Origin of the sequence: Aliidiomarina halalkaliphila, from assembly GCF_007096385.1 — a bacterium.
Taxonomy (GTDB): domain Bacteria; phylum Pseudomonadota; class Gammaproteobacteria; order Enterobacterales; family Alteromonadaceae; genus Aliidiomarina; species Aliidiomarina halalkaliphila.
On the sequence record NZ_VJWL01000001.1, the window covers coordinates 576717 to 634387 of the forward strand.

Sequence of the window (57671 nt, forward strand, 5' to 3'; positions counted from 1 at the left end):
CTTCTAAACCGCAACAGCAATCCAGAAAAACCCAGAGAAACTTAGAAAAAACGGATGATAGGTCATGTGCCTATCATCCGTTTTCACCTTGGGGGCTTTCAAAGGTCTTTTTTCACCTTACAGGCGAATTTCTAAACCCGTCTCATCACAGGCGTGCTTGCGCGGACAGAATTCACAATCTTTCATAACTTTTTCAGGCCAACGGCTCTTATCGGCGATGGTAAAGCCAAGTTTGGCAAAAAACGCGGGCGCCCGTGTTAGCGCAATTACTCGCGCGATACCTAAATGGCGCGCTTGATCCAAAAGAAAGTTTACCAACTCTGCCCCCATGCCTTTCCCTTGCAAACCTTCTTGCAAGCCTAGAGAGCGAATTTCTGCCAAGCCTGTACCAAATACATACAACGCCCCGCACCCGACAATCTCGCCATTTAGCTCAGCGACGGCAAACTGGTGGATTGCTTGCATAATATCTTGTTCCTGACGCGGCAAATGCTCCCCTTTCGCTGCCCAATAGCGAATCAATTCGGCAATCTTAGGCACGTCGGTGAGTTTTGCTTGGCGCACGTGGGTTAACGCTGCGGCATGTGCCTGCGAGCGTTGACGTGCCCGGCGAAGGGCTGAATGTACTTTAGCAGGGGCCGTTCCGCCTAAAGCTGAGCGACGGTTCATCCCCGACATCAGCGCCAGCGCCGCGTACACGTCTTCGTTAATCCGTGAACTAACTTGTTGCATGTCGGCGAGGGTGAGCGCCTCTAAAGGCACACCTTGCTGGATAGCTATTAGCACGAGCTTACCGCTGAGTTCATGGGAATCCCGAAAAGGAATCCCCTGCCCAACCAAGTAATCCGCCAAATCTGTGGCATTGGAATAGCCAAGCTCCGCAGCGTGTTGCGCCACTTGCGTGTCGACCCGCAAATGCGGCAAGGCATAGGCCATGATGGCTAAACACTGTTGCCATTGGGCTAAGCCATCAAAATAGCCTTCTTTGTCTTCTTGCATATCTTTATTATAAGCTAGCGGCAAACCCTTCACGGTCATTAACATGGCTTGCAAATGCCCGGCAACCCGCCCGGTTTTTCCACGGATAAGCTCAAATACATCTGGGTTTTTCTTTTGTGGCATAAGCGATGAACCACTCGAAATAGCATCGCCGAGCAAAAATAAACCCGCCTCGCCGGAGCAATAAAACACGATGTCTTCCGACAATCGAGACAAATGCACCATGCTAAGACTGGCGGTTGCTAATAACTCGATGACAAAATCCCGATCCGACACTGCATCTAAGCTGTTACGGCATGGTCCATTGAAGCCTAGTTCTGCGGCAATCTCGTGACGTTCAACGGCGATCCCAGATCCAGCTAAGGCACCACAGCCTAGGGGAGATTGCGACAACCGTTCGCGGGCTTGAGTTAAACGTTCCAAGTCCCGTTCCAACATTTCCACATAGGCTAACGCCCAATGACTCACTAACACCGGCTGTGCCCGTTGCAGATGGGTATAACCGGGCATGACGGCCTCTTCATAGCGCTCAGCGAAGGCAAGCAATGCGTCGATCGCCGCCAAGAGGTGCTCACCAATGGTATGGGTTTTAGCCAGCGACCATAAGCGCAGATCCGTAGCCACCAGATCATTGCGAGACCGCCCTGTGTGCAATTTACGCGCGGTACTGCCGATCAGTTTTTGCAGTTCCGACTCAACCCAGCTATGAATATCCTCTTCATTAGATGATAGCGGCGCCCTAGGATCTTTTTGTACTCGCTGCAGCAAGCGATCAAGCCCACTTTGCAGAATTTCCTGCTCATCGTTGGTTAATAATTGCTGCTCGGTTAATGCATTGACCCATGCTTTGCTCGCTTGAATATCAAAAGGCGCCAACACATAATCGAATTTCAAGGAATCATTGAACGCTCGAAACTCGCCAGCACTCGCTTGTTCGAAGCGGCCTCCCCACATACTCATTGTAAACCTCCTTGCTTTAATGCCCGAATCCGGCTGGATAGGCTGAACAAGCGAATAAATCCGGCGGCATCTTTTTGTTGGTACACTTCGTCTTCTTCAAATGTAGCAAAGGCCTCCGAATATAAAGTAAAAGGAGATTTACGCCCAAGCACCGTGATATTGCCTTTATACAACCCTAAACGCACCGTGCCGGTGAGTTTCTGGGCCAACACTGCCACCGCTGCAAGTAACGCTTCCCGCACTGGAGTAAACCACTGACCATCATAGAGTACATCGGCCAGTTGCTGACCCAGTTGATGACGTAATCGCTGACAGGGACGATCATGAACCAGTTCCTCTAAGCCACGCAGGCCCTGATACCAAATTGCGCCACCGGGCGTTTCATAGCAGCCCCGAGACTTCATCCCCACTAAGCGATTTTCCACAATATCAATGCGACCGACACCATGGGCTGCCCCCAGGCTATTCAAGGCAACTAGCGCTTCAGTTTGGGTCATAGCTGACCCGTTTACATGGGTTAAAATACCCGCGTCAAAGGTTAAATCCACTACTTCTGTGGTATCCGGCGCTTGCTGAGGCGACACCGACAAAGTCCATACCTGATCCGTAGGCGCATTCCATGGGTCTTCGAGCTCTCCACCTTCGTGGGAGATATGCCACAAATTTGCGTCACGGCTATAGATTTTGGTCGCACTGGCTGTGGTCTTAATATTCCGCTCAGCCAGATAGTTCAACAAATCCTGACGCGATCGCATATCCCACTCCCGCCAGGGGGCAATCACGGTTAAATGCGGCGCAAGGGCAGCAAAGGTGCTCTCAAAACGAACCTGATCGTTGCCTTTTCCGGTGCAACCGTGACACACAGCGTCGGCACCGACTTCAAGCGCAACCTGCACCTGAGCTTCGGCAATTACTGGCCGCGCGAGCGCGGTACCTAATAAGTATTGTTCTTCATAGATGCAGCCTGCCTGCATAGCCGGTGCGATCAATTCGTTTACGAACTTGTCCTTTAAATCGACGATATAGCAGGCAGATGCGCCAGACTTCAGAGCCTTCGCTTCAATCCCTTCAAGCTCCTCATCCCCTTGGCCCACATCGGCCACAAAGGCGATTACCTCGCAGTCATAGGTTTCCCTTAACCAAGGAACAATAGCCGACGTGTCCAATCCGCCGGAATAGGCTAATACCACCTTGTTGACCGAAGGGGTAACGGCTGTGTGTGATTGGCTCATACCTGTGAGAACTCCTCGAAAAGATGGTGAAATACGGCTTTCTGAACATATAAACGGTTTTCGGCTTGTTGCAAGACGGCACTAATTGGCCCATCCATCACTTCATCCGTGATCTCATCGTTACGATGTGCCGGCAAACAATGCATTACCGTGGTTGCGGCAAGGCGTTTTATCAATGCTTGGTTCACTTGGTACGGCGCAAAGATTTCGCACGTTGCTTTGTAATCGCGGTTATCCCCCATGGATAACCATGTATCGGTATACACCACATCGGCGTGACTTACTGTCGATAGATCGTGACCCAAGGTGATTCTATGTTGCGGGTAACGCTTGTTTAATTCCCGCAAAAAAGACGCTTGTGGGCCATAGTTAGGCGGACAAATTACCGTAAGTTTAAGATCAAGTGCCGCTGCGCCTACCATCAAGCTTTGACACACGTTATTGCCCTCGCCCACATACAGGATATCGACAACTTTCATATCAATTGGATAACGCTCCTGAATCGTTAACAGGTCCGCTAAGGTTTGACATGGGTGATGTATATCGCACAAAGCGTTGATCACGGGAATTCGCGCTGCCGCAAGCTTATGCAAGGTTTCATGTTTGAACACGCGAGCGACAATGCCATGGGTCCAACACGCCAGGTTGCGGGCGATGTCTTCAACGGATTCGCGCTGGCCAGGCTGGACCATTTGCGCATCTAAATAAATTGGCTGTGCGCCAAGCTGATGAATCCCCACTTCAAAGCTCACCCGGGTACGCAAACTCGGTTTTTCGAAAAGCATGGCAATGGATTTGCTTTTCAAGGAGTTTTGAAAACTTGCCGGATGGGCTTTCATATAGCCGGCAAGGGTTAACATGTGCTTGATTTGCGTGGCGTTCACGTCAAATAACGAAAGTAAATGCATAGGTTGTATGTCTCTAAATATAAATTCGGGGTGCGCAGTAACTTATTTTGCAGGAAGAATACAGGTTCCCCGGTATTCCCCATGGAGGAGTGCGATCACAGATTCAGGCTGAGCCCATCCCGCGATCGCCGTGATTCGTCGTGAACGCTCAGCGGCTAGCAGTGCGGCGGCCAGTTTCACTTTCATGCCGCCAAGGATAAAGTCCTGCTGGAGTAAACGTTGCGCTTCACTAAATGCAAGTACGCTTAATGGTTTGCCCGTAGCATCCACGATAGCGCTCACATCACTCAGCAAAATAAGGCGAGCCCCAAGCACATTCGCTAGCGCGGCAGCAGCATAATCAGCATTTACATTCAGCAATTGACCTGTCTGATCGACGCCGATTGAACTCACCACAGGTAAGAATCCCTGCGCCAATAATAGGGTCAACAAGGTTGCCCCAATACCGTCTTGGTTTTCTATGCTCGGCTCACCAACACAACCGAGCTGATGATTCCGTTGCATATAGAGCAATGGACCATCCGCCAAACTCAATCCCACAGCTTTAAATCCAGCGTGCTGAGCAATCCCTACGATGCGTTTATTTACGGTTCCAGCTAAGGCCCCTGTCACAATATCCATGTGGGCTTGAGGCGTTACTCGCTGACCATTAATCTTTTCACTTTGATAGCCAGCTTGTTTTAGCATGTGATCAGTTTGGCTCCCACCCCCGTGCACCAGTACAAATGGTGTGCGCGTTTCGGCTAAGGCCGTAAGTAGATTAGCTAGTGCGTTCGGATGGTCCAATACAGCACCACCTACTTTAATAACCGAATAGGGTGATGCCATTAGCTTTCCTCCCTGATAAAACCTGAGAAGCCCGCATGACGTGGAAACCCAAATACGTGATTCGCTGCTTGGATGGCCTGGGATGCCGCTCCTTTCAATAAATTATCAATGGCAGAAATCACCACAAGATTTTGCCCCTGAACGGCAATATAAAGATGGCAAAACGGCGTACCCGCCACATGGTCAATAGCCGGTGGCTGCTGCACTAAACGTATAAACGGATGATCCTGATAGCGCGCTTGATATACCTGATGCACCTGATCGGCACTTATGCCTTTGCGCAATTGGGCAACACAAGTGGCGAGTATGCCCCGTTTGTAAGGGCCCAATAACGGGGTAAATACCACAGGGGTGCCTAAATTGTTCACAATTTCAGGGCTGTGCCGATGGCTGAGTACACCATAGGCTTGCACGCTCACTTCACAAAATGATGTACGTGGGTTTGCTCCTCGTCCGGCGCCAGAAACCCCGCTTATCGCAGTAATGGTTGGTACTGACGCCGGGGCGAGAAGCGCGCTCTCACACGCAGGCTGTAACGCAAGGGTCGCGGCTGTTGGATAGCAACCAGGGATGGCAAACAACTGCCCTTGCGAATCCAGGTTCGCTAGCTCCATTAACGCATACTGCGCATCACCAAGAAGTTCTGGGTGCGGATGCGCGAAACCATAGGTTTCACCGAACTGCTCTGGATCTTTAAAACGGTAGGCCCCAGACAAATCAAATACTTTGCAGCCAAGCGGGAGTAATTGTGCCGCAATAGTCGCACTCACTTCGTGGGGTAAGGCTAAGAACACCGCATCACAAGAAGCCGCAAGTCCATAGCTATTCTGTGACCACGGCTGAATCAGCAAATCGCTACTGCCCGCTGCACTTGCAGCAATCTCACGCCAAAGCTGCGGCTTTGAAGACTCAGAAGAAAATGCAGCGACCACATCGAAATATGCATGGTTATGCAAAATTCTTAACAATTCGCAGCCGCTGTAGCCAGAAGCACCCAATACCATCACCCGTGCTTTCTTTGCCATAAAAGAAGGCGGATTCTCAACGGTATTGGTGGAAACTGCTATGGATTTTGACACGATTTGACGAACCCTAAATTTCTAAGCAAACGGGCGTCGCCAATGGCTCGCCAACATGATGAACACATGCTAACGAAATTAACCGCTAATTTCAATATATTTATGCTTTATTTATGCATATAAATTCACAAGCGAGTTTTTACTCTTGCTTCGCGGCTGCGCCAAAACTGAAAATCAATTTCTCTTTTTCCGGCTTAATGGGTGTTGGCACTGCCGGTGTACCAATATACAAGAAACCGACAATGTCATTATCTAAACTGACTCCGAGTTCCGCCTTCATATGCTCTGACTCCGCGAAGATCCCAGTACGCCAAATGGCGCCAAGACCAAGTGCAAACGCCATTTGCTGCATCGCCAACGTTGCGCATGCTGCAGACGCGTACTGTTCCTGACGCGGGACTTTTGGATGGTCCACATAGGCGGTGACTATCGCAATCACACAGGGTGCTCGAAGCGGAAGCTGAGGAGCGCGTTGTTGCTCCACATCCGGTAAACCTTCCAGTTGCGCCACCGCAGCAAAGGTTTCACTCAACCCTTGTAAACGTTCGCCGCTAAATACGTCACATCGATACGGCGTAAGTCCCATATGATCCGGCACCCGCAATGCCGCCTTCTCAAGTAACTTGAGAGCTTTGGCATCCGGACCTGGAGCCGTAAGGCGTGGCATTGATGTGCGATTTAAAAGGAGGTCAACGGCATCCATTCAGGGTTCCTTTGCTAGAGTCGTTGTTAATTATTCGGTTCTATTACTTGGGCTAGCATTTGCAGCTACGCATCGATGCAAGAACCAGTTACACTATGGCTCACTTTATCATTGCAGCGAAAAAGTCTCCAAGCCTGTTGGAACCAAACCATGAAATTTTTAGGCAAATTATTGCGTCCGTTATGGACCTTCTTAAACAATGCACGCAAAGTGATTGTGAACGTCGTGTTCTTTGCCGTGCTTATCTTTGTTTTTCTTATCATGATCCGAGACGACGATATTCCCGAGTATCAATCGGGCGCTTTCTTAGTCGTGAATCCTAGTGGCGTACTGGTGGAAGAGCTCACCTATATTGCTCCTGCTGATCGCCTCATGCAGCGTTCTATGGGCACCCCGCCTGTACCGGAAGTAGACTTCCATCAACTTATATCAACCTTAGACTACGCCATTGCGGATCCGGATATTGGTGGAATTCTGCTTGACTTAGGCTACTTTTGGGGCGGTGGTTTATCCAAGTTACAAGTGCTCGGCGATCGCTTGCAATCCTTTCGAGATACCGGTCGCCCAGTATTCGCTTACGGTGATTATTACTCCCAATCCCAATATTTTCTTGCCGCCCATGCCGATGCGGTGTACCTACACCCCCATGGTGCAGTTACCTTTGATGGCTACCACGCCTATCAAAATTATTTCCGGGATTTGCTCGATAAGTTGCATATTACCCCGCATATCTTTCGTGTAGGCGAATACAAAAGTGCAGTAGAACCATACGCCCGTAATGCAATGTCTGATGAAGCCCGGGAAGCCAATCAGGCGTGGATCGATACCCTATGGCGAGAATATCTCAATGGTGTTTCCGCTCAACGAGACATCACCCCCGCACTACTCAGTGGTCGTATCGAGGATTTTGAAGCTGCCTTCACCAAGGCCAACGATTCCCATGCACAACTCGCTATGAACGAAGGCTTGGTGGATGGTTTAATGGACAGCGACGCCATGCGCCAACTTTTAGTGGCTCACGCAGGTGAAGACGCCGATGCCAACAGTTTTCAGCGGATTGGATGGCGGGACTATCATTATGCCCAACGCCATCATGACAAAAAGCGCTCGAAAGAACTCCCCGACGCACAGATTCGTATGGTTATCGCCCGCGGTACCATCCACGATGGTGACCGCAATGCCGGTACCATTGGTGCTGATCGGCTCGTGCGCCAATTGCGGGCGGCTCGCTTCGATGATCGCGTTAAAGCAGTGGTAATTCGTATCGATAGCCCCGGTGGTAGTGCTTTTGCTTCGGAAAAAATACGCGAGGAACTTGCTCGCCTGCGCAATGCAGGCAAACCTGTAGTGGCCTCTCTGAGTTCGGTAGCCGCCTCTGGTGGCTATTGGATTGCTGCCGGTGCGGACGAGATTTACGCAAGCTCGGCGACCCTTACCGGTTCCATCGGTGTCTTTGGGTTATTCCTAAATGCGACAGAAGGCTTCGGGAAACTTGGGATATACGCCGACGGTGTGAGCTCAACGGAAATGCCCTATATTGATAGCAATAGGCCGATAGACAGCACAACTGAGCGCTTAATTCAGCGCAATATTGAACGCATCTACCGAGATTTTATTGATATTGTGGCAGAAAGTCGTGGGCTTAGCGCCGACGAAGTAGACGCCATTGCCCGAGGTCGCGTTTGGATGGGAGCGGATGCGTTGCACCATGGTCTTGTGGATGGCATCGGAGAATTTGAAATGGCCATCGCGCGAGCAGCCGAACTGGCCGACGTTGATGATTACCAAATTACGCGACCAGCAAGGGAAACCCGTGGCCTGAATGCAGTCATTGAGCGATTACTAGAGCGCACTTTAGTATCTCAGCTCAGTGCTGAAGGTCAGGTTTCTCCTTTGCGTCAACGTTTGTTGCAACAATTGTTGCAAGATCTACAGGTCCTCGAGGATTTTAGTGATGCTCGCGGCGTATATAGTCGCTGTCTCGAATGCGAGCCCGTGTTTCATTAAGGAAGGAGCCGTTATGAGCCGTTCAACAGCCCGTAAGCGTATTTATATTGCCTACACAGGCGGTACCATCGGCATGATGAAGTCAGCCCATGGCTACATTCCTGCCCCGGGATTTTTGGCTGAAAGTATTAAGGGAATGCCGGAATTTTATCGCCCAGAAATGCCAGAGTTCACCCTGTGTGAATACGCACCACTGATGGATTCATCGGATATGACGCCGCATGATTGGCAACGTATCGCTCAAGACATCCAAGAACATTACGATGCCTACGACGGTTTTGTCATTCTTCACGGCACCGATACTATGGCCTACACGGCATCGGCTCTGTCCTTTATGTTTTCCAATCTAGGCAAGCCAGTGATTGTGACCGGATCGCAAATCCCGCTTGCTGCGTTGCGCTCGGACGGACAAACAAATCTCCTGAACGCCTTGTATTTGGCTGCCCATTATCCGATTCATGAAGTCACTTTGTTCTTTAACAATCGGTTATTTCGGGGCAACCGCGCTACCAAAGCCGACGCCGATGGGTTTGATGCCTTTGCTTCACCAAACTTCCCTGCACTTCTGGAAGCCGGAATTGATATCGAGCTGATCGCCGGTGAGATCCGCCCTATCCTGCAAGAGCCATTGCAAGTGGCGAGCATCGCCGCCCAGGAAATCGGAGTAGTAACACTGTACCCCGGCATGAGTGAGAAAATCATCGATAACTTGGTACAGCACCCCGTTAAGGCCCTTATTTTACAAAGCTATGGTGTAGGAAATGCGCCCCAACATGGCGCATTAATTAAATCATTGAAGCGCGCTGTAGAAGCCGGTGTGATTGTTTTGAATTGTACCCAATGCTTTAAAGGTACCGTCAATATGCAGGGCTATGCAACTGGCAACGCTCTCGCGGATATTGGGGTAATTCCCGGCTATGATCTCACCATTGAAGCAGCCTTGACCAAACTGCATTATTTGTTATCGCAAGAAACTGACATCACAGCCATTCAAGATGCTTTGATGGACAATCTACGCGGTGAATTAACGCCACCGAGTGGACAAGATACACGTTAATTCGTTGCCTTGCTCTTGAAGTCTTCAAATACTTGATTACGGCCTGCATGCTTAGCCGCGTAAGCGGCCTTATCTGCGCGCCTTACCACATCATCGGGCTCCGAGTCATCTTCACGGAGTTCAGTCAGGCCCACACTGGCAGTCACGATTGGGCAGGTTAAATCCTGAGGAATGAGCGCAATATCCTCGACAATTTCCTTTGCAATGTCGCGTGCGCGATTTACTGGGCACTTTGGCAAAATAAGAATAAACTCATCCCCGCCCATACGGCCCAGAAAATCAGTTTCTCGCGTGTGTTCCATTAATATTTGCGCCACCCGCTTCAGTACTTGATCACCCATGTCGTGACCGGCCTCGTCATTCACTGCTTTAAAGCCATCTAGGTCGATCACCAATACAATGACTGACTCATGGAACAATCGCGCGTTCATAATCACTTTTTTAAGCGCTTGATCCTGCCCACGACGGTTTAACAAACCTGTAAGGGCATCAATCGTAGCCAGAGTACGCAGGTTTTCTATCTCCGTGTACGATGAGGTTACATCGCGCACTGTGCCCACGTGCCCCAAACAATTTTTCTGAACAATCACCGGGGTGGTTTCAACATGCAACCAAATCACAGTGCCATCTTTTCGGGTAAATCGAAAATCAACTTCCGAAGGATGAGTGTCTTTAAGTACCCCCGTCCACATGGCCACCACTTTCTCTATATCTTCTTCTAGGATGTGTGCCCGCATTCCTGTTGCCCGCAGTTCCGCCAATGTGAAACCCGTCAGTTCCTCTAATTTTTTATTGATAAATTCGAACTTGCCACTAGGCTCTGTCATAAACTGACCGACCGGTGACGTCTGCAATACAATATCAAAATAAGCCTTCCGCTCTTCCAGAGCTTGCTGCTGCTTAATATTTTGCTTCAACAGTGAATTGAAGCGTTGGACGAGCGGGCGTAATTCGCGTAATCGGGGCACCGGCAAAAAATTAGCATCGCCCGCAATAATAGACTCCGTGTGTTGTCGTAAATGACGTATGGGCCGCAATTGATAACTTAGGAGCAAGATAAAAAGCACCACACTGATCACCGCGCCCGTGCCAAATACCTGTAATTGCATATTACGCAGTGCATCGAGAGGGGCATACACGCCTTCAATGGGTTGCACTACCAATATGTACCAGTTCGCACCGGCAAAATGACTCACGCTGATCATGCTAGGTACGTTATTGAAGCTGTTCATATAGGCAGTCGGTTTATTCCGCTGGGCCTCATGCATAATCTGAGAAAATTTATCTTCAGGTAATTGCCGCAATGTGGTTTCCGGATCCGGATGAAACAATATTTTGCCTGCTTCGGAAACGATGGAGATATATCCGTGGGTGCCCACTTCGAGCGTGGCTAACTCCCGAAATAAACGATGATCTCTTAAGGCAATATTGCCAATGATGGCGCCAAGAAACTCGCCTTGGTCGTGTAAGCCGTAGGCGAAGTGAACAATATCGGGATAGCCATCCAAATTGTCTACTGGCTCAGAAATCACCAGGGCATCATCTTGTTTGACCCGTTGAAAAATATCACTGGCATAAAACGAAGCAAAATTAGCAGTCCGTGCAAGGCGTTCTGAATTAGAATCCCATGCGTCAACTAAATAACCGTCACGGTCCAGTAACCAAAGGCTATCAAATAAAACTTTAAGCCCGGCTTCGTCCTTAAGTTCTGGGTGCGGCTCAAGCCACGTAAGTAAGTTGCGCTTTAACTCGCGCAGAGCATCGGCGCGGGTGTCTAGCGCCAGTTCTAATTGGATTCGTTGGCTCGAAGCAAATTGCTCAGCACGCACCGCCGCTTGCTCACGCAAGGTATTTTCTTGCATGCGTAATGACGTCCACATGCTAATCGTCATCATAACCACAAGAGCCACGGTGAGGGAAAGCGCTAGACGTATTGTGAGCCGGTTAAAAAGCATCTGACGAATGCCTCGTTATATTTCAATGGCGTTAGTTATCATCTAACTCTATCGCTAGACCGCCGCTTTCAGCAAATTTTGTATACAATATATTGACATTTGTAAGCATTTGGCTAATTTTTAATCATATTCTGGAAAAGATAGGCACTTCGGCTACTATTAAAGATAGGCAACAACTTTATGGGCCAACTGAACCTTTCGTCCCCTAAGGAAATGTTCAGTTTGGTATTAGCGCACGGCTCTTATATGAGCCCTTCCCCTAAGCTCGGAACACCTCCCCCCTTGGTTCCGAGCTTTTCTTTATCTAAAGTTCAATCGTTCATAGCTAATAATAAGCGACGCGCATTAGCTCTCACTCGCAAGTGGTGTTGGTTGAACACCAAATAGGTGATAAAAATTATGTCGCGTCGTGGCGGCAACTTCATCGACGCCCACATCTTTGAGTTCGGCCACACATTGCGCAACGTGTTGAACATAACCGGGTTGATTTTCCTTACCACGATACGGAACCGGTGCAAGCCATGGTGAATCCGTTTCAATCAACAAACGCTCAAGGGGAATATGGCGCACAACCTCGCGCAATTCTTTCGCGTTGGCAAACGTGGCAATACCTGAAATTGAAATGTAAAAGCCCAAGTCCATTGCTTGCTCTGCCATCTCAAGGCTCTCGGTAAAGCAATGCATAACCCCACCACATCGCTCAGCGTGACCATTTCGTAAGATATCAATGGTATCACTGCGGGCATCACGGGTATGGATAATCAGGGGTTTCTTCAGCGTGGTCGCGATATCCACATGACAGGCAAAGCTGTCTTGTTGAATGCGGTGGTGCTCTTTATCGTAATAGTAATCAAGACCCGTCTCACCCACAGCGACAACATCTTCGCGTTTGCATAAGTCGCGCAATCCCTGCTCGTTAAAGCCATGTTTGGCGACATACAATGGGTGCACACCACAGGAAAAACTCACTTCAGAATGTGAACCCACAATACTTTGCATTTCATGAAAATCGTCGAGCGTAACACCGATACACAGCATGTGCTCAACCTGCGCCGCGCGTGCCTCGTTCAGCACATGATCAATGCCATGGCTTTTCGTGAGTTTAAGTTTATCCAGATGACAATGGGAATCGACAAACATGACTACCCTTACTAATTAAATCAGTGCGTGTTCAACCAATACCAGGGCTAATTGGCCATGGTCTCTCGTGCCAGCAATAAGCGCCTACGGCAATCGTGTAACCAACGCTGGCTCAGCAATTGCGCATTTAAGCCCGGCCCCTGTAGCTCTCGTCGCAACACAATGCCTGTTTGGTAACAATCACTTAAAGCCTGTGCAAAACCACTCGGATTCGTCTCGACATGGGCCTTTGCCCAAGTAGGATATGTATTGCGCTCACTATAATCGCGAAGCGTTAAATGCAGAGACTCAATGACACTCATCACGAATTGTTCAATGCCTTCATTATCTTTCGGCAACTGCACGCTGCCAAATACCACATCATCCAACATCGCTTGCGGAAGCGCCTGCCCATCTTTCAGCAGCTGCAGTGCAGTGAGTGGACGTTTCTGGGCATAGCTGACTAACGCATCGGAAATGGTCGCATCTGGAACGAGTTGCGTGAGCCATGCAGCGATCGTATCAAGCGGTGGGCGCGGGATTGGAAACATCATCAATCGGCTACGCACCGTCGGCAACAGTAACGAGAATTGCGCGGCGCTTACAATTAAATATGTATTTTCCGGTGGTTCTTCCAAGGTTTTCAGCAAACTATTGGCCGCTGCCAGCGTCATGCTATCCGCATGTACCACATGCACCACTTTATTGCCGCTTTGGGCAGCACTTTGCTGGGCAAAGGCACCAACCTTTCGAATCGCATCTACACCCAGCTGTTTGCCCGGCTCCGGTTGTATACGCAGTAAGTCTGGGTGCGTGCCTGCTTTATACAATAAGCACTGCTTACACTGACCACAGGCACGGATCCCTTTTGTATCCTGTACCGGCTTTTGACAGAGCAATAATCGCGATAACTGTTCAAGTAACTGTTCACTGCCTAACTCGGGTTGATATTCAATGCCAATGCCATGGGCGAGACTGCCACCAAGGGCCGCCTCACTGAGTTGTTGCCATAAGGGGCGAATCCAGGGAAAGCTTACGCGGGCCATTGCTGCTCCAACGCTTCGGTTATATCACGCTGCACCTGTTTGATGTCTTGGCTAGCGTCTATGACGCAGATACCGGATTCTTGCGTTGCAATCTCACGATAACGCGCTCGGGTTCGGTGAAAAAATTCTAGGGTTTCTTTTTCAATACGGTCCAGATCACCACGTTGCAGCGCCCGGGCTAAACCAATTTCAGGATTAATATCAAGATACAATGTGAGGTCCGGTTGAAAATCACCCAATGTGAGGTGTTTTAAGTGCTGAAGCTTCTCGTCTCCCAACTCCCGGCCGCCACCCTGATATGCTCGCGAAGAGAGGTCATGGCGATCACCAACGACCCATTGGCCTTGCGTCAATGCAGGTTTAATCACGTTATCTACTAATTGCACTCTGGCCGCATACATCAACAGTAATTCCGCTTCTGCAGTAATATGCTCTTTCCAGTCCTGCTTCACCAAATCCCGGAGAGCTTCGGCAAAGGGCGTTCCGCCCGGTTCCCGCACCGTAATAAAAGAATGCCCTTGCTGTGTTAGCCACGCAGTCACCGTCGCTACCGCGGAGCTTTTACCGGCGCCTTCGAGGCCCTCTATAACAATAAAGCGTCCTTTCATCGATTCCTCTGATATTGGTTGACCGCGCGGTTATGCTCAGCCAAGGTGCGTGAAAACACATGGGTACCGTCATTTCGGCTCACAAAGTAATAGTACTCTGAAGATTCTGGTTGCAGTGTCGCTCGGATTGCCGCAGCACCCGGCATGGCAATAGGCGTTGGCGGCAAGCCATCAATGCGATAAGTATTATATGGGGTATGCTCCTGAATGTCAGATCGATAGATTACCCCACGATAGCGGTCCCCTAAGCCATAGATAATGGTTGGATCCGACTGTAAACGCATTCCTGTGTGCAATCGATTCACAAAAACACTAGCCACTAAACCCCGCTCATGGGTGGCCCCGGTTTCTCGTTCCACAATAGATGCCAACACCAATGCTTCGTAAGGCGTAGATAGCGGAACCGTGCGGTCTCGCTGTTCCCATTCTTGCTGCAGCACCGTCTGCATGCGTTGAAATGCTTGCTGATAAATCCTTAAATCGGTGGTGCCCGCATAAAAGCGGTAGGTATCTGGGAACAATAACCCTTCCGGATGCCCATGGTCGCTGCCAAGTATGCTCATAATCTCGCTAACAGGTGTATCACCCAATTGGGAGCGAATATATGGATGAGCTTCCAGCTGTGCTTGCCAGTGTTTAAACTCACTACCTTCGACAAAGGTAATGGAAAAAAGATGTTGGTTGCCACGGGCAAATCGAGTCCACAACTGCGCCGGTGTTTCACCGTCGTTTAACGCATAAACACCAGCTTGAAAACGGGCATTGGGCATAAATAAACGTACCGCCCACTGATTCCATTGCTGAGGCGTTAAAAACCCACGCTCTTCAAGTGAACGTGCAATACCACGCCGATGCGCACCACGAGGGATTTCAAAAAGCACGACGCCATCGCCTGCGTACAGATTTATTGGCGTTTCTTCCAATACTTCGATTGCTCCGGCACCATCTATACTATGCGCTCTGGTACTCACTTCTCCGCCATGGTGAAACCACCAGTACAGGCCGCCATAAGCAGAACCGAGTAGCAATGCCAGAATAATAAATAGACCTAATAAAATAGCGATTAATCGACGTAACATAACACTCGAATCATTCTGATTTATTCCGTTGTTTTCGGTAATTTACCCGTGGTTAGGCACGCGCTATAACACCGAACCTTGGGTAATTGTCGCTCGCCAATTGAGCATGCCGGTACTAAGCCCATTAATGCATTGCACACAAACATTTCATCACAATCAGTCAATACACTAGGCAAAGCACGCACCACTTGTACATCTGGATTGTGCCTGATCAACCATTGGCGCACCACCCCATCCACACCGGCATGACTGAGCGCTGGGGTAAACCACTGGTCATCGACGCGCCAAAACAAGTTACCGGCAGAAGCTTCGACCAAATACCCCTCGCGATCAGTGACGATCAAATCATCATATGCGGTTGTCGCAAGCTCTTGTTTAATCGCCACTTGCTCTAACCGGTTAAGGGTTTTTAAGCCAGCAAATGCAGGCTGTATTGCCACTTGAAACTCGGCCAAGCCCATGCCAATACCTAAGCGTTGCCAGTTTTGATAATACTGGGGATAGCTCGTGAGCCGAAAGATCACTGCAGGTTGACTATCAGCGTCTGGGAGATAGCCATTGCCACCCTCCCCGCGAGTGACCGTAATACGAAGTACCGCATGCGCGGCGTCGTATGATGTCGATATAGTCTTTAATACTTGGTCTACACCAAAGGCAAGATCGTCGGGACAAGAAAAACCGAGGCGCTCACAGGTATCCAGTAGGCGTTGATGGTGCCATGCCCACAGATGACACTGCCAATACCCAGCCTGGTTGCGATCGAGACGAATGGTGGTAAAACAGCCATCGCCAAAATTTAAACCGCGGTCATGCAACGACAGCGCACTCCCAAGCTGGCCCTGGCGCCATGTATAGGCCGACGGCATCATATTTGTTGAAACACCAAACTACCGTTGGTTCCGCCAAAACCAAAGGAATTACACAAGGTTGCCGTAACTTTTGCATCACGAGCCGTATGTGGCACGTAGTCCAAATCACATTCGGGATCAGGATTCTCTAAGTTAATCGTGGGCGGAAGCACCTGATCACGAATCGCCAACACTGAGAAAATAGCTTCCACTGCACCAGCGGCGCCTAACAAGTGCCCGGTCATTGATTTAGTGGAGCTTACAGGAACCCGCTTCGCATCTGCTGCGAACACAGATTTAATGGCTCTTGTTTCAGCGATATCACCCGCAGGCGTTGAAGTGCCGTGAGCATTGATATAACTCACCTTATCCACAGATAGTTCCGCATCCTGCAACGCATGACGCATGGATGCCGCTGCACCACGCCCATCTTCTGGTGGTGCGGTCATATGAAAGGCATCTGCGCTCATGCCAAAACCAGTCAGTTCAGCATAGATTTTCGCGCCCCGAGCTTTTGCATGCTCAAAACTCTCTAACACCATGACCCCTGCACCATCCCCGAGGACAAATCCATCTCGGTCCTTATCCCAAGGTCGGCTAGCTTCATCTGGTGCTGCGTTACGGGTTGATAATGCCCGTGCCGCCGCAAAACCCGCCATACCTAAAGGGGTCGATGCCTTTTCTGCTCCGCCGGCTAGCATCACGTCAGCATCGCCATACGCAATAATACGAGCCGCTTGACCGATATTATGTACACCACTGGTACAGGCGGTTACGATTGCCATATTCGGCCCAGTTAAGCCATACATCATCGATACCTGGCCAGAAATCATATTAATAATGGAGCTGGGCACAAAGAATGGTGACACCCGACGCGGGCCGCCTTCCAATAATTTTTGGTGATTCTCTTCAATCCCCTGAAGGCCTCCGATACCGGAAGAAATCATTACGCCGCAACGATGCGCATTACGCTCATCGAAGCGAAGACCTGAATCCGCAATGGCTTGCTGAGCGGCAACCACCCCATACTGAATGAAGGTGTCCATTTTCCGCGCTTCTTTGGCAGGCATATAGGCACTCACATCAAAGTCTTTCACTAAACACGCAAACTGGGTGCTATAGCCTTGGGTATCAAAATGGGTAATGGGGCCAGCCCCAGACTTTCCAGCAATAATCGAAGCCCAGGTGGTTTCCGTATCTAAGCCATTTGGAGTCACCATGCCGAGGCCTGTGACAACAACTCTGCGTTTGCTCATCAAAGATATCCTTGTTCTGCCATTCTCTGAGGTTTTCTGGGGTTGCCGTAAACCATACCTTAATTGTATTACGGATTGAGGGCTATTTTAAGCACATAAAAAAAGGCGGAATTTTCATTCCGCCTTCCTTACAACCAAGCTTTACTTACGAAGAATGCTTGTTGATGTAGTCGATAGCTGCTTGAACCGTGCGGATCTTCTCAGCTTCTTCATCTGGAATTTCAGTTTCAAACTCTTCTTCCAGAGCCATTACTAATTCAACCGTGTCCAGTGAGTCTGCACCCAGGTCGTTTTCGAAAGAAGCTTCAGGCTTCACTTCGTCTTCTTTAACACCGAGTTGCTCAATGATAATTTTCTTTACGCGTTCTTCGATAGTGCTCATGTTTAACCCTCAAATAAAGGTATCTTAAATAAATTTGCGTGTAGTGTAGTCAATCAGACACCACGATTAAAGCAAAAATTTAGCTAAATGGCTGAGGTCTTACCTCGTAAGCCTAGATTTTGCTGAGAATTTCGGCGATTACGCCATGTTCATGCCGCCATTCACATGAATTGTTTCCCCGGTCACGTAGGCTGCACCTGGCGAAGCCAAGAATAACACTGCCGCAGCAATTTCTTCTGGTTTGCCTAACCGAGCCGCTGGAATAGTATCAAAAATACGCTCCCGTTGATCATCGGTCAATGCCTTCGTCATATCGGTATCGATAAATCCAGGCGCAACAGCGTTCACAGTCACCCCACGCGAGGCGATTTCTTTGGCTAAGGCCTTACTGAAACCAATCAGACCAGCTTTTGCAGCACAGTAGTTCGCTTGCCCAGGATTACCTGTCGTTCCAACCACAGAACCAATATTGATAATGCGACCGTGACGATTTTTCATCATACCACGCATCGCCGCCTTACATATCTTAAATACCGCAGTAAGATTGGTATTTAACACTTGCTCCCACTCGTCTTCTTTCATCCGCATAAGCAAATTATCGCGGGTAATTCCGGCGTTATTCACCAAGATATCAATTTTACCGTAACTGCTTTGCACATCAGCGATAAGGGCTTCAATAGCACCCTCAGCGGTTACGTCCAGTACTTTACCCGTGCCCTGAGCGCCAAGGTACTCAGAAATGGTGGCGGCGCCCTTTTCACTGGTGGCCGTGCCAATCACGGTGGCTCCAGCCGCAACAAATGCTTCTGCGATGGCTTTACCAATACCTCGCGTCGCGCCTGTAACTAACGCAACCTGACCGTCAAGATTGCCGATTAATGGAGAAGTCATAATTACTCCTAATGATTTAATATTTATGCGAATGCGTGAATTGCATCAGGTGCATTCACTGCAGAGCAGCTCACATCGCTATGAATGCGTTTAGCCAAGCCTGACAACACTTTGCCTGGACCTAACTCGTAATGGGTGGTGATTCCTTCCTGCGCTAACCAAGCGACGGTTTCCGTCCAGCGTACTGGGGAATACAATTGCGCCACTAAAGCCTCACGAATCGCTTCAGAGGTGCTCGCAATGCCCACATTCACGTTATGAATCACTGGGATCACAGGCACTTTCACATCAATATTGTCGAGTGCATTGGCAAGTTTTTCTGCGGCCGGTGCCATCAACGCACAATGCGAAGGGACGCTGACCGGTAACGGTAACGCCCGCTTTGCTCCAGCCGCTTTACACGCCTCACCTGCACGCGCTACCGCGTCTTTTTCTCCGGCAATAACAACTTGGCCCGGCGAATTGAAATTCACTGCGGATACCACTTGCCCTTGCGCTGCCTGAGCACAGGCGGCAATGACTGCGTCATCATCGAGGCCAATAATCGCTGCCATGGCGCCCTGCCCAGCAGGTACGGCTTCTTGCATCGCTTTACCACGAAGCTCGACTAAACGAATAGCATCACCAAAGTCTAAAGCACCTGCGCATACAAGTGCTGAATACTCACCCAAACTGTGACCCGCCATGTATGTTGGCTTTTGTGACTCGGGAATACAGCGATAGATAGCCACACTTGCCGCAAGCAATGCAGGCTGTGTCACTTCTGTTTGATTTAATTGCCCTTTGGGATCGTCTTGCACGACCTTCCACAAGTCATAGCCCAACACTTGCGAAGCTTCAGCAAAGGTCGCTTCTACTTGCGGGAATGCACTAGCAAGTTCAGAAAGCATGCCCACAGACTGTGAGCCCTGACCTGGAAAAACGAATGCACAACGTTGTGTCATTGGAAATCCTTCTTTATGTGTTACTAAATTAATAAGTGTTCGCTTCGGAGTGATTCCGATCAGCTAATTATAACGGATTAATGCAGAGCCCCAGGCAAATCCGCCGCCAAAGGCTTCTAATAAAAGCGTTTGCCCAGGTTGAATACGACCATCGCGGATTGCCATATCAAGCGCAATAGGCACCGATGCAGCCGATGTATTCCCGGTTTTCTCTAAGGTCATCACCACTTGGCTCATAGGCATGTTTAATTTACGTGCAGTGGCCTGAATTATCCGGTAATTTGCCTGGTGGGGAATCAGCCAATCCAACTCACTCGCCGCCATATTGTGATGCGCTAACGTATGTTCAACTAATTCCGCTAGTTTTTCTACTGCGACTTTAAATACTTCCCGCCCCCGCATGTATAACCATGCTTCTTGTTGTAACGCTTCATCACTGCGAGTGGGATGATCCGCCCCTAACAAGGAGGCGAACTCGCCAGCACTGTAGATATGGGTCGAGAGAATACCCGGTTCTTCCGCGGCGGAAAAGACCGCTGCCCCCGCACCATCACCAAATAAGATAATAGTATTACGGTCATCCGGGTTACACATGCGGGTTAAAGCATCGCTGCCGATAACCAATACGTGCTTCGCGGCACCGCTGACAATATATTTTTCCGACACTGACATCGCGAACAGAAATCCCGAACAGGCCGCTGCGACGTCAAAGGCAGGCGTATCCGTAATGCCAAGAGCATGTTGTACCTCACAGGCAGCGCTTGGAAATGCACGGTCCGCAGAGGTCGTGGCAACCACAATAAGATCCAATTGTTCGGCAGGAAGGTTTGCAGCATTCAGGGCGCGTTTAGCGGCTTCGGTCGCCATCGACACCACTGATTCGTCAGGCCCACACACGCGACGCTCACGAATTCCCGTTCGCTCTCGGATCCAGGTATCACTGGTATCCACGCGGCGCTCGAGCTCTGCATTGGTAAGTACGTCTTCTGGTAAAAAATGGCCAGTTCCGGCTAATCGTGCAAACATGCGACTCCTTGTACCTAATGAGTCGTGGTGCAACTCTTAGGTATGCTGTTCAGACAGCACTTGTTCGACTCGGTCGTGAATGCGTTTTGGCAAGTCAGATTCGGCTTCTGCGATGGCATGTTCAATAGCGCTGTAAAATGCATTGGCCGACGCATTGCCATGGCTTTTCACGACAACTCCGCGCAATCCTATCAAACTTGCACCGTTGTACTGGTCGGGGTTGAGCCAAGACCATGCTTTGCGTTGGCGTCGGTAGAGCAACCACACCAGAGCACGACTTAACCAATGCGACTTTAAGCTACGTTTAAGATGGTCGTACACCATGCGCGCCATGCCTTCACAGCTTTTCAGGGCGATATTTCCAGTAAAACCATCGCACACAATAACATCGGCTTTACCCGCGAATAAATCAGAACCCTCAATAAAACCCTGATAGTGAACATGCTTCGAGTTCGCCAGCAGCAGCGCAGCTTGTTTTACCACATCGGGACCTTTAATTTCTTCTGTCCCCATATTCAGTAGTGCAATGCGCGGCTCGGATATCCCCGTGAGCTCTTGGGCAATCACCGATCCCATCACCCCAAACTGGAATAACGTATCGGCATCACACTGGGGGTTAGCGCCAAGATCTAATAGCAGACTTTGGCCGCCCTGCTCGTTTGGGATGGGTGCGATTAACGCCGGACGTAATACACCGGGTAGAACTTTCAAGCGAAGATAAGCCATGGCCATCAAGGCACCCGTATTACCCGCGCTGACACACGCCTGAGCGTCACCTTCTGCGATCAAATCAATGGCAATACGCATCGAAGAGTCGGTTTTATGACGTAGGCATTGGCTTGGTTTATCATCCATTTGCACAATTTGTGTAGTGTGATGGATGCGGATCCGGGCTCGGTCCGTGGCTTTGAGATGCTTTGCTTCGCGATTGAGCAAGGCTTTTAAACGAGGTTCGTCCCCGGTGAGGATAAAGTCAACCTCCGGAAACGACTGCAGCGCTCGGATGAGCGCTGCAACAACGATGGAGGGACCGCGGTCCCCGCCCATCGCATCAATGGCAAGAGTTAATTTCGCCATACGCCCTTAGCCGGCGATGACTTTCTTACCTTTGTAGTAACCGTCAGCGGTTACGTGGTGACGAACGTGAGTTTCGCCGCTGGTCTGATCGACAGACAGCGCAGCGCCACCCAGTGCGTCATGTGAACGACGCATCCCGCGCTTAGAACGGGTTTTGCGGTTTTTTTGTACAGCCATTTGACTCGTCTCCTGAATCGTTTATTTCTTAAGCTTTTGTAACACAGCGAACGGATTTGGCTTTTCTGCTTCCTTTGGAAGCTCGCCCCAACTCATTGCGTCACTCTTAATCGCACAGTCCTGCTCAGTATGCTTTGCCACAAGTGGCAAGGCGACCAGCAGCTCGTCTTCTACTAGGGGATGGAGCAGCACCTCTCCTAGCTCATTTAACACAGCTGCCTCGTAATGCTCCGGTAACTCTTCCGCGGTTTGCCGCCGGGTTATCGGTGCATACTGAAACTCTGTCTCTAGCTCCCAGGGCATGGACTCTCCGCACCGCTGACAAGCTAACTCGACGTTTGCTCTCGCTCGACCACGAAAATAGTGAATCTTTTGCTCATCTGTATCAAACGTTAGCGTGACCTCTACGTCTGAACAGGGTGATGCCAGTACTTCATTAAAACGTGGCAAATTCTTCGAGGGGATAACCCCATCAAAAGAAAGACGTTTACCTGAATTTCGTACCGGGTCAACCGAAAGCGGTATACGAACCTTTTGCATAGCGCGCGAATGATAATGGTTGAAAGGTGGATAGTCAAAGAAATTTCACGTGCAAACCTCTGTTTTCACGAATTTCTCACCATTTTTGCTAGAACCCTACACAGAATGTATCGTTCATTGTGACAAATTAGCCACAGACCACTAGTTTACCATATAGTTAAGGGCTGCACACGAGAGGATTACACAAAATGACTCTTCCTTTATTACTTGCTTCAAGCTCCCCCTTTCGACGTGATTTACTCACGAAGCTCGGGTTACCTTTTTCCCATGCGGCCCCAGATATTGATGAAAGCCCACTTGATGGCGAGTGTGCAAGCTCGTTGGTAGAACGGCTCTCGATACAAAAGGCCAATGCCCTCGCCCAGGCCTATCCAGCCCATCTCATTATTGGTTCCGATCAAGTGGCCGTAAATGCTGGCGTCATCTTGGGCAAACCCCACACAAAGGAGCGTGCCATCGCACAATTACAAGCCTGTCGTGGTAATCATGTGACCTTTTATACAGGGTTAGCCGTGCTCAATTCACAGACTGGAAGCTGTTTTTCCTGCGTAGAGCCTTTTTCAGTACATTTTCGAGAATTAACCGACGCGCAGATTACCCGCTATATAGAACAGGAAGAGCCATTTCAATGCGCCGGTAGTTTTAAAAGCGAAGGGTTAGGCATTACGTTATTTAAGCGCATGCAGGGAGACGACCCCAATGCTTTAGTTGGTCTCCCACTGATACGCTTAGTAGATTTACTCGCTCGCCACGGGCTTGAGTTGCCCTAGTCGCCCGTTATTTATATCCGCAAGCCAGGTTGGTAACTGCTGCAATTGAGAAAAAACTGTAAGCGGCGCTTCTTGTTGAAGTCGCGTCGCATCGTGTACGCCCCAGGCCACACCAGCACTTGCTACACCCGCGTTGTTGGCCATTTGTAAATCAAATTGAGAATCTCCAATCATGACGGCCTGCTGTGGCAAGGTTCCTGTGCCGACAAGAATGTCATTCAACATCTGTGGGTGCGGCTTCGACATGGCTTCATCGGCGCAACGGGAAGCGCTAAAGAATTGACCGGTATTGGTTTCGCGCCAGGCACGCTCAAGCCCTTGCCGCGCTTTCCCCGTAGCCACCGCCAATTGATAACCTTGCCCATGTAACTCCGCAAGAACTTCGTGAGCGCTAGGAAACATGGGCGATGGAGTCGCATCCGTGTGTACGTATAACTCGCGATACACCGCAATGAGACGCTGTTGTTCATCTGGGTCATAACAGTCAAATAAGCGCTCTAAAGCGACCCACAAACTCAGGCCGATAATATCTTTTACGGCGGATTCAGCAGGCACTGGGAGACCGGTCTGCTGCGCCATCTTTTGCATACAGGAGACAATCCGCGGGACGGAATCCATCAAGGTTCCATCCCAATCAAATATCAAAAGTGAAAAACCGGTCGTGTTTTCAGTCACAGTAAGGCGCTCTTGTTAGATTTATCGTTTTTTATGTTTGTTACGTGTGGGCACAAAGCGACATCAACAACTTTATTCGGACAGCCCTTTAGGCTTAGCTCACGCCTTTTCGTAATTTTATGATCACCTGATTCAAGTCGTTATCTAGAGGTGCATGAAATTGCATTTTCTCACCAGTTTTCGGATGGGTGATCTGTAAACGCTCTGCATGCAAAAATAAGCGCCCTAGCCCTAACACTTTGAGTTGCTCATCAAACCCACGGATGCCGTACTTATTATCCATGGCAATAGGGTGCCCTACACATTGTGTATGAACGCGAATTTGGTGGGTACGGCCAGTAACCGGTGAGGCTTCTACTAATGTGGCGGAAATATCACTCAAGGGAAACCGCTCGCGTACTTTAAAACGTGTTAACGAAGGCTTTCCCTCTGCATCAGTGCGCACAATCCGTTCACCTGATTGCAACGTATTTTTTTGCAATGACTGGTCAACTTTCTTAATTTTGCCAGGCCAGGAGCCGTACACCAGCGCAACATAGGTCTTTTCCATGTCCTTGTCGCGCAGTTGTTCATGCAGTGAACGTAATGCCGAACGCTTCTTCGCAACCATCAACAAGCCCGATGTATCGCGGTCTAATCGATGTACAAGCTCAAGAAATTTGGCTTGCGGCCGCAACGCGCGGAGTCCTTCGATTAACCCATAATGCAACCCGCTACCACCATGCACCGCCATTCCAGCCGGCTTATTTACGACCAGCATTGCATCATCTTCAAATATAATCGCCTGCTCTAATCCTGCGATTTTATCCAATTTAGGGTTAGGTAACGCCTGTTTCTCGGCCACCCGCACTGGCGGGATGCGCACTTCATCGCCGTCACATAACCGATATTCAGGCTTAATACGTTTTTTATTCACGCGCACTTCGCCTTTTCGAACAATCCGATAGATCATGCTCTTAGGCACGCCTTTCAGTTGATTCAATAGAAAGTTGTCAATGCGCTGCCCTGCTTCGTCAGCATTAATTTGATAAAACCGGACTTGCGGTTGAGAGTCTGTCATGGGCGAAAAGCTACGGCCTGTGAATACAAAAATAATGACGGCGATTTTACCATGAGCCGTTGCGGAACGCACGGCCTCTCAATGGCATGAGCTAGAAATGCTGCTTGTCAGATGGCGCTGTAAATGCGACAATACAGTGTCAGACTAAATAGGTCTGGTAATAATATTTTTCTCGATGAATTTTTCTCGAAAGCACAACACTGAAAGATGTAGTGAACGCCTGTTTCGGCATGTAAGAAATTTATTGTTACACGTAACCACCGTCACCATGATCGGTCGCGGAAGTGATACGGGTAACTTCGTAGCAAATTCCAGTGAATAGCTACGGTAAAAGATAAGTACAGTAAACATAAGACAGCATTGGCTTTGTCGTACAACCTAGAAAAGAGCGCACCACCCAACGATACGGTGCCAGACGACAGACTGTGCAACGGAACAGGACCGTTAGCAGCGGTACAGTGTTGTGATTTCGTACCTTTTAAACGTATGAGTCACAATCTATGAAAAGAATGCTAATAAATGCCACGCAACAGGAAGAACTCCGTGTTGCGCTGGTTGATGGACAAAAATTATTTGATTTGGACATTGAAAGTCCTGGTCACGAACAAAAGAAATCAAACATCTACAAGGGTAAAATTACCCGCGTTGAACCAAGCCTAGAAGCTGCCTTTGTCGACTATGGCGCTGAGCGTCATGGCTTCCTCCCGTTAAAAGAAATTGCACGCACCTACTTCCCGAAAAACTATAAATTCGATGGCCGTCCGAACATTCGTGACGTGGTTAAAGAAGGTCAAGAAGTCATCGTGCAAGTCGATAAAGAAGAGCGCGGCCAAAAAGGTGCCGCCCTCACCACCTTTATCTCACTCGCGGGTAGTTACCTTGTATTAATGCCAAACAACCCACGTGCCGGTGGTATTTCCCGTCGCATTGAAGGCGACGAGCGCACCCAGCTTAAAGACGCGCTTTCCACCCTAGAAGTACCGGATGGTATGGGCTTAATCGTACGTACCGCAGGTGTCGGTAAATCTGCCGAAGAGCTCGCCTGGGATTTAAACGTCCTTATGCATCACTGGACGGCTATTGAACAAGTTTCAGCAAGCCGCCCTGCTCCGTTCCTCGTGCACCAAGAATCCAACGTGATTTTTCGTGCGATTCGAGACTATTTGCGTCGTGATATCGGCGAAATCTTGATCGATGACGAGAGTATTTTTGAGCAATCCCGTGAGCACATTAAAGTTGTTCGCCCAGACTTTATGAGCCGCGTGAAACTTTACAAAGGCGATGTGCCTTTATTTAGTCATTATCAAATCGAAAGCCAAATTGAATCCGCCTTCCAACGCGAAGTTCGGTTACCTTCCGGCGGTTCGATCGTGATAGACCCAACTGAAGCTCTCACCTCTATTGATATTAACTCCGCAAAAGCAACAAAAGGTGGGGATATCGAAGAGACCGCATTGCAAACCAACTTAGAAGCGGCGGATGAAATTGCGCGGCAACTACGTTTGCGCGATGTGGGTGGACTGATCGTGATCGATTTTATCGACATGACCCCACCAAAACATCAGCGTGAAGTGGAGAATCGTTTACGTGAAGCCTTGAAACAAGATCGGGCTCGTGTACAAACCGCGCGCATTTCTCGTTTTGGTCTTTTGGAAATGTCGCGTCAACGTTTACGCCCTTCTCTTGGGGAGTCAGCAAACCATGTGTGTCCGCGTTGTGATGGTCAAGGTACGATCCGCAGTGACGAATCACTGGCTCTATCGGTTCTGCGCTTAATTGAAGAAGAAGCACTCAAAGATAACACTGCTCAGGTAAATGCGCAGGTACCTGTTACCGTGGCGACCTACCTATTAAACGAGAAGCGCGCTGCATTACGTACCATCGAGCAGCGCAATGGTGTAGTGGTATTGGTGATTCCAAACCAACATTTAGATACACCACACTTTGATGTCGCACGCTTGCGCAAAGACGAAATTGAAGAAGTGCAAAGCTACCGTCTATTGCAAGCAGCAGACATCAAAGAAATCGAATTTGCGGCACCAAAAGAGAAAGTCGCCGATGAACCTGCATTAAAATCGCTTAATGCACCTGGTCCGGCACCCATCCCGTCGCCACAAATAGCAACGAAAGCAACGGAAGTCGCAAAAGGCCCAGGCCTGTTTGCGAAACTCGGCAAATGGTTATCATCGCTGGTAAGCAGCGACGAAGAGAGCAACGAGAAGAAACCGCAAACTCAGTCAAATCGCCAAGGTCAGCAAGGCAATCGTGATGATCGCCGTCGTCGTGGCAATGGAAACCGCAATCGTCGCGGTAGCAGCCAACGTTCAGGCCGCGGTCAAAACGATGATCGGAAAGCAAAAACCGACGAGCAAACAACGAAAACCACAGACGCGCGCGAGCCGCAGGATAAAACTGAGCAAAAAGGCGCAGAGCGTTCAAGTGAGAATCGTCCACGCCGGAATCGCCGCCGTCGTGGTGGCAAGTCGCAGTCCGAGCAAGCAGCAAAGGCAAATGAAACCCAAGCAGCAAGCCCAGATAGCGACACAGCGGTGTCGCACGATGATTCAGGTCAACAGCCAAAAGAGCGCCGTGAGCGTCGTCAGTTAGACAAGAGTGTTCGTTTAGGCAAAGGCGCAGCACCTGCACCGAAGCCAGAGCCGACATTAGAGTCAGATACGAAGAAGGCAGAGTCTGATAATAAAACTCAGCCAGAGACGCAAGTAGCGCAAACCGACACCGTGGATAACACGGCAGATAAGCTGACACAAAATAACGAGTCACAACTACAAGACAGCATCGAGACGAAGGGTGAGCAAGCGCCTGGAGCCGATGAGGCAACAGAAGCCACTGTGGCAAAAGACGCTACTGAGAAAAAACCACGTCGCCGTACCCGTCGCAAAGCTGAGAAAAAAGACGACCAGCCAACGACTGACATAGAGGCAGAAATCGCGTCTACCGAAGTAGCAGATACAAGCCCGTCTGAAACTGCTCAGAGTGATTCAGCTATGGCTCCTGCAGAAGATGCAGAGCAAACATCTGCGAACGCCTCGGATGAAATATCAGCTGACAAACCAAAACGCGGACGCCCTGCCAAAAAGGCAGCAACCACTGACGATACGGCTAAAACTAGCGAAAGTGATGTCGCAGAGACCCCTGCTGAGGAAGCTCAAGTCAGCAAGAAAGCGGATTCAGACGAAGCGACGGCGCAAGACACAGAGGTCGATCCAACGTCTGAAAGCACTGTCGACAAAGCGGACGAGGCAGCCCCTAAGTCTGAACAGACTGCTGAGCAATCGACAGAAGCGGAAGTAGAAGCAGCTCCAACTGCAGAAACACCAGCGTCTGAAGACACGGTAGCGAAACCTGCAGAAGCAGCGGCAACGCCGAAGCCAGTAGATAAGCCTGTTAAGACGGTTGCACCGGCGCAAATATTACGTGCCAGTGCAGCTATGGCAAAAGCCCCGGCTGCACCTATTGCAGACGATGTTCAGTTCCCGGGCGCGCGTAGCGATTCGGAACGTGAAGCGGTTCCGCACTCGGGCCGCACCTCTGGGATTTCAGGTGCAGTTAACGCAGCGAAGTCAGATACAACGCGCTGCCAGGCTGAAAGTTAAGCTACACCGCTTACGGAAACTCTAATTGGGTTTCCAAACAGCATAAGAAAAGCCGGTTTATCACAGATAAACCGGCTTTTTTGTATCCCTTTCCTAATGGCTCTTACAAGATAATACGTTCACGATTTTCGTTAAGTACCTTGATGCCTAGGCCACGCACCTGAAGCAGTTGATCAACATCGGTGAAGCCACCCAGTGATTCGCGCAGCTCTATAATAGCTCGAGCGCGCGCAAGCCCTACTCCACGTAGTTTGGCTGCAAGCTCTTCAACGCTAGCGCGATTAATATTGACGGTTTCCTGGGTTGCTTCACTGCGCATGGTATGAGTGTGCGCAGACATAGACTCGAGCACAACGGTAGTCGCCGATGCCGACATCATATGCAGTGACGACGACGCGATAAGTGCGGTGAAAACAATAGATAGAACGCGTTTTTGATAATGCATAAATAATCCCTCTTATGTGTGAACACAGCGGTCCGTGCTGCGTTCTCACAGTATAGATTGAGGAATTAAATCGTTACTAGGAAAGAACTTGAGATATTTCGTGGTTAATTGCGGAAAGCATATCGTTCGGTGTTGCACTCTCGCGAATGGGTCGCCCCATCACTAAATAATCAACGCCTGCTTGGATCGCCGCTGTTGGTGTCATCACGCGGTGCTGATCGTGACTATCACTCCCCTGTGGCCGTATTCCTGGGGTAACCAGCAAGAATTTATCACCTAACGCGGCCTTAAGCATAAGCGCTTCCCGTGCGGAGCAAACCACGCCATCCAAGCCGCTCGTTTTTGCTAACTGTGCTAGTGCTAGAACTTGCTCATTCAATTCACGCTCAACGCCAGTACTCGCCAATGTTTCCTTGTCCATGCTGGTAAGTACAGTCACTGCAATGAGTTTAGGTGCACTATCACCATAAGGCGCTAATGCGTCTTTGGCCGCATCCAGCATAGCTTTGCCACCACTGGCATGCACATTCACCATCCACACTCCAAGCTCAGCAGCGGCACGCACAGCCTTCGCTACTGTATTCGGGATATCATGAAATTTCAGGTCCAGGAAAACCTCAAAACCACGGCGGTGCAGCTCACGAATGAAATCAGGACCGGTAGCAGTAAACAACTCTTTGCCCACCTTAAGTCTGCATTCGTCGGGATTAATGGTCGAAATACACTGGAGCGCATCCTGTGCGTTGTCAAAATCAAGAGCTAAGATGATTCGTTTTTCCGTCATTCGCCGTCGAGTCCTCGCGTTGGTTTAATCGATCCCCAGTACTTGCAGGATGGGCAGTGCCAATAGAGTGTCTGTCCTGAAAAGCCGCAATGTCTGCAGCGATAGCGAGAGCGCTGCTTCAGTTGCTCCGACACCATAGTGGCTAACATGTGTAAACTCTTTTTTGCCTTGCCCGAGTCGGCAGAAGCCACATTGAATTCAATCAATTTATGAAACGCCCGCATAGTTGGGTTTTTCTGTAATGCAACCAGCATAAACTGCTCTGCGGCTTCTCTGTCGTTTCGCTTCGCTATAATGTCTGCTAGCATCACCACAGCGCTAGCACAGGGCTTTTCCATCACAATATCGTGTAAGAAACTGACTAAGCCTTCTTGGTCATCGAGATCGTCATAAGCTGTACGCAATAGCGGCAGCACTTCGGGTATAAAATCTGGATCCGCATCAGCGACCGGCAGTAAATAAGCCAACGCCTTCTTTGGTTTCTCCTCACCAAGCCACCAACGCCCCAGTGCTAAACGGGCACGAATGCAGTCTTTATCGTGTTTCAGGGCTTTCTCGTAGAACTTCAGGGTGGCTTCAGCGTCCTGTTGCGCATCCGCAAGTTCACAATATAGCTGGGCGACCACGGGCAATACGGACTTGTCTTGTTTCGATAGCTTAAGTGCGACCCAAATGGCTTTATCCCATTCGTGAGTCGCCTCATATAACGAAAGCAGATTAGCGAGGCTTTCAGCTTGGTAGGTTGAGTGTTGTTGTAATTCTGAAAACATTTTCTCGGCACGGTCATATAGGCCTGCCGACAAATAATCCTGACCCAGCTCAAACATCGCATGATGGCGTTCTTGTTCCGATAGCGAGGGACGGGAAATTAAATTTTGGTGGATGCGAATCGCTCGCTCAACTTCACCGCGACGGCGAAAGAGCTTGCCCAAAGTCCAGTGGGTTTCAATAGTTTCGCTATCGATATCAAGCATGTCGATAAAAAGGTCAACGGCTTTATCACTTTGTTCGGAAAGTAACAGGTTGATCCCTGTTACATAATTGCGTGAGAACTCTTCTTGTTCTTTGCGCTGTTCAACGCGGACACTGTTGCGCCCCATGAACCAGCCATAGGCAGCAGCAACTGGCAACAACAGGAACAGCAGTTCGAGCATTGGCTATTTGGCTCCAGCAGATTTAACTAATGCTTTTTTGAGCCGACGCACTTGCCATTTCAACCGCCAGTAGCCAAGTGAAACTGTGAGCAAGCCCAAGGCATACCCCAGAAATAAAGTAACACCCAAAATACTCGCTACCGAGAACGTACGTTCTACCACGAGCAGATTTAAGGATACCTCTTGGGCGTTGTGTTTACCGATGATAAACGCCAGTAAAAACAGCAAAATCACAGGTATCAAGATTAAGATTACACGAGCCATAACAAATCCCTGAACGGCGCTGCAAATAAAAAAGGCACGCCATTATAGCATGCCTTTTCGGAATTACGTCTAACCGACAACGACGGTTACCCTTGAATTGATTCGTTGACACGTTCCCGTAGCGCTTTTCCCGGCTTGAAATGAGGCACATACTTGCCCCCCAATTCAACTTGTTGGCCAGTTTTTGGATTCCGGCCTATCCGAGGTCTACGGAAATGAAGCGAAAAGCTTCCAAATCCACGAATCTCAATACGGTCACCATCTGCCAAAGAATGAACCATGATTTCGAGAATTTCTCGTACACCACGCTCCACGTCTTTTGGCTGCAGCTCAGGCTGCTTCGCAATCAAAATTTCAATCAGTTCAGACTTCGTCATAACGGATCCTTAATGATTTACAAAGCAGCCATACAAAACGAGCTATTAATCGTCAGTTTTCGCTGCTTTGAACGCTTCTGCCATTGCGCTGCTAAACGCATTTTCTTCAGTCGCGTTAACACTATCCATTGCTGCTTTCTCTTCAGCTTCGTCTTTCGCTTTGATTGACAAGCTGATTACGCGATTCTTACGGTCGATACCCATGTACCGTGCTTCAATGCTGTCACCAACATTCAGAACAGTAGATGCGTCTTCAACGCGATCACGTGAGATGTCAGATGCACGGACGTAACCTTCTACGCCGTCGGCCAAGCTAACTGTTGCGCCTTTAGCGTCAACTTCAGTGACCTTACCTGTAACAATAGCACCCTTCTTGTGAGCTGCAAGGAAGTTATTCACTGGATCTTCAGAAATCTGCTTAATACCCAGAGAGATACGCTCACGCTCTGCGTCAACTTGCAGAACTACAGCTTCAACTTCTTCGCCTTTCTTGAAGTCACGAACGGCTTCTTCGCCGGCTGCGTTCCAAGAAATATCAGACAAGTGAACAAGTCCGTCGATGTTGCCATCAAGACCGATAAAGATACCGAAGTCAGTGATTGACTTGATCTTACCGCTAACTTTGTCACCTTTCTGGTGGTTCTTCGCAAACTCTTCCCATGGGTTCGGTTTACACTGCTTGATACCCAGAGAAATACGGCGACGTTCTTCGTCAATTTCAAGAACCATTACTTCCACAACGTCATCTAAGTTAACAATCTTAGATGGGTGAACGTTTTTGTTGGTCCAATCCATTTCAGATACGTGAACCAAACCTTCAACGCCTTCTTCCAGTTCAACAAAGCAACCGTAGTCAGTGAGGTTAGTCACACGACCTTGCAAGGTTGAGTTTTCTGGGTAACGCGCTGAGATGTCGCTCCACGGATCTTCGCCAAGCTGTTTCAGACCTAAAGAAACACGCGTGCGGTCACGGTCAAACTTCAATACTTTACAGGTGATTTCATCGCCAACATTCACGATTTCGCTTGGATGCTTCACGCGCTTCCAAGCCATATCGGTAATGTGCAGAAGACCGTCAACACCGCCTAGATCTACGAATGCACCGTAGTCAGTCAGGTTCTTAACGATACCTGTCACTTCTTGACCTTCCTGCAGGTTTTCAAGTAACTGATCACGCTCTGCACTGTTCTCTTTCTCGATAACAGCACGACGAGAAACAACAACGTTGTTGCGCTTCTGGTCAAGCTTGATTACTTTGAATTCCAAATCACGGTTTTCAAGGTGCGCAGTATCACGGATAGGACGTACGTCAACCAGTGAACCTGGTAAGAACGCGCGCACACCGTTTAGGTCAACTGTAAAGCCGCCTTTCACTTTGCCACTGATAATACCAATCACAGTTTCGTCATTCTCATGGGCAGCTTCAAGCTGAATCCATGCTTCGAAACGCTTCGCTTTCTCGCGAGAAAGAATCGTTTCTCCGAAACCGTCTTCTACTGCGTCTAGAGCTACTTCAACGATGTCGCCTACAGCGATTTCAAGTACACCGTCAGCATTCATAAACTGTTCAGCAGGGATGGCACTTTCAGATTTTAGGCCGGCGTCTACCAGTACTAGATCTTTTTCGATGGCAACAACAGTGCCTTTTACGATAGAACCAGGACGAGTTTCGGTTTCTTTGAGGCTTTCCTCAAACAGCTGGGCAAAATTTTCAGTCATAAGGTTAATTAACTTCGCTTTAAATACATCCACCGAACTTCCGTGACGGCGGGGTTGTTTTACTTTGTTAGCACAATCCGTCGCGCTAACCCTTGAACGGCCCTCAGGCCTTCAAATTCGTTACTTGTAGGCAATTACGCGTGGTTCGCCGAGAGCTTTTTATGAGCAAACTGCAGAACTTTTGCGACTACCTCATCGATACTTAAATCAGTAGAATCTAGAAACAACGAATCCTCCGCTGGCTTCAGCGGAGCCACAGAGCGATTCATATCCCGATCATCCCGATCTTTAATTTCGTTTACCAATTCGTCGATATTAGCATCAAAGCCCTTTTCCTGCAATTGTTGGAAGCGTCTCTGGGCACGTTCTTCTGCGCTTGCGGTAAGGAATATCTTTGCTTCGGCATCGGGGAAAACCACCGTGCCCATATCGCGCCCGTCGGCCACCAAGCCTGGCATCTCGCGAAATCCACGCTGACGCCGCAGCAACGCTTCCCGAACCCGCGGTAAAGCGGCAATTTTTGAGGCATCATTACCGACTTGCTCAGTCCGGATGGTCATGGTGATGTCCTCACCCTCGAGAATGACATGCGTCAAACCGGTCTCTTCATTCGCATGAAATTCAACGTCAAGATCCGTGGCCAGCGCCACCAGGCTATCTTCGTCTGACGGTTCAAAGTCATGATGCATTGCAGCAATGGCTAACACGCGGTAAATCGCACCGCTATCGAGTAGATGCCAACCTAATGTCTCTGCCAGCAAACGACACACGGTGCCCTTACCCGAGCCACTAGGCCCGTCAATGGTAATCACCGGAGCATGGCGCTCAGGTGTGGGAGTCGTTTTGCCTGGTTCGATATCCGACATGTATACCTCAATTGCAACCGTAAGTGAGTGCGATCATATCAGGAGCCGCACAAATAAATTAAGCGCCGAAATTATACGGACTTCCCAGTAAATTGCATCCTATATTACGCAATTGCGTATAAATTTTGTGCAGGGACCGCTTAGCCGAGGAGATGATAGTGAAACGTTATGTCGCGTTTTTTAACAGTGATTGAAATAACGCAAAATAGTGTGGAAAAGTTTTCCGGCAGCACTCCGGATCCTCAATAGTGACACCGCAAGGTGCGAACGTGAGCAGGGAAAAGCACATCGCCATACGGTGGTCATCGTAGGTCGCGATCTGGGCATGTTTGAGCTCAGACGGTGGTGTTATGCAGATAAAGTCTTCACCCTCTTCCACCGTTGCCCCCGTTTTGCGCAATTCCGTGGCCATGGCGTGCAAGCGATCGGTTTCCTTTAAGCGCCAGTTATAAATATTGCGAATCCGAGTGCTTCCATTAGCAAATAACACAGTGGTTGCTATGGTCATAGCGGCATCGGGAATCGCGTTTAGATCGAAATCGCCGCCCACTAAATCCATCCCCGCTTGCACAGTGATTGAGCGTTCATGGTAGGTGACATCCGCACCCATAGCCGCAAGCACCTCTGCAAAAGCTTTATCCCCTTGCAAACTTGCAGAACCCACGCCTTCAACCGTCACAGGACCGCCACCAATTGCCGCTGCGGCTAAGAAATAAGAGGCAGAAGACGCATCCCCTTCAATCCAATACACGCCCGGGCTCTGGTATTGCTGGCCGCCCCTGACCGAATAATGCCCGACTGCCTGAGTAGAAACCTCAACGCCAAAACTCCGCATCATGGCAATCGTCAGATTGATATAAGGCGCAGACACGATGTCACCGGTGAGCCTGAGCTCAGAATCATGGGTCAATAAAGGTAATAACATTAAGATGGCTGACACATACTGACTCGACAAACTGCCATCGAGCTCTATGTAGCCACCGGTCAGTGGCTTTCCTTGAATCCTTAGAGGAGGAAAACCTGCATCCCCCAAATACTCAACCGCTGCCCCCATCTGCCGCAACGCGTTAATCTGAGGGCCTATAGGACGCTCATACATGCGCGGTTCACCGGTTAAGGTGAAATCACCTGTAGAGCCTGCCAGAATGGCTGCAAGCGGCCGCATCGCGGTGCCTGCGTTGCCCAAAAATAAGGTTTCCGGCTGGGCTTTCTGAAATAAACCAGCGTTCCCTTGAACGCGAACACTCGTTGCTTCCTCTATGACCTGAATGGAAACGCCAAGCAACTCCAATGCCTCGCGCATACGCTGGGTGTCTTCGCTCAGCAGCATGTTCTCAAGGCGCGTTTCTCCGTGTGCTAGCGCCGCCAACAGGAGCGCACGGTTAGCAATGCTTTTGGAGCCCGGGAGAGTCACACGCCCGCGACAAGAACGCGCAAACGGCAAGTAAAGGGTGTCGATTGACATATTATTGTCCGTTTAGAATTTCCGCCATCGCATTACAGAAGGCATCATTCTCTTGCGGCAACCCAATGCTCACCCGCAAGTGATTCGGCAGCTCGTAGCCCGCTACAGGACGCACAATCACGCCTTTATGCAGTAGCTTAGTAAATAGCGCTTGAGAATCCGGTCCGGTTTCGATGGTCAGGAAATTTCCATAGGAAGGAATATACGGCAGATTGTGATGATCGCAGAAGCGTATCAACTGCGCCATTCCGTCGCGATTTACTTCCACGGAACGTGCGATAAAGTCGTCATCTTCTAATGCTGCCATACTCGCAGTGAGGGCCAATTCGTTCATATTGAACGGCTGGCGAATACGATTCATTAAATCCGCCACTGCTGGGTGCGATACCATGTAGCCCGCCCGCAAACCGGCTAAACCATATGCTTTCGAGAAGGTTCGGCTAACCACAAGGTTCGGGTAGTGTTGAATCCACTCGAGGCTAGGAGCTCGCTCATCCTGTGGTACATATTCATAGTAAGCTTCATCTAACACCACGAGAACGTGATTGGGTACTTGTTTGATAAAGCCTTCCAGCGCTTCTTTGGTTAGGAAAGTACCGGTGGGATTATTCGGGTTAGCAATAAACACCATGCGCGTTTTATCTGTAATCGCCGCCAACATGGCATCGAGGTCATGGCCGTAGTCTTTCGCTGGCACCGCCACAGGTTTTGCACCTATCGCCTTAGTCACCAAGGGATAGACAACAAACGCATGTTGCGCAAAGATCACTTCATTTGCGGGCGTCACAAAGGTGCGAGCGAGCAATTCAAGCACGTCGTTAGAGCCATTACCCAAAGTGATTTGTTTGGTCGACACAGAGAACTTCTCAGCAATGGCTTGTTTTAAATAAAAACCATTGGCATCCGGATAGCGGGCCAATTCGCTAATTCGCGCGGCCAACGCATCGCGGACTTTCGGACTTACCCCCAAAGGGTTTTCATTAGACGCCAGTTTTACAATGTTGCTGATGCCCAACTCACGTTCCACTTCTTCTATGGGCTTGCCTGCTTGATAAGGCTGAAGCTCGCGAATGCCAGGTAATGCTAATCGTGCTGCGTCAAACTCGTGCATGGGATTCCTCAATTACTTGTTGTTCATGTTACGCATCCGTCGAACGCGGATGTTACTTATGTTCGTTTGCAAACCGGGTCATAAAGTCGACTAAGGCTTGGGCGCCTGCATAGGGCATTGCGTTATACATACTGGCGCGCATACCACCGACAAAACGGTGCCCTTTTAGGGACATCAACCCTTCTCTCTCGGCCCGGCGTAAAAACTCCGCATCCAGCTCCGGATTGGTTAATTGAAACGGGATATTCATCCGCGAGCGATTTTGTGGGGCAATGGTGTTGTGGTAGAACGACGAATTATCCACACACTCATACAACAAATCAGATTTACGCTTGTTGTGTACTGCCATTGCGTCAAGACCGCCTTCGGCTTTCAACCATTTAAATACTTCTGCTGCGAGATACCAAGCAAAGGTATTTGGAGTGTTGTACATGGACTTTTCTGCCGCCTGAATCTTGTAATTCATCACCGTACACACGTGCTGTTGCGCCGTACGCTCAAGTAAATCATTACGAATGATCACCACGGATAATCCAGAAGGCCCAATATTTTTCTGTGCTCCGGCATAGATAATACCAAACCGGCTCACATCGATGGGTTCCGATAATATCGACGACGACATATCCGCCACCACAGGCACCGACACGTCGGGCACCTCGTGCAAAGCAATGCCATCGACAGTTTCATTTGGACAGTAATGCAAATAGCTCGCATTCGGGGATAATGACCATTCCGACACCGGCGGAATCGTCTTTCCCTCTGCGCGAGTTTCCACACAAGCGACTTCATTGACAACCTGTACGTACTTTTTCGCCTCACGAATACCGTAACCCGACCAAATCCCAGAATTGAGATAATCAACTGTGGCATCAGGAGTTGCAATATTCAGAGGCACCGCTGAGAATTGCCCGCGGCCTCCGCCGTGCATGAAGAGCACTGAATAATTATCAGGAATCTGCATCAGATCACGGAGATCCTGCTCAGCTTCCTCGGTCATTTTTACGTAGATAGGATCTCGGTGACTAATCTCCATCACCGAAAAACCTAGGCCTTGCCAATTTAGTAATTCGTGTTGCGCTTTCTTTAACACTGGGGCCGGCAACATGGCCGGCCCCGCTGAGAAATTAAAGATCATCACCCGTTGCTCCGGAATCTGAATCCGCATCGCTGATGGGCGCATCACCGTCAGTCGCATCAGTTGCATCGGCTTCGCCTTCCACGACTTCGCCTTCTACTAATGCCTCTTCCAGCTCTTCTTCCATTTCAGCAATTCGTGCCATACCTACAACCACTTCACCGGTACCGGTACGAATCAAGGTCACGCCTTGAGTATTCCGTCCAACAGTAGATACTTCATCAACTCGCGTGCGCACCAAAGTGCCGCGGTTACTGATAAGCATCAAGTGTTCACCAGGTACTACTTCTAAGGCTCCGACAACAGCCCCATTGCGCTCCGACACTTTAATCGACACAACACCCATGGTTGCCCGTGACTTCGCAGGATAATCCGCAAGTGGCGTACGCTTACCGAAACCATTCTCGGTGACGGTGAGAATCGCACTCTCGGCACTACGCGGAACGATCAAAGATACGATACGCTGGTCGTCAGGAATACGCATGCCGCGCACACCGGTGGCCGTACGGCCCATAGAACGCACATGATTTTCACTGAAGCGCACTACTTTACCGGCATCAGAGAATAACAAGATCTCAGAATCACCCTGGGTTAAGTCGACGCCTATGAGTTCGTCACCTTCGTTCAAGTTCAGCGCAATAATACCGCTGGCCCGTGGACGTGAATATTCCACCAAAGGTGTTTTCTTCACAGTACCCTTCCGGGTGGCCATAAATACAAATCGCTCTTCGGAGAAGTCGGACACCGGCAAGATCGCAGTAATACGCTCGTTATCTTCCAATGGCAGCAAGTTCACGATCGGTTTGCCCCGTGCCGCTCGGCTTGCATATGGCAGTTGATACGTCTTCATCCAATAAACACGACCGCGGCTCGAGAAGCACAAGATCATATCGTGAGTGTTAGCCACCAATAAGCGTTCAATGAAATCTTCATCTTTCATCTTCGTGGCTGCTTTACCTTTCCCGCCACGCTTCTGCGCTTCATATTCTTTTAATGACTGATACTTCACGTAACCTTGATGTGACAAGGTCACCACAACATCTTCTTGTTCGATCAAATCTTCCATGTTGATGTCATGGCTTGCTGCCGTAATTTCCGTACGACGCTCATCACCAAACTCAGCTTTCACTGCTTCCAACTCTTCGCGAATAACTTCCATTAAACGCTCTGAGCTAGCGAGGATATGCATCAGTTCAGCAATCGTATCCAACAGCCCTTTATATTCGTTGAGGATTTTCTCGTGCTCAAGGCCGGTTAATTTATGTAAGCGCAAATCAAGAATGGCTTGCGCTTGCACTTCCGTGAGTCGGTAGTTGCTGTCAATGACACCAAAACCTTCTTCCACCCAGTCTGGACGTGCCGCGTCTACACCAGCGCGCTCAAGCATTACGGCAACATCACCTAAACTCCACACTTGCGCAATTAACTGCGCTTTTGCTTCGGCAGGCGACGGCGAGCGTTTAATCAGCTCAATAATCTCATTAATATTGGCAAGTGCTACGGCTAAACCTTCTAAGGTATGCGCGCGCTCACGGGCTTTGCGGAGTTCATAGACCGTGCGTCGTGTAACTACTTCACGACGATGCGTAATAAAGGCTTCAATCATGTCACGCAGGTTAAACAACTTCGGCTGGCCTTTATCCAATGCCACCATGTTGAAACCAAAGGCAACTTGCATTTGCGTGTTTTGGTACAAGTGATTCAGCATCACTTCGCCAGATTCACCACGTTTCAATTCGATCACCATGCGCATGCCGTCTTTGTCCGACTCATCGCGCAGGGCACTAATTCCTTCGATTCGCTTCTCTTTTACAAGCTCAGCGATTTTTTCAATCAATTTAGCTTTGTTCACCTGATACGGTAATTCGTGAACAATAATAGTATCGCGGCCATTATTCTCATCGGTGATCACATCAGCGCGAGCACGGATATAAATCTTTCCGCGGCCCGTCCGATAGGCATCAATGATGCCTTGTCGACCTGACACAATACCGGCCGTCGGGAAATCCGGGCCCGGAATGTATTCCATCAGTTCTTCAAGCTGAATATCAGGGTTATCCACCATAGCCAAACAACCATTGACCACTTCGGTCAGGTTATGCGGTGGGATATTGGTGGCCATACCTACAGCGATACCGGAAGAACCGTTCGCTAGTAAGTTCGGAATACGTGTTGGCAGTACTTCCGGAATAAATTCGGTACCGTCATAGTTCGGTACAAAGTCGACGGTTTCTTTGTCGAGATCGGCGAGCAACTGATGGGCAATCTTTGACATCCGCACTTCGGTATAACGCATTGCTGCAGCGGAGTCGCCATCGACAGAACCAAAGTTACCTTGGCCATCGGCAAGCATATAACGCAGTGAGAACGGCTGTGCCATCCGTACAATGGTGTCATAAACTGCAGAGTCACCATGAGGATGGTATTTACCAATCACATCACCCACAACACGGGCTGACTTCTTGTAAGGCTTATTAAAATCATTACCCAGTACATTCATCGCAAACAAAACGCGACGGTGAACTGGTTTCAATCCATCCCTTACATCCGGTAACGCACGCCCAATAATAACGCTCATGGCGTAATCGAGGTACGAATTCTTCAGCTCATCCTCGATGTTAATCGGCATGATTTCTTTGGCAAGATCGCTCATATTTTTTCCCTAACCAGTACTCTTTGTATCGTTATAGTTCTCGAGTAAATCGCCTATCTTTTTAACCGAAGCAGAATATCACAGGGTTCGCCTTTTGACGACTCCCTTGCACCCCTTCTGTGCAACTTTGCAGCAAGGACACAAATACTGGTAGAGCCGAGCCGCTTTGGGTACACTTTGCCGCATCACTCTCTTTTATCGTTCAGGACATCCCATGCAAGATAAGGCCCGCAATAGCAACGTTGATCCCGCTGAGATTGAAAAATTCAATAACATGGCGTCACGTTGGTGGGATCCCGATGGCGATTTCCGCCCACTTCATCAAATCAATCCTCTGCGCTTGGAGTTTATTGATCTCTACGGTCTCGGTCTGGCTGGCAAGAAGGTGATTGATGTGGGCTGCGGTGGCGGCTTATTGACTGAAGCTATGGCTAAAGCGGGTGCCCAAGTAACAGGCATTGATATGAGCCCCGATGCGCTCGGCGTGGCACGATTACATGCGTTAGAGTCTGAATTAAACATTGATTACCAGCAAATCACCGCTGAAGATTTTGCCGCCAATCACGCCGGCCAGTTTGATGTGGTGACCTGCATGGAAATGTTAGAGCACGTGCCCGATCCTGCCGCTGTCGTTCAAGCCTGTGCGCAATTGGTCAAGCCCGGTGGCCGCCTAGTCTTCTCTACCTTAAACCGCACACTCAAAGCGAAGCTACTCGGTGTCATCATGGCAGAATACATCCTACGCTGGGTACCCAAGGGAACCCACGATGCAGATAAATTTATTCGCCCTTCAGAGCTTATCCGTTTTGCAGAACAAGCTGGTTTGAAGGAAATCGCGGCAACCGGTATTCATTACAATCCTCTGGTGAGCCAATTCTTCCTGAGTGACCGTAACCTGGATGTGAATTATATGATCGCTTGCGAACGTCCGGCTGTGTCCTCAACGTCAACGTAATTATATAGAGATAACTATGACCAACAATAGCGGTAAACCCGCGGTACTCTTCGATTTGGACGGTACTTTATTAGATACTGCACCAGATCTGGGATTCGCCCTCAACTCAGTATTACGCCGTTATGACTTTCCGGAAAAATCAGCAGATGAAATCAGGCCTCACGCGTCCCATGGTTCTTATGGGTTACTGCGTCTCGGCTTTGGGGACGCATTTGACAGTTTCGATACCCAGCAGTTGCGCCAAGAGTTCTTAGATATTTACGAAGCGCATACATGCGTGCATACGGTATTGTTCCCTGGCGTTGCAGATACTTTAGCGCGCCTGCATGAGCAAGGTATTAAATTGGCGATTGTTACGAATAAACCTACCCTATACACCACACTGGTGTTGCGTGAATTCAAGCCCTTAGCCGACATTGATGTCGTAGTCTGTGGGGATACGCTGCCAGTGAATAAACCCCACCCCGACCCCCTACTTCTCGCGGCAAAGCAATTAGAGGTCGCCGCGCAGGATTGTTTTTATGTAGGCGATGCCGAGCGCGACATCGAAGCAGGACGCCGAGCCTCCATGGAAACCATTCTCGCCGCCTATGGTTATCTAGGTGACCATGATCAGGTTCATGATTGGGGAGCCGACCATCGTATTGAGCGTTTTTCTGAGATCCTTCAATGGTATAAAAATTAACCAGCCGCCTATGTGCAATCACTCCTAAATTGGAGAAAAAATCTCTGAAGTAGCATTACGTTGGCGATTTCCTCGACAACAAAAATCGCATATTCCTTTTATGCTGATAAAAGCAATTGTAAATAACCAATAATTCTAAAATCACAAATTTGCCTGTACGCCTTGAGATTGTTGAAATTTATGATTTGCAACCCTCGCACTCTCGAAAAAATGCAAATTCTTCGCTTGATCAACGACGCGCTCGTGACTAGCATACGTTTTAAACCGCAACACTATATATTGTGTGAAAACCCGCCAAGGCTGATCTGACACCACAATATATAGTGATAAGAATAATCACCTGCGAGGGTCATATGAGCCAGTCAATTTTTGTCACAAAGCGCGATGGTCAAAGCGAAGCGCTCGATTTAGATAAGATCCATCGTGTCATTAGTTGGGCCGCCGAAGGTCTGCGGAACGTTTCTGTCTCGCAGGTTGAGTTAAAATCGCGTATTCAGTTCTACGATGGCATCAAAACTGCCGATATCCATGAAACTATTATTCGCGCTGCCGCTGAACTCATCAGCGATGAAGCGCCGGATTACCAATTTTTAGCAGCCCGCTTAGCGATTTTCCATTTACGCAAAAAAGCCTTTGGTGAATTTGAACCGCCGCATCTTTATGCGCATGTCACCAAACTTGTGGGAATGAACCGCTACGATAAGCACCTGCTGGAAGACTATAGCCGCGAAGAGTTCGAGGAAATGAACAGCTACCTCGATCACGGTCGTGATCTCAACTTCTCTTATGCGGCGGTGAAACAGTTAGAAGGTAAATATCTCGTCCAGAACCGGGTAACTGGGGATGTCTACGAGAGCGCACAGTTCTTGTACATATTGGTAGCCGCATGTTTATTTGCGACCTATCCCAAAGAAAAGCGGCTTGATTATATTCGCCGTTTTTATGATGCAACGTCGATGTTTAAGCTGTCATTGCCAACACCCATTATGTCGGGTGTGCGCACACCTACCCGTCAGTTCAGCTCTTGTGTTCTGATTGAGTGTGGCGATAGCCTTGATTCGATCAATGCCACCGCGAGTGCGATCGTAAAATATGTATCGCAACGAGCGGGTATCGGTATCAACGCGGGTCGGATTCGTGCCCTAGGTAGCCCAATTCGCAATGGTGAAGCCTTCCATACTGGTTGTATTCCTTTCTTTAAGTACTTCCAAACCGCTGTGAAAAGCTGTTCACAAGGCGGGGTGCGTGGTGGTGCTGCCACTCTCTTCTATCCTCTCTGGCATTTAGAAGTCGAGTCGCTGCTGGTATTGAAGAACAACCGCGGTGTCGAAGAAAACCGAGTTCGTCACCTCGATTATGGCGTACAGTTTAATAAGCTCATGTATCAGCGTCTGGTGAAAGATCAGTACATCACCTTGTTTAGCCCATCGGATGTACCTGGATTATACGACGCCTTCTTCGCCGACCAAGACGAATTTGAGCGTTTGTATGTGCAATACGAAGCAGACGACAGCATTCGTAAGAAACGTATCAAGGCCATCGAGTTATTTAGCTTGTTTATGCAAGAACGTGCGAGCACGGGTCGGATTTATCTGCAAAACGTCGACCACACCAACAACCACAGCCCGTTTAATCCGAAGTTAGCACCGGTTCGCCAGAGTAACCTGTGTTTGGAAATCGCGTTGCCAACCAAGCCGTTGCAGCATATTAACGATGAAGAAGGCGAAATCGCCCTCTGTACCCTGTCGGCATTTAACTTAGGAACGATTCAATCTCTCGACGATTTTGAAGAACTGGCGGATCTCGCGGTACGCGCCCTCGATAGCTTGTTGGATTATCAGGATTACCCTGTTCCTGCGGCTTTCAATGCGTCAATGTCCCGTCGTACTTTGGGTATCGGTGTGATTAACTTCGCTTACTACTTAGCCAAAAACGGTGTGCGTTACAGTGACGGCAGTGCCAATAATCTCGTTCATCGCACCTTCGAAGCGATTCAGTATTATTTGATGAAAGCCTCGAATGAATTAGCGAAAGAGAAAGGTGCGTGTCCGAAATTTAATGAAACGACGTATTCAGAAGGCGTTCTACCAATCGATACCTACAAGAAAGACTTGGATGCGATCTGTTCTGAGCCTTTGCATTACGATTGGGAAGCCTTGCGGGAGTCTGTGAAAAAGCACGGCCTGCGTAACTCAACGCTCTCGGCCTTAATGCCTTCGGAAACTTCGTCACAGATCTCCAATGCCACGAACGGTATTGAACCACCACGGGGACATGTGAGCGTGAAATCATCGAAAGATGGCGTGATGAAGCAAGTGGTTCCTGAATATGAGCGTTTGAAAGACCAATACGAGTTACTTTGGAGCATTCCGAATAATAAAGGCTATCTTGAGCTCGTGGGCATTATGCAAAAACTTGTCGACCAGACAATTTCGGCGAATACCAACTACGATCCATCGAAGTTTGAAGGTGGCCGTGTGCCCATGAAGCAGCTATTACAAGATTTGTTGTATGCGTACAAGCTGGGCGTGAAGACCATGTATTATCACAACACCCGTGATGGTGCTTCCGACAGCCAGATCGATATGAGTGCCAGTATCCGTAAGAAACTCGAAGAAAGCGCCAAGCAAGGCGAAGCTGTCACTGCTGTCATTGAAGAAGACGATGATTGCGCTGGCGGCGCATGTAAAATTTGAGGTAATCATGCGTTATTCCACATTTAATCAGACCAACGCTAATCCACTGGGGGAGCCGATGTTTTTCGGCAACTCCGTGAATGTCGCCCGCTATGATCAACAGCGGCACCCGATTTTCGAGAAACTGATTGAAAAACAATTGAGCTTTTTCTGGCGTCCTGAAGAAGTGGATGTGAGCCGGGATCGGGTCGACTTTCAGAAAGTGTCTGACAGCGAAAAGCATATCTTCATTTCTAATTTGAAGTACCAAACATTGCTTGATTCGGTGCAAGGTCGAAGCCCGAATATCGCCCTACTTCCTATCGTTTCCTTACCGGAATTAGAAACCTGGATTGAAACCTGGGCGTTTTCAGAAACGATTCACTCACGTTCGTATACGCACATTTTGCGGAACCTCTTTAGTGATCCCAGCTCCGTGTTCGAAGACATCGTGAATAACGAAGAAATTCAAAAGCGTGCGACGGATATTTCGAAGTACTACGACGATTTGATTTTCCATACGCAGTTATGGCAAACCTACGGCGAAGGTGAAGTAACTTTAGATGGGGAAACCTACTACGTAAACATTCGTAATCTAAAGAAAAAGCTTTATTTGTGTATTAATTCAGTGAATGCCCTCGAAGCAATTCGTTTTTACGTAAGTTTTGCCTGCTCCTTTGCGTTTGCAGAACGAGAGCTCATGGAAGGTAACGCGAAAATTATTCGCTTAATTGCACGGGATGAAAACCTGCATCTCACCTCCACCCAACATATTATCAATCTGTGGCAACACGGTGAAGACGACCCGGAAATGCAAGAAATTGCCGCAGAGTGTCGTGAGGAAGCCCTTGATATCTTCCGCAAAGCAGTCGAGCAAGAAAAAGGCTGGGCTAAGTACTTGTTCCAGCATGGCTCCATGATCGGCTTAAACGAACAAATTCTTTGTCAGTACGTCGAGTACATTGCCAACTTGCGTATGCAGGCCATTGGTTTTGAGCCCGAGTATGAGCAAAAGAACAATCCACTGCCGTGGATGAATAAATACCTCGTGTCCGACAACGTGCAAGTGGCTCCACAGGAAGCAGAGATCAGCTCCTACCTCGTGGGTCAGATAGACAGCCAAGTGAGCGTTGACGATTTCGGAGATTTCGATCTGTAACCATCATGACTCGGTTTCGCATTCGTATTAACGAAGACATAGACACAGAGGTCGAGGCTGATGCCCCGACCTCTTTGCTTGAGGTTATGGAAGCAGCCGGACTCGAAGCCAGATATCATTGCCGCAATGGTTTCTGCGGAGCCTGCCGTACAAAGCTAGTGAGTGGCAGTATTCAGTATGCTACCGAACCTCTCGCCTATGTTCGATCCGGGGATATTCTCCCCTGCGTATGTCACCCTACTTCCGATCTCGAGCTTGAGCATAAGTAATTCGGAACCGAACGGGGGTATCGTTTTAATCGATTTCACTTTATGCCTAGGTTTTGGCATACTTCGCGCCAGATTTAGATTGCCGTAAGGCCTTGAGGAGTATTGGATGTTAACAGTTATTTTTGGACGCCCTGGCTGCCCATTCTGCGTACGCGCAGAACAGATCGCCGAAAAACTTTCAAAAGAGCGAGATGATTTCGAATATCGTTACGTTGATATGATGAAAGAAGGTATCAGCAAAGCGGATCTGGAAAAAACCATTGGCAAGCCGGTACTCACGGTGCCGCAGATCTTTGTCGACGAGCAACATGTGGGTGGCTGTACCGAATTTGAAGCTTACGCAAAAGCAAACCTCGGTCTTTACGCAAACGCGTCATAACTACAGCTAAACATCTGCGAGACCCCCGAATAGCAAAAGGCCCGCTCAAATCGTAGCGGGCCTTTTTTATAGTCAATTATAGTCAACGCAGCACTATCCGCTGTGTTTGCCGCTCACGTAATACCAAACTCCGTTGTCGCGAACAAAATATGACTCTTCTGCAAGCATTCCAAGTTCACCGCCACTGCGATAGAACGCGCGAAAATGCACATGACCTTGATCACCCTGATGACCCGAGGTTAACACCTCGAGTCGCACCCATTCGGGATTATCGCGCAAATCTAATCGCGGACGGGTACTGGTATGCCATGTCCGCAATAAATAATCTGCCATCCCTAACGCAAAGGCACTGTAACGGGAGCGCATCAGTTGCTCCGGTGTTGGCGCTACAGCACCCCTATGATAAAGCTCGCAACATTCCTCATAACTGCGGATTGAGCCACAAGGACAAAGCATCAGAACGAGTCACCAGGAATACGCACCCAACCTTCCATCAAAATCCGTGCACTACGACTCATTAGCGCCTTGGTCGCCGTCCACTGCCCGTTCACTTGCGCGACTTCCGCACCGACACGCAAAGTGCCCGAGGGATGGCCGAAGGTCACTTCCGTACGATCGCCACCACCGGCCGCGAGATTGACAAGCGTGCCTGGAACCGCCGCTGCGGTACCAATAGCCACAGCCGCGGTACCCATCATGGCATGGTGTAGCTTACCCATGGATAGCGCCCGTACCACTAAATCGATATCCGTTGCAGCCACTGCTTTACCACTGGAGGTGGTGTAACTTTGCGGGCCGGCAACGAATGCGACTTTCGGTGTATGCTGACGTGATTCCGCTTCGCTAAGATCATGAATTAGGCCCATCTTCATCGCACCATGGGCACGAATCAATTCGAACATCGCCAACGCTTTGGGATCTTCATTAATGGCGCCCTGCAGTTCCGTACCGGTATATCCAATACTATCGGCATTCACGAAAATCGTCGGGATACCGGCATTGATAAAGGTGGCCTGTAAGCGCCCTAAACCGGGAACTTCAAGCTCATCTACAAGATTCCCCGTAGGAAACATAGAGCCACTCTCGCCATCGTCGGCGGCCGGATCCATAAATTCCACGGGAACTTCCGCCGCTGGGAATGTAACGCCATCGAGCTCGAAATCACCTGTTTCTTGCACTTCGCCATTACATATAGGTACACGGGCAACAATGGTTTTACCGATGTTAGCCTGCCAAATACGCACGGTAACGCTGCCATTTTCTGGAATGCGATCCGCCGGAATTAATCCGGCATGGATGGCAAAAGGCCCCACTGCCGCAGACAAGTTGCCGCAGTTACCGCTCCAATCTACGAAAGCTTTGTCAATAGATACCTGTCCGAACAAGTAGTCCACATCATGCTCTGGCTGCTCACTAGCAGACACGATGACCGTTTTACTGGTGCTCGATGTGGCGCCGCCCATCCCATCAATTTGTTTTTGATAGGGATCAGGGCTGCCAATCACTCGCAGCAGTAACGCATCTCGCGCCTTCCCAGGCGTCTGAGCAACGTCGGGAAGTTGATCGCGCCGAAAGAACACGCCTTTACTTGTCCCGCCACGCATATAGGTGGCGGGAATTTTCACTTGGGCTACAACGCTCATCAATTATGCCTCAGATTGTAGGAAATCTTTTGCAAAGCGCTGTAAAACGCCACCTGCGGAATAGATTTCCAGCTCTTCTGCGGTATCCAAACGACACTTCACTGGAACCTTATCGACATCACCGCTATGGCGGTGAATCACTAGGGTTAATGTAGCCCCTGGCGCCGCTTCACCTTCTACATCAAACACTTCCGTGCCATCAATATGTAAGGTTTTACGTGTAGTGCCTGGCTCAAATTCAAGCGGCATCACCCCCATACCAATTAAATTGGTGCGGTGAATACGCTCAAATCCTTCAGCCACGATACTCTCGACACCGGCTAACCGAACGCCTTTGGCAGCCCAATCCCGCGAAGAGCCTTGGCCGTAATCAGCGCCCGCAATAATAATCAGCGGCTGTTTACGATCCATATAGGTTTCAATAGCTTCCCACATACGCACGACTTTGCCTTCCGGCTCAATTCGCGCCAGTGAACCCTGCTTCACCTTGCCGTCTTCCAACACCATTTCATTAAAGAGTTTTGGGTTCGCAAAAGTGGCACGTTGTGCGGTTAAATGATCGCCACGGTGCGTTGCATAGGAGTTAAAGTCTTCTTCTGGAACGCCCATACTTGCCAAATATTCACCGGCCGCACTGTCGCGCATAATGGCATTCGATGGTGACAGATGGTCAGTGGTAATATTGTCACCTAATACCGCCAACGGACGCATTCCTTTTAGGGTGGGCTTGTGCGCCAAGGCTCCTTCCCAGTAAGGCGGACGACGAATATAGGTGCTCTGGGGGCGCCAGTCATACAAGGGACTAATAGACTCACCATAATCTACGCTCAGATTGAACATAGGATCATAGGTCTTCTTGTACTGTTCTGGTTTTACCGCTTGCTTCACGATGGCATCGATTTCTTCATCGCTTGGCCAAATATCCTTCAAGGTAATTGGATTACCTTCAGCATCAATGCCCAAAGCATCAGTTTCGATATCAAAGCGGATGGTCCCAGCAATGGCGTACGCCACAACCAGAGGTGGTGATGCTAAGAAAGCTTGCTTTGCATAAGGATGAATGCGGCCATCAAAGTTCCGATTACCCGAAAGTACCGCAGTGGCGTATAAATCACGCTCCACAACTTCTTTCTCGATAAGCGGGTCAAGGGCACCACTCATACCATTACAGGTCGTACAGGCAAAACCAACGACACCAAAGCCTAGTTCTTCGAGCTCCGGCAATAAGTTGGCTTCTTCCAAATACATTTTTACTGTCTTTGAGCCCGGCGCCAACGAGGTTTTTACCCATGGTTTGCGGGTTAATCCGAGTTTATTGGCATTACGGGCTATTAAGCCCGCCGCAATCATATTGCGTGGATTACTGGTATTGGTACACGAAGTGATCGCCGCAATAATACAGGCACCATCAGGCATTTTGCCGTCTTCTTGTTCCCATTTACCAGCAATACCCCTGCTGGTCAGCTCCCGCGCAGGTAACAATGCATGTGGGTTCGAAGGACCAGCTAAGTTGCGCTCAACACGACTCAAGTCAAACGTCAGAACTCGTTCATAGTCGGCTGTTTTTAAGCTATCCGCCCATAAGCCAGTTTCTTTGGCGTAAGTTTCTACCAAGGCAACTTGATCATCTTCACGACCGGTCAGTTTTAAATAATCGATTGTTTGCTGATCGATATAGAACATGGCCGCAGTAGCACCATATTCTGGGGTCATATTTGAAATCGTGGCGCGATCACCAATGGAAAGCCCATCAGCCCCTTCACCGAAGAATTCCAGATAGGCACCCACAACACGCTCTCGACGCAAAAACTCAGTAATTGCCAACACCAAATCGGTACTGGTAATTCCAGGTTGGAGTTTTCCGGTAAGCTCAACACCAATAATATCAGGCAAGCGCATATATGACGCACGACCGAGCATGACGCTTTCCGCTTCTAAACCACCCACACCCACAGAAATAACGCCCAAGGCATCCACCATCGGGGTATGGCTATCGGTACCTACGCAGGTATCAGGAAAGGCTACACCATCACGTACTTGCACCACTGGAGACATTTTCTCCAGATTGATTTGGTGCATGATGCCGTTACCTGGCGGGATCACATCCACGTTTTTAAACGCGGTTTTGGTCCAGTTAATAAAATGAAAGCGATCGTCGTTTCGGCGGTCTTCAATGGCACGATTTTTCTCGAAAGCTTCTTTATCAAAGCCCGCATGTTCTACCGCCAATGAGTGGTCCACGATCAATTGCGTCGGCACCACGGGGTTTACTTTTGCTGGGTCACCGCCTTCAGCGGCGATCGCATCGCGTAATCCTGCTAAATCAACAAGGGCAGTTTGACCGAGAATATCGTGGCACACCACCCGCGCTGGAAACCACGGGAAGTCCAGATCACGTTTGCGCTCAATAAACTGCAGTAAACTTTCTCTGAGCATGTCAGGATCACAGCGGCGAACCAAGTTCTCTGCCAGAATCCGAGATGTATATGGGAGCTTGGCATAAGCCCCCGGTTGAATCGCTTCCACGGCTTCTCGCGTATCGAAATACTCGAGATTCGTGCCAGGTAAGCGTTTACGATATTCAGTATTCATAGCTCTCTTACCGTTTGTTTAATGCGGGAACTGAGCGTGGTGCTGGTCCAGTATAATCGGCACTTGGGCGAATAATGCGGTTGTTAGCCCGTTGCTCTTTCACATGTGCTGTCCAGCCCGTAACCCGCGACATAACGAAAATAGGCGTGAAAAGTTTGGTTGGAATGCCCATATAGTGATAAGCCGACGCATGGAAAAAATCGGCATTCGGGAACAGTTTCTTCTCGCGCCACATGACTTCTTCACAGCGAACAGATACATCATACAAACGACGATCACCGAACTCGTCAGCTAATTTTTCCGACCAGCCTTTAATAATGTCGTTGCGCGGATCAAATTCACGGTACACCGCATGGCCAAAGCCCATGATCTTTTCTTTGCGTGCGAGCATTTCCATCAAGGTTTTCTCAGCGTGGTCTGGATCCTTCATACCTTGGATCAGATCCATCGCCGCTTCGTTGGCACCGCCATGCAGTGGCCCACGTAAAGAACCAATGGCTCCAGTGACGCAAGAGAAAATATCCGATAAGGTCGACGCACACACGCGAGCAGTGAACGTAGAGGCATTAAACTCATGCTCTGCATAAAGAATCAACGAGGTATTCATCACAGCCGCGTGCAGATCAGACGGCTTTTTATCATGCAATAAATGCAAGAAATGGGCGCCAACTGACTCGTCATCAGTTTCTGTTTCGATACGCACACCATCGTGACTAAAGCGATACCAATACAACAGAATACTTGGAAATACGGCGATCAGACGCTCAATTTTGTCGTCCGCTTGGCTAAAATCTTCTTCCCCTTCCAAGTTACCTAAGAATGAGCAACCAGTTCGCATGACATCCATCGGATGGGCGTCAGCTGGAATACGCTCAAGCACATCTTTTAGCGCTTGCGGCAGGCCACGTAGGGTTTTCAGACGGCCCCGGTAGGCGATCAGCTGATCGCTGTTCGGTAATTCGCCGTGGGCTAACAGATAGGCGACTTCTTCAAAGCTCACTTTATCGGCAAGCTCTTTAATATCATAGCCGTAATAGGTTAATCCTGAGCCACTTTGGCCAACGGTACATAATGCTGTTTGTCCTGCGACTTGACCGCGCAAACCTGCGCCACCTAATTTCTTATCAACCATGTCTCACTCCTTAACTGTCAAATTCAAAAAATGCTTATTTCTTTGTGAAAAGCGCGTCGAGCTTTTCTTCAAATGCGTGATAATTCAAGAAATCATAGAGCTCGGCACGGGTTTGCATTGTGTCGACAACATCCTTCTGATCACCTGTGGCCAGAATATTTTCATACACGTTTAGCGCCGCTTTGTTCATGGCTCGGAAGGCGCTCAATGGGTACAACACCATTTCTACCCCGACTTCTGCCAATTCACGGCGATTAAACAAGGGTGTAGCGCCAAATTCAGTGATATTCGCCAATACTGGCACATTCAGTGCGTCGGTGAAGGCTTTATATTGCTCAAGGGTGTGCACCGCTTCGGCAAAGATGGCATCAGCGCCAGCGTCGACACAAGCTTGTGCACGTTCAATCGCTGCTTCCAAACCTTCTTGTTGCAAGGCATCAGTGCGCGCCATGATTAAAAACTGGTCATCGATTCGCGCATCTACTGCCGCTTTCACCCGATCCACCATTTCCCCTTGGGAAACAATTTCTTTATTCGGTCGGTGACCACAACGCTTTTGCGCCACTTGGTCTTCAATATGAAAACCGGCGGCCCCAGCCCGGGTCATTTCTTTCACGGTCCGAGCAATATTAAAGGCACCGCCCCAGCCCGTATCGGCATCCACCAACAATGGCAAATCCGTGGCACCGGTAATGCGGCGGATGTCTTCACACACATCGTTTAACGATGTCATTCCCAAATCAGGCAATCCAAAAGACGCATTGGCAACCCCTGCTCCCGATAAGTATAGGGCTTTGTGTCCGACACGTTCAGCCATCATGGCGGTATACGCATTAATGGTACCCACGATCTGTAACGGTTGGTTGTCGGCAATGGCTTGACGCAGTTTCGCGCCTGCACTTTCAGTTCGGTTCATGGGAGTTCCTTTTGGTTTCCAGTTGAATTTCAATATTTCGACGTGATGCACCGATATGTCGACGCATCAGTAAATCGGCTAACTCGCCATCGCGATTAGCGATAGCTTGGAGAATTGCTTTGTGTTCGTCAAATGCCCGAGAGACTCGTGGACCATTCATGCCCATTTGTACTCGATACATGCGTACTAAAAAATAGAGTTCATCGCAGAGAATATTAATTAAATACGGATTTTTGCTACCCAGGATGATTCGATAATGAAAATCCAAATCACCAGCTTCTTGGTAATAGCTCTCGCCTTCGCGAACTCGTTGGCTTTGCAAGTGCTTGTTCAACAAGGCCTGCATTTCTTCAATTTCCTGCTGGGGCATATGCTCTGCCGCTAATCGACAGGCTAAGCCTTCAAGCTCTTCGCGTAATTGATACAACGACAGCAGGCCCTCAAGCGACAAGGTCACAACACGGGCGCCAGCATTCGGTGTTCGTTCAATTAAATGACAACGTTCAAGACGCGCCAATGCCTCTCGCAATGGCGCGCGACTCACTGCAAATCGACGGGCCAATTCCGGCTCACTGATTTTGCTACCTGCAGGGATCTCACCTTCGACGATGGCGCGCTGGATTTCAAAAAGCACGCGATCGGAACTGGTTATAGGTGATTTCCAAGTGGGAGCGTAAGTCATTGATTGTCGACACCGATTCTCAAGGGACTGCAATAATACGCCTGATATATGACATTTTCAAGAAAACCGAACCCGTATTGTCGACAATCGAGCGTGAATATTTGTTAAGCGTCCAAGAACATGAAACCGCTTGAGAAATTACTTTGCGAAAATACAAATGCTGATTATATTTTGATCAGATTGATTCACTTGAGGTCCATATGAAACACACATCACTTATCCCTGTTGGAATAACCCTAAGCGCCTTATTTTTTCTTAATGGATGTGATGCAACGGACGCTGCCAACTATAGCCTCGCCTCTGAATGCTATAACCGCTATCCAAATGATTCTTGGGCTCAACAGCAATGCTTTGATCAAGGCGTGTATAATCGTGAGGTTACGCACTGCCAAAATGAAACCCGTACCTTACAGCAGTTATATGGCAATCAACGCATGAGCCAGATTCACAACCAAAGTGATCGTTATGTGGATTCGGCTTGGCAGCATGTTGAACCCTTTGACCGAAATATCAACAGCTGTTTAGCAAGTTCATCGTACGATACCTGTTTTAACAATGTAATTTCGCCAGCCCTTGCACAGATTAATCAGGCACGCCAGTATGCTCTGTATGTGGCGCAAGAAGAAAACACCTACACTCAGCGTTGGAATGGACTACTCAACCAATGTTCGCGCTTTACGTCCGGGGCGAGCTTTTCTTATCGCAATAGTTTCGATAACTCTGATTTGATTGCCCATTTAGATGGATGGACCACATATATTAATCAAAGAACGGCGACCTGGCGCCGGCACTACAACCATTAGGAGATACCATGCAGCCCAAGCACATAGCTTGGATCGTTTTTATCATACCCATTATTGCGGCCAACGGCGCCTACCTGATCGGGCGTATAGAAGGCGTTGCGTTTGAATGTATCCCCTACATTCACGGGTGCACCTCAATTAGTCGGGCAGCACGCTTAGGCAGTGCAATCTTTCTGTTTCGCGGACTCATGATGCCGATAGCCGTCTTCTTACTGGCATTTTGGTATCTGCATTATCATTGGCTCCGGCAAATCACCGGAAAACGTCCGTTTCATGTGTTGTTCAGTGGGTCCATAGGCGCTCTGTTTCTCGTCCTATACGTGGATTTTTTGGGGACGGAAGGTGATTTCTATCGCTTTATGCGAGAACAAGGGATTTTATTCTATTTCGCCTTCACTGCCCTAGCTCAGATGTTTAGTATTCACTGGTTACATCGTGTCTCGGGACAACTTGATAGCTATCTCACCCGTTGCCTAAACGGTCAAGCGCTGCTGATTATCATTGCCTGGTTGATCGCCATGGTCCAACTCACGGTGAAAACCTTAGATCTAAGCTGGTCTGGTGCTATGGAGAACGCCGCAGCCTGGAATGTATCCCTGTTGATGTCCTTGTTCTATGCGTTTACCGCACTCATGTGGCAACGCACTGGCTACAACTGGACGCTCAACTGCAGCCGTAAATTGTGATGTCTACACACGCTTAAGCTCAGATTCGAGTTCATCAAGGCGCTGTTTTAAGCGCTGCTCCGACACAGGGAAGCGCGTACCTAATTGCTGGGCAAAGGTCGACACCCGAAACTCTTCAAGGTACCAACGGAAATCTTGTAAGCCTTCAGGTACAGGATCTCCCTTTGGTATCTTTTTCAGGAGTTCCTGCCAGCGTCCTTCCAATTTTTCAAACAACAAACAGCGCAGACGATCTTTATTTGGATCTACGGGGAGCTTTTCTACACGCTGGGCCAAAGCCTTTAAATAACGTTCCGTGTCCGCAAGGCGATGCTCACCAAAATCACTCACGAAACCCGGATAAATCAGGCGCTGCAAATGTGCTTTTGCATCGTTGTACGAATTTACCAAGGGTAACGGGATCTTACCCTTGAGCTGTTTTTGCACCTGATAACTCAACAATAAACAGCGTTCTACTTGGCGTGCAATCAACAAAGTTCGCTCATTAAGCTCTGCACGGATTCTGTGTGTGAGTACGCGGAACTCGTCTTCATTTCTTGGTTCAGTATCCCCAATAAGGCTATCAATGGCTGCCAACATGCAATCTTCAATCAGCGCTTCAACCTGCCCCCAAGGATTAAAATACAGGGCTAGCTTCGCTTTATTTGGCAGCTTTTCTCGTAAATAGCTTACGGGTGATGGAATTTGTAGCAGAACCAATTTACGCAATCCCTGACGATGAGCACGTTCGGCGTCTGCTTGATTATCAAATACTCGTATTGCGACCGACTTACCTTCATCTTTAAGTGCCGGGAAGGCGTGTATCGAGAAACGACCACGCTGTTTCTCAACAGGTTTCGGGGCGTCACCGAATGACCAATCCGTTAATCCCTCCTGTTCCACGTCATCGCCAGCGGTCTCCACAAGGGTTTTTGTTAATGTAGGCTGCAATTGTTGTTGCAAATGCCTTAAATCACGGTCTCGGGCAATCACCTGCCCTTGTTCGTCAAGCACGCGGAAATTCACGCGCAGGTGGACCGGTATGCTCTCGAGCTGCCATGCATCCGCGGGGACCTCAATACCACTCATGCGCTTAAAGCGCTGTGTCATGGCCATGATCATCGATGTTTCGCTTGCCACAAGGGTAGTGTCGACACTTTCTAAGAAGGCTCGAGCATAATTTGGCGCCGGAACAAAATTACGCCGCCACTGCTTCGGTAGCGACTTAATTAAGGCAGTCACCAAGTCTTCGCGCAGCGCGGGTACCTGCCAATCAAAGCCCACCGGCGTGACTTGATTCAGCATGGGCAGCGGAATGTCCACTGACACGCCATCATCTTGGTGTCCAGGCTCAAATACATAGGTGAGCGGTAAACGTAAGCGCCCTTGCACCCATTGGTCAGGATAATCCAACGACGTCACATGGGTTGCGTCTTGTTGCATTAATTGCTCGCGGCTAAAGTGCAATACCTTCGGATCCGCTTTCTGTGACTTCTTTAACCAATGCAGCAACGCACGATCATCGTAGATATCGGATGGTAGGTGCGCTTCGTAGGCCTGAAACAAGGCCTCCTCGTCAATTAAAATATCGCGCCGCCGAGATTTTTCCTCTAACTCTCGGACGTCCTGAATTAACGCTAAATTGCGCTGCAAAAAGGCCGGCGGTTGTTTCATCTGTGCTTGCACTAAGGCTTCACGAATAAATACCTCGCGAGCAACGACAGGATCGACCTTCCCGTAATGAACCGTGCGCCCGGGCACAATCAGTAAGCCATAAAGAGTAACCTGTTCCGTTGCCACCACGGCCCCACGCTTTTTGCTGTAGCGCGGCTCATGATAGTTTCGCCGCACCAAATGCTGGGCCACGGGCTCAATCCATTCCGGTTCGATACGTGCAACATAACGGCCATACAGTTTGCTCGTCTCGACAAGCTCCGCGCTCATCAACCAGTTTGGCTTTTTATTAAATAAACCTGAACCCGGAAAAATAAAGAATCGCGTTTGTCGCGCACCGACATACTGATGCTTCTCATCTTTCTGACCGATTTGGGAAAGCAGTCCGGTTAGAATGGCCTGATGAATTTGCTCGTATGTAGCTGGCTCGTCATTAATGCGAATACCTTGTTCACGCACACTTTGGCGTAACTGCGCATACACATCCTGCCATTCTCGCACCCGCAGATAGTGAATAAAGTCTTGCTTGCATTGTTTCCGGAATTGACTCGACGACAAGGCGTGTTGTTGTTCTTGCAAGTAGTTCCAAAGCTTTAACCAAGCGACAAAGTCTGAACGTTCATCCATAA

Annotated in this window: 53 protein-coding genes (2 of these 53 cut by a window edge); 13 read left to right on the forward strand and 40 right to left on the reverse strand. The window is 49.1% G+C overall.

All coding sequences use genetic code 11. The annotated features are described in order from the left end of the window. On the forward strand, positions 1 to 7 hold the 3' end of the coding sequence (asnS, locus tag FM042_RS02695; RefSeq protein WP_143234205.1) for an asparagine--tRNA ligase. Its footprint begins 1394 nt before the window's first position; the window shows 7 of its 1401 coding nt (coding positions 1395–1401); its start codon lies beyond the left edge, outside the window; its stop codon occupies positions 5 to 7. A gap of 110 nt (positions 8 to 117) precedes the next feature. On the opposite strand, the gene argH is transcribed toward asnS, so the two are convergent. From argH to FM042_RS02725, 6 genes are all read right to left on the reverse strand, one after another. After that, the gene (gene argH / locus FM042_RS02700) at positions 118 to 1959 is read right to left on the reverse strand and encodes an argininosuccinate lyase (protein WP_143234206.1); all 1842 of its coding nucleotides are present in this window, start codon (positions 1957 to 1959) and stop codon (positions 118 to 120) included. Continuing rightward, positions 1956 to 3191: an argininosuccinate synthase gene (locus FM042_RS02705; protein WP_143234207.1), complete on the reverse strand. Its 1236-nt coding sequence runs from the start codon at positions 3189 to 3191 to the stop codon at positions 1956 to 1958. The genes argH and FM042_RS02705 overlap by 4 nt, the downstream gene beginning before the upstream one ends. Beyond that, a complete protein-coding gene (gene argF, locus FM042_RS02710) occupies positions 3188 to 4099 on the reverse strand; it encodes an ornithine carbamoyltransferase (protein WP_143234208.1) in 912 nt (303 codons plus the stop codon). Before argF ends, FM042_RS02705 begins: the two co-directional genes overlap by 4 nt. Positions 4100 to 4141: 42 nt before the next feature. Further along, positions 4142 to 4927, reverse strand: a complete 786-nt coding sequence (gene argB / locus FM042_RS02715) for an acetylglutamate kinase (protein ID WP_143234209.1) — start codon at positions 4925 to 4927, stop codon at positions 4142 to 4144. Then, entirely contained in the window at positions 4927 to 6006 is a 1080-nt protein-coding gene (argC, locus tag FM042_RS02720; RefSeq protein WP_232366336.1) for an N-acetyl-gamma-glutamyl-phosphate reductase, read from the reverse strand. The genes argB and argC overlap by 1 nt, the downstream gene beginning before the upstream one ends. 139 nt (positions 6007 to 6145) lie before the next feature. After that, positions 6146 to 6709: a nitroreductase family protein gene (locus FM042_RS02725; protein WP_143234210.1), complete on the reverse strand. Its 564-nt coding sequence runs from the start codon at positions 6707 to 6709 to the stop codon at positions 6146 to 6148. A 150-nt stretch (positions 6710 to 6859) separates the two neighbouring features. Here FM042_RS02725 and sppA point away from each other — a divergent pair, with 150 nt between their 5' ends. Further along, positions 6860 to 8716, forward strand: a complete 1857-nt coding sequence (sppA, locus tag FM042_RS02730; RefSeq protein ID WP_185960671.1) for a signal peptide peptidase SppA — start codon at positions 6860 to 6862, stop codon at positions 8714 to 8716. Positions 8717 to 8729: 13 nt separating this feature from the next. After that, positions 8730 to 9773, forward strand: coding sequence for an asparaginase (ansA, locus tag FM042_RS02735; protein WP_143234212.1), 1044 nt, complete (start codon positions 8730 to 8732; stop codon positions 9771 to 9773). Here the strand turns inward: ansA and FM042_RS02740 are convergent. The 14 genes from FM042_RS02740 to yceD form a co-directional block, all read right to left on the reverse strand. Further along, positions 9770 to 11668, reverse strand: coding sequence for a sensor domain-containing diguanylate cyclase (locus FM042_RS02740; RefSeq protein WP_185960672.1), 1899 nt, complete (start codon positions 11666 to 11668; stop codon positions 9770 to 9772). The two genes, ansA and FM042_RS02740, sit on opposite strands and share 4 nt — an antisense overlap. Before the next feature lie 405 nt (positions 11669 to 12073). Further along, entirely contained in the window at positions 12074 to 12868 is a 795-nt protein-coding gene (locus FM042_RS02745) for a TatD family hydrolase (RefSeq protein ID WP_143234214.1), read from the reverse strand. Positions 12869 to 12915: 47 nt separating this feature from the next. Further along, positions 12916 to 13893: a hypothetical protein gene (locus FM042_RS02750; protein ID WP_143234215.1), complete on the reverse strand. Its 978-nt coding sequence runs from the start codon at positions 13891 to 13893 to the stop codon at positions 12916 to 12918. Continuing rightward, positions 13881 to 14501: a dTMP kinase gene (gene tmk / locus FM042_RS02755; RefSeq protein ID WP_143234216.1), complete on the reverse strand. Its 621-nt coding sequence runs from the start codon at positions 14499 to 14501 to the stop codon at positions 13881 to 13883. The genes FM042_RS02750 and tmk overlap by 13 nt, the downstream gene beginning before the upstream one ends. Then, positions 14498 to 15580 (reverse strand): endolytic transglycosylase MltG, encoded by a 1083-nt coding sequence (gene mltG / locus FM042_RS02760; RefSeq protein WP_143234217.1) that lies wholly within the window; start codon positions 15578 to 15580, stop codon positions 14498 to 14500. The genes tmk and mltG overlap by 4 nt, the downstream gene beginning before the upstream one ends. A gap of 20 nt (positions 15581 to 15600) precedes the next feature. Further along, a complete protein-coding gene (gene pabC, locus FM042_RS02765) occupies positions 15601 to 16449 on the reverse strand; it encodes an aminodeoxychorismate lyase (RefSeq protein ID WP_143234218.1) in 849 nt (282 codons plus the stop codon). After that, a complete protein-coding gene (fabF, locus tag FM042_RS02770) occupies positions 16446 to 17684 on the reverse strand; it encodes a beta-ketoacyl-ACP synthase II (RefSeq protein ID WP_143234219.1) in 1239 nt (412 codons plus the stop codon). The genes pabC and fabF overlap by 4 nt, the downstream gene beginning before the upstream one ends. Before the next feature lie 145 nt (positions 17685 to 17829). Then, entirely contained in the window at positions 17830 to 18066 is a 237-nt protein-coding gene (gene acpP, locus FM042_RS02775) for an acyl carrier protein (RefSeq protein ID WP_143234220.1), read from the reverse strand. A gap of 138 nt (positions 18067 to 18204) precedes the next feature. Then, on the reverse strand, positions 18205 to 18957 hold the full coding sequence (fabG, locus tag FM042_RS02780) for a 3-oxoacyl-ACP reductase FabG (protein WP_408608838.1): 753 nt from the start codon (positions 18955 to 18957) through the stop codon (positions 18205 to 18207). 23 nt (positions 18958 to 18980) lie between these two features. Beyond that, positions 18981 to 19901: an ACP S-malonyltransferase gene (fabD, locus tag FM042_RS02785; RefSeq protein WP_143234221.1), complete on the reverse strand. Its 921-nt coding sequence runs from the start codon at positions 19899 to 19901 to the stop codon at positions 18981 to 18983. Positions 19902 to 19964: 63 nt separating this feature from the next. Then, positions 19965 to 20927 (reverse strand): beta-ketoacyl-ACP synthase III, encoded by a 963-nt coding sequence (locus tag FM042_RS02790; protein ID WP_143234222.1) that lies wholly within the window; start codon positions 20925 to 20927, stop codon positions 19965 to 19967. A 36-nt stretch (positions 20928 to 20963) separates the two neighbouring features. Further along, entirely contained in the window at positions 20964 to 22004 is a 1041-nt protein-coding gene (gene plsX, locus FM042_RS02795; protein ID WP_143234223.1) for a phosphate acyltransferase PlsX, read from the reverse strand. A gap of 6 nt (positions 22005 to 22010) precedes the next feature. Continuing rightward, on the reverse strand, positions 22011 to 22181 hold the full coding sequence (rpmF, locus tag FM042_RS02800) for a 50S ribosomal protein L32 (protein ID WP_143234224.1): 171 nt from the start codon (positions 22179 to 22181) through the stop codon (positions 22011 to 22013). 21 nt (positions 22182 to 22202) lie between these two features. Further along, positions 22203 to 22721 (reverse strand): 23S rRNA accumulation protein YceD, encoded by a 519-nt coding sequence (yceD, locus tag FM042_RS02805; RefSeq protein ID WP_143234225.1) that lies wholly within the window; start codon positions 22719 to 22721, stop codon positions 22203 to 22205. 188 nt (positions 22722 to 22909) lie between these two features. Between yceD and FM042_RS02810 the strand changes: the two genes are divergently transcribed. Continuing rightward, positions 22910 to 23491, forward strand: coding sequence for a Maf family protein (locus FM042_RS02810; RefSeq protein WP_143234226.1), 582 nt, complete (start codon positions 22910 to 22912; stop codon positions 23489 to 23491). On the opposite strand, the gene FM042_RS02815 is transcribed toward FM042_RS02810, so the two are convergent. Both FM042_RS02815 and rluC read right to left on the reverse strand, forming a co-directional pair. Next, entirely contained in the window at positions 23459 to 24166 is a 708-nt protein-coding gene (locus FM042_RS02815) for an HAD family hydrolase (RefSeq protein WP_269902484.1), read from the reverse strand. The genes FM042_RS02810 and FM042_RS02815 overlap by 33 nt on opposite strands. Positions 24167 to 24260: 94 nt before the next feature. Beyond that, the gene (gene rluC, locus FM042_RS02820) at positions 24261 to 25226 is read right to left on the reverse strand and encodes a 23S rRNA pseudouridine(955/2504/2580) synthase RluC (protein ID WP_143235587.1); all 966 of its coding nucleotides are present in this window, start codon (positions 25224 to 25226) and stop codon (positions 24261 to 24263) included. Between the two features lie 500 nt (positions 25227 to 25726). Between rluC and rne the strand changes: the two genes are divergently transcribed. Next, complete coding sequence (rne, locus tag FM042_RS02825; protein WP_143234228.1) at positions 25727 to 28840, forward strand: ribonuclease E; 3114 nt, start codon at positions 25727 to 25729, stop codon at positions 28838 to 28840. Between the two features lie 103 nt (positions 28841 to 28943). Here rne and FM042_RS02830 read toward each other — a convergent pair whose 3' ends face one another. From FM042_RS02830 to gyrA, 11 genes are all read right to left on the reverse strand, one after another. Further along, entirely contained in the window at positions 28944 to 29285 is a 342-nt protein-coding gene (locus FM042_RS02830; RefSeq protein ID WP_221931491.1) for a ComEA family DNA-binding protein, read from the reverse strand. A gap of 76 nt (positions 29286 to 29361) precedes the next feature. Beyond that, complete coding sequence (gene pyrF / locus FM042_RS02835; protein ID WP_143234229.1) at positions 29362 to 30069, reverse strand: orotidine-5'-phosphate decarboxylase; 708 nt, start codon at positions 30067 to 30069, stop codon at positions 29362 to 29364. Beyond that, positions 30066 to 31223: a lipopolysaccharide assembly protein LapB gene (lapB, locus tag FM042_RS02840; protein ID WP_143234230.1), complete on the reverse strand. Its 1158-nt coding sequence runs from the start codon at positions 31221 to 31223 to the stop codon at positions 30066 to 30068. Before lapB ends, pyrF begins: the two co-directional genes overlap by 4 nt. A gap of 3 nt (positions 31224 to 31226) precedes the next feature. Beyond that, on the reverse strand, positions 31227 to 31487 hold the full coding sequence (locus FM042_RS02845; RefSeq protein WP_143234231.1) for a LapA family protein: 261 nt from the start codon (positions 31485 to 31487) through the stop codon (positions 31227 to 31229). Positions 31488 to 31573: 86 nt separating this feature from the next. Beyond that, positions 31574 to 31864: an integration host factor subunit beta gene (locus FM042_RS02850; protein WP_143234232.1), complete on the reverse strand. Its 291-nt coding sequence runs from the start codon at positions 31862 to 31864 to the stop codon at positions 31574 to 31576. 45 nt (positions 31865 to 31909) lie between these two features. Continuing rightward, positions 31910 to 33583 (reverse strand): 30S ribosomal protein S1, encoded by a 1674-nt coding sequence (gene rpsA / locus FM042_RS02855; RefSeq protein WP_143235589.1) that lies wholly within the window; start codon positions 33581 to 33583, stop codon positions 31910 to 31912. 134 nt (positions 33584 to 33717) lie between these two features. Then, positions 33718 to 34449 (reverse strand): (d)CMP kinase, encoded by a 732-nt coding sequence (cmk, locus tag FM042_RS02860; RefSeq protein WP_143234233.1) that lies wholly within the window; start codon positions 34447 to 34449, stop codon positions 33718 to 33720. Between the two features lie 166 nt (positions 34450 to 34615). After that, positions 34616 to 35908, reverse strand: a complete 1293-nt coding sequence (gene aroA, locus FM042_RS02865; protein ID WP_408608845.1) for a 3-phosphoshikimate 1-carboxyvinyltransferase — start codon at positions 35906 to 35908, stop codon at positions 34616 to 34618. 7 nt (positions 35909 to 35915) lie between these two features. Then, entirely contained in the window at positions 35916 to 37025 is a 1110-nt protein-coding gene (hisC, locus tag FM042_RS02870; RefSeq protein ID WP_143234235.1) for a histidinol-phosphate transaminase, read from the reverse strand. 52 nt (positions 37026 to 37077) lie between these two features. Further along, positions 37078 to 38160, reverse strand: a complete 1083-nt coding sequence (gene serC, locus FM042_RS02875) for a 3-phosphoserine/phosphohydroxythreonine transaminase (RefSeq protein ID WP_143235590.1) — start codon at positions 38158 to 38160, stop codon at positions 37078 to 37080. After that, positions 38150 to 40813 carry a DNA topoisomerase (ATP-hydrolyzing) subunit A gene (gyrA, locus tag FM042_RS02880; RefSeq protein ID WP_143234236.1) on the reverse strand — a complete coding sequence of 888 codons (2664 nt, stop codon included), beginning with the start codon at positions 40811 to 40813 and terminating at the stop codon, positions 38150 to 38152. The genes serC and gyrA overlap by 11 nt, the downstream gene beginning before the upstream one ends. 214 nt (positions 40814 to 41027) lie before the next feature. Between gyrA and ubiG the strand changes: the two genes are divergently transcribed. The 6 genes from ubiG to FM042_RS02910 all read left to right on the forward strand — a co-directional run bounded on the left by ubiG (position 41028) and on the right by FM042_RS02910 (position 46935). Beyond that, the gene (ubiG, locus tag FM042_RS02885; RefSeq protein WP_143234237.1) at positions 41028 to 41768 is read left to right on the forward strand and encodes a bifunctional 2-polyprenyl-6-hydroxyphenol methylase/3-demethylubiquinol 3-O-methyltransferase UbiG; all 741 of its coding nucleotides are present in this window, start codon (positions 41028 to 41030) and stop codon (positions 41766 to 41768) included. Between the two features lie 16 nt (positions 41769 to 41784). After that, positions 41785 to 42453 carry an HAD family hydrolase gene (locus FM042_RS02890; RefSeq protein ID WP_143234238.1) on the forward strand — a complete coding sequence of 223 codons (669 nt, stop codon included), beginning with the start codon at positions 41785 to 41787 and terminating at the stop codon, positions 42451 to 42453. Positions 42454 to 42806: 353 nt separating this feature from the next. Beyond that, on the forward strand, positions 42807 to 45149 hold the full coding sequence (gene nrdA / locus FM042_RS02895) for a class 1a ribonucleoside-diphosphate reductase subunit alpha (RefSeq protein ID WP_143234239.1): 2343 nt from the start codon (positions 42807 to 42809) through the stop codon (positions 45147 to 45149). Positions 45150 to 45156: 7 nt separating this feature from the next. Continuing rightward, positions 45157 to 46287 (forward strand): class Ia ribonucleoside-diphosphate reductase subunit beta, encoded by a 1131-nt coding sequence (gene nrdB, locus FM042_RS02900; protein ID WP_143234240.1) that lies wholly within the window; start codon positions 45157 to 45159, stop codon positions 46285 to 46287. Between the two features lie 5 nt (positions 46288 to 46292). Further along, positions 46293 to 46556, forward strand: coding sequence for a class I ribonucleotide reductase maintenance protein YfaE (gene yfaE / locus FM042_RS02905; RefSeq protein WP_185960673.1), 264 nt, complete (start codon positions 46293 to 46295; stop codon positions 46554 to 46556). A 106-nt stretch (positions 46557 to 46662) separates the two neighbouring features. Further along, positions 46663 to 46935: a GrxA family glutaredoxin gene (locus FM042_RS02910; RefSeq protein WP_143234241.1), complete on the forward strand. Its 273-nt coding sequence runs from the start codon at positions 46663 to 46665 to the stop codon at positions 46933 to 46935. Between the two features lie 93 nt (positions 46936 to 47028). Here the strand turns inward: FM042_RS02910 and FM042_RS02915 are convergent, their stop codons facing one another. The 6 genes from FM042_RS02915 to FM042_RS02940 are packed head-to-tail and all read right to left on the reverse strand — an operon-like array spanning position 47029 to position 53900. Continuing rightward, on the reverse strand, positions 47029 to 47391 hold the full coding sequence (locus tag FM042_RS02915) for a YchJ family protein (protein ID WP_143234242.1): 363 nt from the start codon (positions 47389 to 47391) through the stop codon (positions 47029 to 47031). Further along, entirely contained in the window at positions 47391 to 48578 is a 1188-nt protein-coding gene (gene prpF / locus FM042_RS02920; RefSeq protein ID WP_143234243.1) for a 2-methylaconitate cis-trans isomerase PrpF, read from the reverse strand. The genes FM042_RS02915 and prpF overlap by 1 nt, the downstream gene beginning before the upstream one ends. Before the next feature lie 3 nt (positions 48579 to 48581). Then, a complete protein-coding gene (gene acnD / locus FM042_RS02925; RefSeq protein WP_143234244.1) occupies positions 48582 to 51170 on the reverse strand; it encodes a Fe/S-dependent 2-methylisocitrate dehydratase AcnD in 2589 nt (862 codons plus the stop codon). Between the two features lie 7 nt (positions 51171 to 51177). After that, on the reverse strand, positions 51178 to 52302 hold the full coding sequence (gene prpC / locus FM042_RS02930) for a bifunctional 2-methylcitrate synthase/citrate synthase (protein WP_143234245.1): 1125 nt from the start codon (positions 52300 to 52302) through the stop codon (positions 51178 to 51180). A gap of 34 nt (positions 52303 to 52336) precedes the next feature. Then, on the reverse strand, positions 52337 to 53218 hold the full coding sequence (gene prpB / locus FM042_RS02935) for a methylisocitrate lyase (RefSeq protein ID WP_143234246.1): 882 nt from the start codon (positions 53216 to 53218) through the stop codon (positions 52337 to 52339). Further along, positions 53205 to 53900: a GntR family transcriptional regulator gene (locus FM042_RS02940; RefSeq protein ID WP_143234247.1), complete on the reverse strand. Its 696-nt coding sequence runs from the start codon at positions 53898 to 53900 to the stop codon at positions 53205 to 53207. Before FM042_RS02940 ends, prpB begins: the two co-directional genes overlap by 14 nt. Before the next feature lie 200 nt (positions 53901 to 54100). Here FM042_RS02940 and FM042_RS02945 point away from each other — a divergent pair, with 200 nt between their 5' ends. Together FM042_RS02945 and FM042_RS02950 are read left to right on the forward strand one after the other, a co-directional pair. Further along, positions 54101 to 54703, forward strand: a complete 603-nt coding sequence (locus FM042_RS02945; protein WP_143234248.1) for a hypothetical protein — start codon at positions 54101 to 54103, stop codon at positions 54701 to 54703. Positions 54704 to 54711: 8 nt separating this feature from the next. Further along, positions 54712 to 55389 carry a hypothetical protein gene (locus FM042_RS02950; protein WP_143234249.1) on the forward strand — a complete coding sequence of 226 codons (678 nt, stop codon included), beginning with the start codon at positions 54712 to 54714 and terminating at the stop codon, positions 55387 to 55389. A 3-nt stretch (positions 55390 to 55392) separates the two neighbouring features. Here the strand turns inward: FM042_RS02950 and hrpA are convergent, their stop codons facing one another. Further along, on the reverse strand, positions 55393 to 57671 hold the 3' portion of the coding sequence (gene hrpA / locus FM042_RS02955) for an ATP-dependent RNA helicase HrpA (protein ID WP_143234250.1). 1477 nt of this gene lie beyond the right edge of the window; 2279 of the gene's 3756 nt are visible here — the last part of the coding sequence; the start codon falls outside the window, past its right edge — the gene reads right to left on this strand; the stop codon is at positions 55393 to 55395.

Bases quoted from the DNA above. Each gene is read 5' to 3' on its own strand.
- argH (WP_143234206.1), bottom strand. From the start codon at position 1,959: ATGAGTATGTGGGGAGGCCGCTTCGAACAAGCGAGTGCTGGCGAGTTT.
- FM042_RS02705 (WP_143234207.1), bottom strand. From the start codon at position 3,191: ATGAGCCAATCACACACAGCCGTTACCCCTTCGGTCAACAAGGTGGTA.
- argF (WP_143234208.1), bottom strand. From the start codon at position 4,099: ATGCATTTACTTTCGTTATTTGACGTGAACGCCACGCAAATCAAGCAC.
- argB (WP_143234209.1), bottom strand. From the start codon at position 4,927: ATGGCATCACCCTATTCGGTTATTAAAGTAGGTGGTGCTGTATTGGAC.
- FM042_RS02725 (WP_143234210.1), bottom strand. From the start codon at position 6,709: ATGGATGCCGTTGACCTCCTTTTAAATCGCACATCAATGCCACGCCTT.
- sppA (WP_185960671.1), top strand. From the start codon at position 6,860: ATGAAATTTTTAGGCAAATTATTGCGTCCGTTATGGACCTTCTTAAAC.
- ansA (WP_143234212.1), top strand. From the start codon at position 8,730: ATGAGCCGTTCAACAGCCCGTAAGCGTATTTATATTGCCTACACAGGC.
- FM042_RS02740 (WP_185960672.1), bottom strand. From the start codon at position 11,668: ATGATGACGATTAGCATGTGGACGTCATTACGCATGCAAGAAAATACC.
- FM042_RS02745 (WP_143234214.1), bottom strand. From the start codon at position 12,868: ATGTTTGTCGATTCCCATTGTCATCTGGATAAACTTAAACTCACGAAA.
- FM042_RS02750 (WP_143234215.1), bottom strand. From the start codon at position 13,893: ATGGCCCGCGTAAGCTTTCCCTGGATTCGCCCCTTATGGCAACAACTC.
- tmk (WP_143234216.1), bottom strand. From the start codon at position 14,501: ATGAAAGGACGCTTTATTGTTATAGAGGGCCTCGAAGGCGCCGGTAAA.
- mltG (WP_143234217.1), bottom strand. From the start codon at position 15,580: ATGTTACGTCGATTAATCGCTATTTTATTAGGTCTATTTATTATTCTG.
- pabC (WP_143234218.1), bottom strand. From the start codon at position 16,449: ATGATGCCGTCGGCCTATACATGGCGCCAGGGCCAGCTTGGGAGTGCG.
- fabF (WP_143234219.1), bottom strand. From the start codon at position 17,684: ATGAGCAAACGCAGAGTTGTTGTCACAGGCCTCGGCATGGTGACTCCA.
- acpP (WP_143234220.1), bottom strand. From the start codon at position 18,066: ATGAGCACTATCGAAGAACGCGTAAAGAAAATTATCATTGAGCAACTC.
- fabG (WP_408608838.1), bottom strand. From the start codon at position 18,957: ATGACTTCTCCATTAATCGGCAATCTTGACGGTCAGGTTGCGTTAGTT.
- fabD (WP_143234221.1), bottom strand. From the start codon at position 19,901: ATGACACAACGTTGTGCATTCGTTTTTCCAGGTCAGGGCTCACAGTCT.
- FM042_RS02790 (WP_143234222.1), bottom strand. From the start codon at position 20,927: ATGTTTGCACGATTAGCCGGAACTGGCCATTTTTTACCAGAAGACGTA.
- plsX (WP_143234223.1), bottom strand. From the start codon at position 22,004: ATGGCGAAATTAACTCTTGCCATTGATGCGATGGGCGGGGACCGCGGT.
- rpmF (WP_143234224.1), bottom strand. From the start codon at position 22,181: ATGGCTGTACAAAAAAACCGCAAAACCCGTTCTAAGCGCGGGATGCGT.
- yceD (WP_143234225.1), bottom strand. From the start codon at position 22,721: ATGCAAAAGGTTCGTATACCGCTTTCGGTTGACCCGGTACGAAATTCA.
- FM042_RS02810 (WP_143234226.1), top strand. From the start codon at position 22,910: ATGACTCTTCCTTTATTACTTGCTTCAAGCTCCCCCTTTCGACGTGAT.
- rluC (WP_143235587.1), bottom strand. From the start codon at position 25,226: ATGACAGACTCTCAACCGCAAGTCCGGTTTTATCAAATTAATGCTGAC.
- rne (WP_143234228.1), top strand. From the start codon at position 25,727: ATGAAAAGAATGCTAATAAATGCCACGCAACAGGAAGAACTCCGTGTT.
- FM042_RS02830 (WP_221931491.1), bottom strand. From the start codon at position 29,285: ATGCATTATCAAAAACGCGTTCTATCTATTGTTTTCACCGCACTTATC.
- pyrF (WP_143234229.1), bottom strand. From the start codon at position 30,069: ATGACGGAAAAACGAATCATCTTAGCTCTTGATTTTGACAACGCACAG.
- lapB (WP_143234230.1), bottom strand. From the start codon at position 31,223: ATGCTCGAACTGCTGTTCCTGTTGTTGCCAGTTGCTGCTGCCTATGGC.
- FM042_RS02845 (WP_143234231.1), bottom strand. From the start codon at position 31,487: ATGGCTCGTGTAATCTTAATCTTGATACCTGTGATTTTGCTGTTTTTA.
- FM042_RS02850 (WP_143234232.1), bottom strand. From the start codon at position 31,864: ATGACGAAGTCTGAACTGATTGAAATTTTGATTGCGAAGCAGCCTGAG.
- rpsA (WP_143235589.1), bottom strand. From the start codon at position 33,583: ATGACTGAAAATTTTGCCCAGCTGTTTGAGGAAAGCCTCAAAGAAACC.
- cmk (WP_143234233.1), bottom strand. From the start codon at position 34,449: ATGTCGGATATCGAACCAGGCAAAACGACTCCCACACCTGAGCGCCAT.
- hisC (WP_143234235.1), bottom strand. From the start codon at position 37,025: ATGCACGAGTTTGACGCAGCACGATTAGCATTACCTGGCATTCGCGAG.
- serC (WP_143235590.1), bottom strand. From the start codon at position 38,160: ATGATCTTTAATTTCTCAGCGGGGCCGGCCATGTTGCCGGCCCCAGTG.
- gyrA (WP_143234236.1), bottom strand. From the start codon at position 40,813: ATGAGCGATCTTGCCAAAGAAATCATGCCGATTAACATCGAGGATGAG.
- ubiG (WP_143234237.1), top strand. From the start codon at position 41,028: ATGCAAGATAAGGCCCGCAATAGCAACGTTGATCCCGCTGAGATTGAA.
- FM042_RS02890 (WP_143234238.1), top strand. From the start codon at position 41,785: ATGACCAACAATAGCGGTAAACCCGCGGTACTCTTCGATTTGGACGGT.
- nrdA (WP_143234239.1), top strand. From the start codon at position 42,807: ATGAGCCAGTCAATTTTTGTCACAAAGCGCGATGGTCAAAGCGAAGCG.
- nrdB (WP_143234240.1), top strand. From the start codon at position 45,157: ATGCGTTATTCCACATTTAATCAGACCAACGCTAATCCACTGGGGGAG.
- yfaE (WP_185960673.1), top strand. From the start codon at position 46,293: ATGACTCGGTTTCGCATTCGTATTAACGAAGACATAGACACAGAGGTC.
- FM042_RS02910 (WP_143234241.1), top strand. From the start codon at position 46,663: ATGTTAACAGTTATTTTTGGACGCCCTGGCTGCCCATTCTGCGTACGC.
- FM042_RS02915 (WP_143234242.1), bottom strand. From the start codon at position 47,391: ATGCTTTGTCCTTGTGGCTCAATCCGCAGTTATGAGGAATGTTGCGAG.
- prpF (WP_143234243.1), bottom strand. From the start codon at position 48,578: ATGAGCGTTGTAGCCCAAGTGAAAATTCCCGCCACCTATATGCGTGGC.
- acnD (WP_143234244.1), bottom strand. From the start codon at position 51,170: ATGAATACTGAATATCGTAAACGCTTACCTGGCACGAATCTCGAGTAT.
- prpC (WP_143234245.1), bottom strand. From the start codon at position 52,302: ATGGTTGATAAGAAATTAGGTGGCGCAGGTTTGCGCGGTCAAGTCGCA.
- prpB (WP_143234246.1), bottom strand. From the start codon at position 53,218: ATGAACCGAACTGAAAGTGCAGGCGCGAAACTGCGTCAAGCCATTGCC.
- FM042_RS02940 (WP_143234247.1), bottom strand. From the start codon at position 53,900: ATGACTTACGCTCCCACTTGGAAATCACCTATAACCAGTTCCGATCGC.
- FM042_RS02945 (WP_143234248.1), top strand. From the start codon at position 54,101: ATGAAACACACATCACTTATCCCTGTTGGAATAACCCTAAGCGCCTTA.
- FM042_RS02950 (WP_143234249.1), top strand. From the start codon at position 54,712: ATGCAGCCCAAGCACATAGCTTGGATCGTTTTTATCATACCCATTATT.